Below are 55443 nucleotides of genomic sequence, written 5' to 3'. Positions count from 1 at the left end.
ACGGGACTTTAATTCGGGCAATCACGTGCCGCGCGCCACCGTCTTGACTGCGCGCGGGCAATAATCCGGCTAGGCCTCAATCTCCGCCGCCTCCGCTTTCAGCATCTTTTCCAGCGTTTCCAGCCGGTCGGCCTCGCGCGGCGGCTTGTCCCAGCGCAGCCGGCTGATGCGGGGGAAGCGCATCGCGAGGCCGGATTTGTGCCGCGGCGAACGCTGCAGCCCCTCGAAGGCGACCTCCAGCACCAAGCCCTTGTCGGGCTCGTGCACGACGTGGCGGACGGGGCCGAATTTTTCGGTGGTATTGCGACGCACGAAGCGGTCGATCTGGAGCAGCTCCTCGTCAGTGAAGCCGAAATAGGCTTTTCCGACCGGCACCAGCTCGTCACTGCCCGCGCCTGCGGTCCAGACGCCGAAGGTGTAATCGGAATAGTAGGACGAGCGCTTGCCGTGGCCGCGCTGCGCATACATCAGCACGGCGTCGATGATGTGCGGATCGCGCTTCCACTTCCACCATTGGCCCTTCGGCCGTCCCGGCAGATAGGGTGCATCGCGCCGTTTCAGCATCACGCCCTCGACGGCGTCCGCGTCTTCCCCCGCGCCGGCGCTCGCTGGATCGGCGCGGGCGGCGGTGAGCGCCTCCCAGCTTGCGAACGGGACCGTAGGGGAGAGATCGATGCGGGGATCGTCAAGCTTCCCGATGAAGGTCTCCAGCCGCTCGCGGCGCTCCGCAAACGGCAGCTCGCGCAAATCGTTCTCGTCGTCGCCGAGCAGATCGTAGGCGCGCAGATGGATCGGAAACTCCTTGATCAGCTTCGGAGACACGACCTTGCGGTTGAGCCGCTGTTGCAGAACGTTGAAACTCTGCACGCGCCTTTCGCGCAGGATCAGAAGCTCGCCGTCGATGGCGCCGGGTAGCCGCAGCGACGGCACGAGGTCAGGAAAGCTGCCCGTGATGTCCTCGCCGGTGCGCGAATAGAGCCGCGCGGTGATGTGGCCGTGCTCGTCGCGGCCGGCGACCGCCTGCACGCGGATGCCGTCCCATTTCCATTCGGCGATGTAGTCGGCGGGATCGAGCGCGGCGAAATCGGTGTCCTCGATCGCATGCGCCAGCATCACGGGACGGAACGGCGCGGGATCACGATTGACCGGCTTGTCGCCGCGGCCTTCCAGCCAGGCGAACAGGTCGAGATAAGGCGGCGCGAGACCGGGCCAGATCAGCTCGACGTCATGCGGGTCCTTGTCGCCGAGCGCCGCGGCCGCAGTCTTGGCCAGGCGCGCGGAGATACCGATGCGCAGAGCGCCGGTGACGAGCTTCAACAACGCCCAGCGGCCGGTCTCATCGAGTTCGTCGAGCCAGCGTTCGAGCTGCTTCGGCAGCTCGGTCTTGCCGAGCGTGCGCAGCGTGGTGACGACCTCGGTCAGCGTCGGCGGCGGCGGGTTGTTGTGGTTGCGCGGGCGGAAGGACTCTCCAGCATCTCGCCCGGAGTACCCCCCTCCCTGACCCTCCCCCACAAGGGGGGAGGGAACGGAGAGAGCCGTGCGTCCATCACTTTGGGAATGGTTGTCAGTTGTCGCGCTCACTGACAGCGGCGCGCGCAACTGCGCTCCCTCCCCCCTTGTGGGGGAGGGCGGGGGAGAGGGGTGGCTCGGAAAAGACTCGCCGTTCTTTGCGCTGCGCTTCGGCCACATCAGCGCGATCGTCTCGGAGAGATCGCCCACATAGTCCCAGGATAGACCGAACAAGACCGGGTCAGTTCGCTGGGCGATAAGATCGCGCAGCAGAGAAGGTTTGGCGTGTTTGAAGCTGAGCGCGCCGGTCAGCGCCGCCAGGGCATAGCCGCGGTCGGGATCGGCGACCTCGCTAAAATAGCTGGTGATCAGCCGCAGCTTGTTGTTGCGGCCGGGCTCGTAGGCGAGGCGGTCGAGAAGCTCGGCGAAGCGGTTCATGCTTCGGCCTCGTCAGCGAGCGGCGTCTCGGTCTCCTCCTCGTCGCCATAGCCGACGAGATCGAGCGGTCGCGCCCGCAAACCCCTGCTTTGGCACCAATGCACCAGCGCGTCTTCCTGGCCATGGGTAACCCAGATTTCGCCGGCGCCGGTCGCGGCGATCGTGGCGGTGAGGCCGTCCCAATCGGCGTGATCCGAGATCACCAGCGGCAGCTCGATGCCGCGTTGCCGCGCGCGGGCGCGCACCCGCATCCAGCCGGAGGCGAATGCCGTGACGGGATCGGGAAACCGGCGGGTCCAGAGATCGGATGTCGCAGAGGGCGGCGCCAGCGTGATGGTGCCGGCGAGCGCCGCCTTCTTCACCCCCTTCACCGGCCGCAGCTCGCCGAGCTCGATTCCGCGGCTCTGATAGTAATGCGTGATCTTCTCCATCGCGCCATGCAGATAGATCGGCGCGTCGTAACCCGCTTGGCGCAGCAGCGCGATCACGCGCTGGGCTTTGCCGAGCGAATAGGCGCCGACGAGATGCGCGCGCTCGGGAAACAGCGCCACCGACGCCAGCAGCTTCTTGACCTCGTCGGCCGCATCGCCATGGCGAAACACCGGCAGGCCGAACGTCGCCTCGGTGATGAAGACGTCGCATGGCACCAGCTCGAACGGCGTGCAGGTCGGGTCTGGCGCGTCCTTGTAGTCGCCGGAGGCGACGATGCAGGTGTCCTTGCAGCTGACCGCGACCTGCGCCGAGCCGAGCACATGACCGGCCGGATGAAACTTCACGCTGACATCGCCGAGCCGGATCTCCTCGCCATAGCGGATCGCCTGCGTCGAGCCGGCGAAATTCTCGCCATAGCGCAGCCGCATCATGTCCAGGGTTTCCTGCGTCGCCAGCACCGCGCCGTGGCCGGCGCGGGCGTGGTCGGAATGGCCGTGGGTGATCACGGCCCGCTCCACCGGCCGGACAGGGTCGACATGGAAGCCGCCGGGCTTGCAGCATAGGCCGGCGGCAACTGGCAGCAGGATGTCTTGCGGACGCATGCCTGTTATATAGGTTGCGACCCCGCATCTTCGAGTCATCACCGCTTCGTTCCCTGGTTCCCCCAATGCCCCTGCGCCTGTTCCTGACCTCCGGCGACCTCATGGCCGACCGCCGCTTCGAGTTCGCGCGCGATCTCCAGCTCAAGGGCGATCTGGCGGCCGCCGCCGACCTGCTGGAGCAGACCATCGAGCTTGCGCCGAATTTCACCTCGGCCTGGTTCACGCTCGGCGAAATCCGCGCGCAACTCGGCGAGCGCGACAAGGCCATTGCGGCCTTTCGCAAATCGCGCGAGTCCGATCCGAGCGATCAGCACGGCGCTCATCTGCATCTGATCCGCCTCGGCGACGCGCAATTGTCCGAGATGCCCAAGGCCTATGTGCAGGCCTTGTTCGATCAATACGCGCCGCGCTTCGAGCAAGTGCTGATCAACGATCTCGGCTATCGCGCCCCGTCGCTGATCTTCAAAGCCGTGGTGGCTGCCCGCGTCGCCGCGAAGAAGCCCGCCCTGTTCAAGCGCGGCATCGATCTCGGCTGCGGGACGGGGCTTGCGGCCGCCGCCTTCGCAAAACAGGTCGACCAGTTCATCGGCATCGATCTGTCGCCCGGCATGGTCAGGGAGGCGCGAGCCACCGGCCTCTATGCCGAGCTCGAAGTTGCCGACATGATCGAAGGCTTGCGCGGCAAGGGCGATGCGAGCGCGAACCTCGTCGTCGCCGCCGATGCGTTCGTCTATCTCCCCGATCTCGCGCCGGTGCTCAGTGAGGCCAGGCGCGTGCTCGCGCCCGGTGGCGTGCTTGCGTTCACGCTGGAGACCCATGACGGCAGCGGCATCGTTCTCGGCGAAGGCCTGCGCTATGCCCATTCGGCGGAATATGTGCGCGATGCGATGGCGCTGGCCGGCCTCAAGCTCCTCACGTTGGAGCGGGCCTCGCCACGCATCGAGAACAACGAGCCGGTGCGCGGCCTTGTCGTGGTCGCCGAGAAAACTTGAGTCTAGGCGCTATACGCGAGGCTTTAAGCGTCATTGCGTCGCAAAGCCGTGACTTCCCACTTGCGACACCTGCCGCGATGCCAGCACAATGTCCTGGCTAGGGAGAAACAAACAATGACGAAGAATCCATCGCGGCGCGATTTCAGCGCCGCCGCGCTCGCCACCATCGCGGCATCCACCTTGCCCGCGCCCTACGTCTGGGCCGCGGAGAAGAAATACGACGCCGGCGCCAGCGACACCGAGATCAAGATCGGGCAGACCGTGCCGCATTCCGGCCCCGGCTCGCTCTACGGCGTGCTCGGGCGCATCGGCGAAGCCTATTTCCAGATGCTGAACGAGAAGGGCGGCATCAACGGACGCAAAGTCAAATTCCTCACCATGGACGATGCCTACAGCGCGCCGAAATGTGTCGAGGCGACGCGGCGCCTGGTCGAGCAGGAAGAGGTGCTCGCGCTCTACGGCTCGCTCGGCACCGCCCCGCAGACCGCCGTGCACAAATACCTGAACTCGAAGGGCGTGCCGCAGCTGCTGCTGAACACCGGCGCGTCGAAGTGGAATAACCCGAAAGAGTTCAAATGGACCATGGCGGGCCTGCCGCTCTATCCGACCGAGGCGCGCATCCTGGCGCGGCACGTCGTCAGCGTGAAGCCGAATGCCAAGGTCGGCATCCTCTACCAGAACGACGATTTCGGCCGCGACTTCCTCGGCCCCTTCAAGAAGGTCTTGGAAGACGCCGGCGGCACCGCCAAGGTGATCATGGAGCAGACCTACGATCTGACCGATCCGACGGTCGATTCCCAGCTCATCAACCTCTCGAAATCGGGTGCGGACGTCTTCTACAACATCTCCACCGGCAAGGCGTCATCGCAGTCGATCCGGAAAGTGGCCGAGCTCGGCTGGAAGCCGTTGCAGCTGTTGTCGGCCGGCTCGACCGGCCGCTCGATCCTCAATGCCGCGGGCCTGGAGAACGCCGCCGGCATCGTCGCCATCCGCTACAACAAGGAGGTCGGCCTGCCCAAATGGGAGAAGGACCCCGACGTGATGGCGTTCGAGGAGCTGCGCAAGAAGTACACGCCGGCGATCGATCAGGACAACACCATCGCCTTCGCCGGCTACGGCCAGGCCGTTACCATGGGTGAGATCCTGCGCCGCTGCGGCGACGAGCTCACCCGCGCCAACGTGCTGAAGCAGGCCTCGACCCTCGCGGGCTTCCACTCGCCCTATTTCCTCGACGGCGTCACCTACAGCTACACGCCGGAGAACTACACGCCGATGAAGACGCTCTTCATCTCCACCTTCACCGGCAAGGACTGGGACATCTCCGACAAGCCGATGTCGGAGTAGGGGGGCGCACCGCTGTCTCTTCCCCTCTCCCCGGGCGGGGAGAGGGGAAGTACACCCCCTCGACGAACCCACCCCCACGGCTTACCTGTGCTGCCGTGCCGCCCCGCATCCGCAAAATCCCGGCCGAGCCTGCCGCGCTATTGCCCGACCGCTTCAAGGCGTGGTTCGCGGCCCGCGGCTGGTCGCCGCGCGCGCATCAATTGGCGCTGCTGGAGAAGGCGCGCGAGGACCGTTCCGCATTGCTGATCGCTCCCACCGGCGCCGGCAAGACGCTGGCGGGGTTTTTGCCGACGCTGGTGGAGCTGAGCTCTGCGCCCAAAGCTTCGGCGAAATCGGTGATCTCCACCGGCCGCATCCTGCAACGCACCGGCGGCCTGCACACGCTCTACATCTCGCCGCTCAAGGCGCTCGCGGTCGATATCGCACGCAACCTCGAGCGTCCGGTCGCCGAGATGGCGCTGCCGATCAAGATCGAGACCCGCACCGGCGACACGCCGACGTCCCGGCGGCAGCGGCAGCGGCGCTATCCGCCTGACATATTGCTGACGACGCCGGAACAGCTCGCACTGCTGCTGTCCTCCGACGACGCGCCATTCCTGTTCTCCTCGCTGAAGCGCATCGTGCTCGACGAGCTGCATGCGCTGGTGACGTCCAAGCGCGGCGATCTGCTGTCGCTCGGGCTCGCGCGGTTGTGGCGATTGGCACCGCAGATGCGCGCGATCGGCCTGTCGGCGACCGTGGCCGAGCCGGAATCGCTGGCGCGCTTCCTGGTGCCGCAGCCCGGCGGCAAGGAAGCGGCGGCCGACATCGTCCTTGCCGGCGGCGCGGCACCGCCGCTGGTTGAGATGATGGACACGCGCGAGCGCCTGCCCTGGGCCGGCCACAGCGCGCGCCATGCGCTTCCCGAGATCTACGAGCTGATCAAGGCCAACAAGACCACGCTGGTTTTTGTCAACACCCGCAGCCAGGCCGAGATGCTGTTCCAGAACCTCTGGAGCATGAACGACGACAATCTTGCCATCGCGCTGCATCACGGCTCGCTCGACGTCGCCCAGCGCCGCAAGGTCGAGGACGCGATGTCGGCGGGACGCTTGCGCGGCGTGGTCTGCACCTCCTCGCTCGATCTCGGCGTCGACTGGGGCGACGTCGATCTCGTCGTCAATATCGGCGCGCCCAAGGGCTCCTCGCGCCTGATGCAGCGCATCGGCCGCGCCAACCACCGGCTCGACGAAGCCTCGCGCGCGGTGCTGGTGCCGGCGAACCGCTTCGAGGTGCTGGAGTGCCGCGTCGCGATCGACGCCATCGCCGAGAATGCGCAGGACACGCCGCCGCTGCGGATCGGGGCACTCGACGTGCTGGCCCAGCACGTGCTCGGCTGCGCTTGCGGCGAGCCGTTTTTCTCGGACGAGCTCTACGACGAGGTGCGCACCGCCGCGCCCTATGCCGATCTCACGCGGCAGGATTTCGACGACGTGGTCGATTTCGTCGCCTCCGGCGGCTACGCGCTGAAGACCTATGAGCGCTTCGCCCGCATCAAGCAGGACAAGGAGGGCCGCTGGCGCGTCGCCAATCCCAAGGTGCGGCAGAGCTACCGCATGAATGTCGGCACCATCGTCGAGGACGACATGCTGAAGGTGCGCCTGGTGCGCTCGCGCGGTGGAGGTCAAGGAAAAGCAGGCGGGTCGACAGGCGTGATCGCGCGCGGCGGCAGGTTGCTCGGCGAGATCGAGGAAGCCTTCATCGAGGGCCTCTCGCCCGGCGACACCTTCGTGTTCTCGGGCGAGGTGGTGCGCTACGAGACGCTGGTCGAAGACCAGGTCTATGTCTCGCGCGCCAATGACAAGGACCCGAAAGTGCCGTCCTATATGGGCGGCAAGTTTCCGCTCTCGACCTATCTTGCCGAACGGGTTCGCCGCCTGCTCGATGACGGGCGCGCGTGGGGCGCCTTGCCGGAGCAGGTGCGCGACTGGCTATCTCTGCAAAAGGACGTCTCCCGCGTGCCGGCGGTGCGCGAGCTGCTGGTCGAGAGTTTTCCCCGCGCCAACAAGCATTACATCGTCTGCTACCCCTTCGAGGGCCGTCTCGCGCACCAGACGCTCGGCATGCTGTTGACGCGCCGGCTGGAGCGTGCCCGCGCCCGGCCGCTCGGCTTCGTCGCCAACGAATATGCGATTGCGGTCTGGGCACTCGGCGACATGTCCTCCATGATCCGGGACGGCAGGATCGATCTCGACACGCTGTTCGATCCCGACATGCTCGGGGACGATCTCGAAGCATGGCTTGCCGAATCCGCGTTGATGAAGCGCACGTTCCGCAATTGCGCGATCATCTCCGGCCTGATCGCGCGCCGTCATACCGGCGAGGAGAAGAGCCGCCGCCAGGTGCTGTTCTCGACCGATCTCGTCTACGACGTCCTGCGAAAACACCAGGCCGATCACGTGCTGCTGCGCGCCGCCCGTGCCGATGCCGCCACCGGCCTGCTCGATCTGCGCCGGCTCAGCGACATGCTCACCCGCATCCAGGGCCGCATCACGCACCGGGAACTCGACCGTGTCTCCCCGCTCGCGGTCCCCGTGATGCTGGAAATCGGCCGCGAGTCAGTCTATGGCGAAGCTGGAGACGAGCTCCTGGCCGAAGCCGCCGACGAGCTCGTCAAAGAGGCGATGGGATAACAGCAGGTTTTGACGTGACGGCAGGCGCGCTGGTTTCAGAGGATATCGAGGACATGCGCGTTTCTAATGTCTGCATCAGCAGCGTGACGTTCGCGGCCGATCTTTCCGGCGCGCTGTTCTGGGAAGAGCAGCGCCTGCTCGTCATCTCCGATCTGCATCTGGAAAAAGGTTCCAGCTTCGCCATGCGCGGCGTGCTGCTGCCGCCTTACGACACCATCGCGACGCTTGGCCGGCTCGCTGCTGTCATCTCCCGCCATAATCCGCGCGTGGTCATCGCGCTCGGTGACAGTTTTCACGATCGCACCGCGCATGGACGGCTGTCGGCGGAGGATCGCGACGCGGTCGCCGCCTTGCAGGCTGGTCGCGACTGGATCTGGATCTCAGGCAATCACGATCCGGCGCTGCCGCGTGATCTCGGCGGCACCGTCGCCGACGAGGTCGCGATCGGCCCGATCACCTTCCGCCATGAGCCGACCGGCGCGAGCGGCGAGATCGCCGGCCATCTGCATCCCAAGGCTCGCGTCTCCGCGCGTGGCCGTTCGATGGAGCGCCGCTGCTTCGCCTCTGACGGAATGCGCGCCGTGATGCCCGCCTTCGGCGCCTATGCCGGCGGCCTCAGCATCCGCGACGCGGCGTTTGCAAAAATCTTTCCAAAGAACGGTTTTGTCGCGCATTTGCTCGGCGACCGCCGCGTCCACGCGATTGCCGCGTCAAGGTGCAGCTAAGCCGCCTTCGCCTGCACATCGTCGCAGAACTCCGCCAGCCGATCCGCGAGCCGCAGCGTCGCGGGACTTGCGCCCGGCGCGGCCATCAACGCGACTTCCGTTCGGTTGATTGGCGCGAAGCCGTCCTTTGCGGTCAGCACGCGGTGGTCGGACTGGATCGCCATCTCCGACAGGATGCTCAAGCCCATGCCGGCCGCGACCGCGGCCTGGATGCCGGCGAGGCTCGACGAGGTATAGGACATGTGCCAGGGCCGGCCCGCACTCTCCAGCGCGTGGATGGCGCCGGCGCGGTAGAGGCAGCCGAGCGGAAAGCCGATCAGCGGCACGGAGGCGACATCGGCATGGATCGGATGGCTCTTGCTGGTGACCCAGTGCACCTGCTCCGGCCACACCGCAATCGCGCCCTTCTCCCCGGCTGCGCGCTTGAACAATGCGAGATCGAGCTCGCCGCGTTCGAGATCGCGGGCGAGATGCTTGCTCTGGTCGGCGCGCACATCGAGCCGCAGGCCCGGATGCGAGCGCGAGAAGGCGCCGAGCAGTTTCGCCAGCCGATAGGCCGCGAAATCTTCGGGAATGCCGAGCCGGATCGCGCCTTCGCCGTCGGGCTGGCGCAGCACGTCGCGCGCCTCTTCCGCGAGCGACAGCAGCCGCCGCGCATAGGACAGCAACCGCTCGCCGGCTTCGGTCGGGCGCAAATCCTTGCCGTCGCGGTGCAGCAGGACCTGGCCGACATCCTCCTCCAGCCGCTTGATCTGCTGGCTGACAGTCGATTGCGTGCGGTGGACGCGCTCGCCGGCGCGGGTGAAGCCGCCGGCATCGACCACGGAGACGAAGCTGCGCAGGAGCTCGAGATCGAGCATGGGGCGCCTCCATTCGAAAATCCACTGAATGGAAGTTAATCATTTAATTTCCAAATGACAAGCCGGGTCCCTAGATCGAGGGTTCAGGAGAACGCCCACATGTCCCTCGCTCCCTCGATTTCGGTTCCCCGCAGCCGCTTCAATACGCTGCCGCTCGCCATCGGCCTGTTCTGCCTGCTCTGGAGCTACGCCTTCGTCGCCGGCAAGATCGGCGTGACCCATTGCCCGCCGCTGATCCTGCTTGCCGCGCGCTTTTCGCTCGCCGGCATCTTGATTCTCGGTGCCACGCTGGTCCGCGGCGACGACTGGTCGCTGTCGTGGCGCGATGCCGCGATCTTCGCGGTGCTCGGCGTCGCCAACAACGCGCTCTATCTCGGCCTCGGCTACACCGGGCTGCAATCGGTTTCCGCCGGCCTCGGCGGCCTGATCGTGTCGGCCAATCCGGTGTTCACGGCGGCCCTCGCCGCGCTGCTGCTCGGCGAAGGCATGACCTGGCGCAAGGCGAGCGGCCTCCTGCTCGGCATCATCGGCGTGACCTTGATCGTCTGGCACCGCCTGTCGGTCGGCACCGACTCGCTGCACGGCATCGTGTTCACGCTGGCCTCGCTCGCCTCCCTCGTCGCCGGCACTATCCTGTTCAAGCTGCTCGCGCCGAAGGGCTCGCTGTGGATCGGCAACGGCGTGCAGAATCTCGCCGCCGGCGTCGTGCTGACGCCGGTCGCGCTCACCTTCGCTGACGTCCATGCCATCGACTTCACGCCGGGCCTGATCGGCGCCTTCGCTTTCCTCGTGCTCGGCGGCTCGATCATGGCGTACTGGCTCTGGTTTCATCTCCTGAAAGTGTGTGGCGCGACGGCTGCCAGTGCCTATCATTTCCTGATGCCGCCGCTCGGCATGCTGTTCGCGTATCTCGTGCTCGGCGAGCATGTCGAGGCACGCGATCTGCTCGGCATCATCCCGGTCGCACTTGGCATCTACCTGGTGACGCGGCCCGCCAAATCCGTCGCGTAAGAGGAGCCCATCATGCCCATTTCCATCACCCTGATCGGCGGTCCCACTGCGCTGATCGAGATCGATGGCTTTCGCCTGCTCACTGACCCGACCTTCGATGCGCCAGGCGCCTATCAACTGCCGCACGTGAAGCTGGAGAAGACGATCGGCCCTGCGCTCAAGGCCGATGCGATCGGCCCGGTCGATGCCGTGCTACTCAGCCACGACCAGCATTCGGACAATCTCGACAATTCCGGCCGCGACTTTCTCAAAAATGTGAAGCGCGTGCTGACCACCGAGGCCGGCGCGCAGCGCCTCGGCGGGCATGTCGAAGGTTTGGCGCCGTGGGGCACGGCGCATCTGAAAGATCGTGACGGCAACTCGCTGACGATCACCGCGACCCCGGCGCGTCACGGCCCGGCCGGCATCGAGCCGCTGTCAGGCGACGTCGTCGGCTTCGTGGTGTCGTCGAGCCGGGCCGACACCACTTCGGTCTACATCAGCGGCGACACCACCTGGTTCGACGGCGTCGCCGAGGTCGCGCGCCGCTTCAAATGCGGCGTGGTGATGCCTTTCGCCGGCGCCGCGCAAACGCGCGGGCCGTTCCATCTCACCATGGACACCAACGACACCATCGAGACCGCGCGCGCGTTCCCCGATGCGGTGATCGTGCCGGTTCATACAGAAGGGTGGGCGCATTTCCGCCAGAACAGCGAGGATCTGCGCAAGACGTTTGATGTGCTGGGTTTTGGGACAAGGTTGCGATTGCTGGAGCCGGGAGTGCCCACGGTGGTGCAGGCGCCGTAGCTCTCCCCAGTGTCGTCCTGGCGAAAGCCAGGACCCATTACCCCAGGGAGCAGTTTGACGCTTAGTGGTAACTCCGAATCCTCGTAACCACGACTGCCTGTGGTTATGGGTCCTGGCTTTCGCCAGGACGACGGCGGAGAATTCGTTGGGCTGCTGCGCTCGCAATGACGAAGGTCAATCCTTCCGAAACACAATCGACGCCATCCAGCCCGTCATCAGTGCCATCGCGGCGGTGACGAGGCCGTAGATCAGCCCGTTCTGCCGCGCCGTCGTCGCGACGAACTGCTCGAAGCCGACCTTGACGATCTCGAACGCGGTCTCGGTCTTGCCGATGAACGCGCCGTCGGCGAACAGCTTGATCTCGACCTCATAGGTCCCGATCGGCACCTCGGCCGGCAGTGGAATGCCGGTGCGGAACAATGTCGGTGTCAGGAACGTCACTGCGCTCGGATCCTCGCGGTAGAGACCGCGCTGGGTTCGCAGGCGGATGAAGGCGGAGCGGAACGCGTCGTTCGGCACCACGTCGGCATAGTCGCCGCTGACGCGTTGGGTCAGCAGCACGTTGTTGAGCCCGATCTGCTGGCGCCGCGCGATCTCGGGCGACGTGATGACGTCGAACGGGCGGTTGGCGAACAATGCGAGATAGCTCGGCACTTCCAGGAACTGGCGATAGTCGGTGTTGATCCAGATTCCGAACGTACGCTCCTTGCGTCGCGTCACCATGTCGGCGCGGGGGCCCATCACGGTGACGACGAGATCGTAGGTCTTGCGGTCGGCGGGCGTGGAGGCGTCCTTCTCGACCGAGCCGAACAGCACCAGCTCCTCGCCGGAATAGTTCGGCGTCACCGTGACGCGATGGTTGGAGACCGACACGATCAGCCGCTCGGCGCGCGCAGCGGAGCCGAGCAGCACAACGAGCAGGACCGCGAGAGCTGCGCGCGTCATCCGTTCACTCCCAGCTCGCGGATGGTGAAGAGATCCTCTGGCCGGATCACCAGCTCGATGGCGAAGCGGACGCCGACCGAGAGGATCAAGAGGCCGAGCAGCAGCCGCAACTGTTCGCCGCGGATCTTCTGGCCGGCGCGTGCCCCGAACTGCGCGCCGGTGACGCCGCCGACCATCAGGATCAGCGCGAGCACGGCGTCGACCAGATGATTTGTCACCGCATGCAGCAGGGTGGCAAACAGCATCGTGACCAGCGTCAGGACCATCGAGGTGCCGATCACCGTCGAGGTCGGCACCCGCAGCAGGTAGATCATGATCGGCACCAGGATGAAGCCGCCGCCGATGCCCATGATGGCGCCGATGAAGCCGATCACGATGCCGACGATCACGACCGGAATGACCGAGAGGTAGATCTTGGAGCGCTTGAACCGCATCTTCAGCGGCAGGCCATGGATCCAGTTATGCGTGCGTCGCGGCGGCACCGCGCCACGCCGGGTCCGCATCAGGGCACGCAGGCCTTCGGAGAACATCAGGCTGCCGACGGTGGTAAGCAGCACGACGTAGGACAGTGCGATCATCAGATCGAGCTGGCCGAGCGCGCGCAGCTGCGTGAAGGTCCACACGCCGAGCGCGGTCCCGGTGACGCCGCCGCACAACAGCACGCTCGCCAGCGCGGGGTCGATGGCGCGGCGCCGCCAATAGGCGAGCGCGCCGGAAAAGGACGAGGCGGCGATGTGGCTTGCGACGGAAGCGACCGCGACCGCCGGCGTGATGCCGATGAAGATCAAAAGCGGCGTCATCAGGAAGCCGCCGCCGATCCCGAACATGCCGGAGACGAAGCCGACGGCCGCACCCATCGCCAGCACGAGGAAGACGTTGACCGGGAGATCGGCGATCGGGAGATAGAGCTGCATCGAGAGACCACGCTTCCGGCGAGACGGATCGATTGCGCGGAATGCTCGCAGGAGGGCAGAACGATTGCCGCGCCTCTCAATAGCGGAATTCGACGGCGGGCGGGACCGGGAATTTCGGGCGTGGTGAATGGCTGCGGTGAGGAGGGTGATCGAGGCGCCGTGGCTCCTCCCATGTCGTCCTGGCGAAAGCCAGGACCCATTATCCCGACTGGTTGTTATCGCGGCAGGCTGTGGCCACAGCGTCCTTCAACAACGGCTGCTTGTGGTAATGGGTCCTGGCTTTCGCCAGGACGACCAGGCGGGATTTTTCGTCAGAGACGATTGAGCGACCGCTCTCAGCGCACCGCGGACGCCGCGCGCTTGGCGGCGACCGGCTTCGGCGCAGGCTTCGCGTTGGCCTGCGGGGCGCTGTCCCAGCCGCCGTTCGGGGCCGCAACGTTGACGGCGTCGTCGGGCTGCGGCTCGGCGCTGAAGGTCTGGATCGCGAGCTTGGCGGCCGCGAGCGATTGCGGGTCGAGACGCTTGGCGACGTCATCGCGCTTGGTTGCTGCGTCCGCATCGCCCTGGGCGGCGGCGAGGGTGAACCATTTGTAGGATTCGGCGAGGTTCTGCTCCACGCCGATGCCGCGGGCATAGAGGATGCCGAGATTGAACTGGCTGTCAGCGACGCCGCGGTCGGCGGCCTTCCGGAACCACAGTGCCGCGCTCTTGTAGTTGGCGCCGCGTCCGCCGCCATCGGCATCGAGCACCGCGAGATTGTGCATCGCCTTGGCGTTGCCGCGCTCGGCGGCTTGCGTGTAGTAGCGGCGGGCGATGTCGGCGTCCTTCTTCACGCCGAGACCCTTTTCGTAGAGTGTCCCGAGGCGGAAGGTGGCGGGCACCACGCCGGCCTGCGCCGCGCGGTCGTACCATTTGGCGGCCTCGTCGTAGTTTGCAGCGACGCCCTTGCCCTCGGCAAAGCGCACGCCGATCTCGTAGGCCGCGGTCGCATCGCCCTTCATCGCGGCGGTGCGCAAGCCGGGGCCACCGATGCCGTCAGGCAGCTTTTCGGTCGGCGGCACCTGGATCATCGCGAGTTTCGCGCGGCTCGTGCCCGACAGCGCGCCGGTGACGTCACTGGAGGCCGGCTGCGGCGCTGCGGCAGGCACCGGCGGAATTTCGACCGAGGCCGAGTTGCCCGAACTGGCGGCGGGCGCCGGCGCGGCATTGTTCTGGGATTGCCGCCCGATCGGGGTCGGCGAGGTCATCGACGGCGTGACCTGCTCGGGCGTGGCGGGCTTGTTCTCGACCGGCGGCGGGGCCTGCGGCGCGGGTGCGGGCGACGAATTCTCCATCGCCTGCGGCGACGGCGACGGGCTGCCGCCATCGAGCAGGTTCATCGCCATCTTGAAGGTACCGAGCACGATTACGACCACGCTCGCGCCGACCAGCAGCGAGCGGATCTTCGAGGTGATGGTCGAGGCACCTTCCTGGCCCTTGTCTTTGGCGCGGGCGATTGCGGCCTTGGCGCCACGGGCCGGCTTCTCGGTCGGCTGCGCGGCGGCGGCCTGCGCGGCGCGGCGCGCGGCGGCGATGAAGCTCGACGACGACACCGGCTCCTTGGGCGCGGCCGGGATGTCGCTGATTGCGCTTTCGGACGCAGCAATGCGCTCCGACGGCGTGGCGATGCGTGCACCCGGCCTTGTGCCCGGCTCGAGCGGATGATCCGGCGGCAGGTCGGGCGCAAGCGCGGCGCGCGGTGGCGCCGTATGCGGCTCCAGGATTTCGCTGATCGCGCGTGGCGGAACCGGCGGTGCCATCGGCATCTGCGGCGGCATCGGCGGCGGCGCCGCCGGCGCGGCGGCATGGAATTCGCGCGGCGCGGCGGCGAAGGCGGCATGCGCCGCCTGCGCGGCTGCCGGATTGGGCAGCTCGGGCTTCGGATCGTATTTCGGGTGCTGCTGTGCTTGCTGCCGCGGCTCGTGCGCCATCGGCGCGGGCGCCATGGGAGCCGCCATCGGCATCGGCTGCGGCGGAGGAGCGGGCGGCGCGGTGCGCACATTGCGCAGATCGCCCTCGATCATCGAGAGACGATCGACGACGTGGCCAAGTGCGTTGTGGACGGCCTCCAGCGAATCCTGGGTGGTCCGGTTGCTCTCGGCCTGGCTGAAGCGGATGTCGGAGAGCTCGCGCTTGACCAGATCGACCATGCCGGACTCGGCGGGCGGCGCGGAGCTGCGGCTTTCGGCCAGCGCGGAATAGGTCGCCTGCTGCCGCTCCAGGTGGCGCAGGATGTCGTGCAACCCGTCCTCGACGCGGCTGAAATTGCCGTTGCGCGGATCGGAGGCGGCCTCGAGCCGCTCCAGCAGATACGAGACCCGCTGTTCGAGATGAGCAAAGGTCGACGCCGAGTCGTTGCCGACCTGCATGCGGTCGAAACGGTCGGACAGGGCGCGGATCGCGCTTTCGAGATGCTCGCTGCTCTCGGATGGCTGAGGGCGCTCGCGCGTTTCCAAAGCAGCTGTGAGCGCCGCGATGCGCTGCTCCAGCACCGCAAAACTGTCGCCCTGGCCGGACGAACGGGTGACCTGGTCGACCTTGGACGACAGCAGCTGCACGTCGTCCGAGAGCCGTGCCAGCGCTTCGTTGGAGGCGACGTTGGAGACGATGCCGCGCAGTGCCGAGATCGCGCCTTCGAGCTGGCGGACCGTCGAGGGATCGTCATTGGCGCGCAGGATCAGATCGAGCTTGGCGCCGAGATTGCGGATCGCCTCGTCATAGCCGGTGAGCTGCTCGGCCGGCGTCAGCGTGCGGAGCACCTGCTTGATCTCGGAGAGCGCGTGCTCGATGCCGGACAGGACCTGACCGTCGGTGCCGTTGGAGCGGGTCTCGTCGATGCGCCGATGCAGCGAGCGGATCTCGTTCTCGATCGATTCGATCGCGCGGCGCGGCATCGCCTCGGTGATGGCGTTGCGGATCTCCGCAAGCTCGCTGCGGAAACTGTTGATCGCCTGCTCGGTATTGTCAGGCCGCTGCAGCGACTCGATCTGGCTCGTGATCTTGAGCAGATGGCGCTCGAGCGCAGAGAAATCCGGCCCCGGCTGCGGTGGCGGCGGAGCGTAGGCAGGGGGCGCGTAAGGAGCTGCCGCAGGCGCGATCGAGGGTGCTGCGCGCGGCGGCATCTGCCTGGGCGTAAAGCCGTCGAGCTCGCTCTGCCGTGCCGTGATCTCGGCGACCGCGACGTCGAACGAAGCGGGGCTCAGGGGCGGTGAGCTGCGATAGACCTGCGCTGCCGCACGCTCGACCGCATCGGCCTGGCGCTGGCGCGTTTCAACGGGTGCCTGTCGCGGTGCCGGAGCCTGCTGCGGCTTCGAAATTTGCGACAGCCGAGCATCGAGCCGCGAGATCGCGTCGTTGAGCTGACGCGCAACGCCCTGCTCCCGCGAGACGTCTTGTCGCGAAGAATCCTGCCGCGAAGTATCTTGCCGCGGCGCCGGCTTTGAAATTCGTTCGATCTGCTGGGTGATGGCGTCGAGCCGCTGGTGGATGTCGGCGACTTCGCGGCTTTCCTGGCTCGGCACGTGACTTGGTACGTGACTCGGGACTTGGCTCGGAACGTGCTGGGCTTGCGGACGCTGGTCGTAAAGTCCGCGAAAGTTCGGCGGGGCGGTCTCGCCGAGCGTGGAGTTGAGCCAATCGTTGAGTGACATGCCGGCGCGACGCGCAGCAGCTTCGGCCCGCTCCCGGACGGATGGATCGATGCCGTCAACACTCCACGATACGCGCGAATTCATGACTCTGTCCGGTTCCGACTCCGGCGCCCCACCCGGCGCCTCCAGTCTCCCCTCGCGTGCCGGTTGAAAGACAATCGGATTTGGCGCGGGTCGTCTGCCTCGAAAACCGACTTTTGTCTGTTACGGTAAATAACGGGTTAAGGAACCCGTTGACGGTGTCTTAAAGTTGGGCGGGGGCGCTGTGCTCCCCAGCCCGTCGGATGCGATCGGAATCTCGCATCGCCAGGAACTCTCCGGGCGCTAGCAGCTCGGAACTTCAGCGACCAAAGGATGGCTCAGAAAGGCTGGTCTGACCGAAGAAGAAGTTCGCAAACGCGCTGATGAGATCTGGAGGGTGCCGGCGAGCCCAGCGGGAAAATGGACACCTTCTGGTACGAGGCCGAAAGCAACTTCTGGCCGAACGCTCGGAGCAAGGTGAGGTGCCGCCCGGAATGACTGACAATTTGCCGAGCTAGGTGCTGTACCCAAACCGTCAATGGCATTGGACTTAGATCCCGATCGGCGTCCAAGGACACGCGGCAGGAGTTTGTGGCACCCTTGTCGGTTCTCGCATCGGGCCTTAATTCCTGCCCAGACGACACCGGCGAAGGAGATCAGTCCATGCAGCGGAAAAGTTGGGCCTCGTACGAGTGCCCCATGGCCCGCTCCGTTGACGTCATCGGCGACTGGGGCAGTTTGATGATCCTGCGCCAAGCCTTCGGGGGCACGACCCGATTCGACGATTTCCAGAAGGAGCTGGAGATGTCGCGGAATCTACTGACCGCCCGACTGAAGAAACTCGTCGCCTCTGGCATTCTCGAACGCCGGCCCATCGCCGAGGAAGCGCGGCGGCACGAGTACGTTCTGACCGAGATGGGCGAGGATCTCTTTGCGACCATCATCGCACTTCGCCAATGGGGCGACCGATGGCTATTCCGGCCCGATCCGCCCCCCATTCGAATGCTTGACGGCATCGACGGCAGCGAACTGGAGCCGATAAAGGTCCGCTCCTCCCTTGGGCGCGAGATCACGCTTGCCGATATTCGCTTGCGCCGGCGCGCCGCGGGCAAGCCGAAGGCTCGGGCCGGCAACCTCTAGAGCTTTATCGGTTCTAGAGTCTCTTTTGACGCGTTTTCTTCACGCAAACCGGCCTCCATTTCGCTCGAAAACGCTCTGGTTCACGCCGGCGCCGCGACGAGGGCTTGCCAACAATCATTCATGCCAGTAAAAGTTCAATAATGAGACTAACAGGTCTGGCGACCTAGCGCGAGGAGTATGAAATGCGGGCAGCGTACATCAACGGCTACGGCGACAATTCGGTGGTCACCTACGGGGAGGTCAGCGACCCCGTTGCGGGGGCCGACGAGGCAATGATCGAGGTTCGGGCCGCCGGTGCGAATCCCGTCGAGCTCGCCATGCGCCAGGGTCTGTTCCATGCCGCCTTTCCATTCACCTTTCCGCAGGTGATGGGCTACGACGTCGCGGGCGTCGTTGTCTCCGCGCCCTCGGGCGCGGCGTTCAAGGCAGGTGACGAGGTTTACGCCCGCCTGCCTAACCGGCGTCCCGGCGCCTATGCCGAGCGCGCAGCCGTTCCACTGAATCTCCTGGCCCACAAGCCGCGCACCCTTTCGTTCGAGGAGGCGGCGAGCCTGCCGACCGTCGCCTTGACCACCTGGCAGGCATTTGTGGAGCGCGCCCGGCTCAAGGCCGGCGAAAGCATCTTGATCCAGGCAGGGGCGGGTGGCGTCGGCGCCTTCGCCATCCAGCTCGCCAAGCACCTCGGGGCCTACGTCGTTGCGACGGGCGGACCGAACAGCCAGACGTTCATGGCCGGGCTCGGAGCGGACCGCACGATCGACTACACAACCGAAAGCTTCGAGGCTGCCGGCCCGTTCGATGTGGTCTATGACGGTGTGTGCGGTCCACTGACCGAGCGTGGCATCGACACCCTGCGCGAAGGCGGCCGCTATGTCGGTCTCGTGCGCACCGCCGACGCCCAGAGCTATCGCGAAATCGGCTTCCCGCCTCCCGTGGCCGAGCAAGCTTCGGCGGCCGTTCGACCGTTCATCGCGCGCGCCGCTGCCCGAAAGGCGGAGTTCCACGGCCCTCTCACCCGGCCGGACGGCGCTCAACTGGCGGAGATCGCGGCCCTGATCGACACCGGCGCCATCCGCGCTTCCGTGAGCGCGGCCTATGGCTTCGACCAGCTCGCCGCCGCCTACGAGCTTCTGGCCGGCCGACATACGCGCGGGAAGCTCGTCATCGTCCCCTGAGGCAAGGCTCCTTCAACAAGTCCGCGGAACGGAGGCAACCATGAGCGACATCCCCGCTAGGATCAGCATCGACAAGTCCACGCCGGGGTATTGGCGCGTGACCTTCAACAACCCGCCGATCAATGCGATCGACGATCGCACCTACGACGAGTTCTACGACCTGGTGGAGGAGATCGAAGCGGACGATGCGTTGAAGGTCGTGACCTTCGAGAGCGCCAACCCGGACTTCTTCATCGCTCACTACAGCACAGCCGAGCCCCGCAGCCGGTTCGGCGCGCCACGCTGGATCGAACCGGCCACCAAGCTGGCTCAGAGTAACGTCCTCAGCATTGCAGTGATCCGCGGCCGGGCGCGCGGCGGTGGAAGCGAGTTTACCCTGGCCTGCGACATTCGCTTCGCCAGCAAGGAAAAGGCGATCTTCGGCCAGCCAGAGGTCGGATGCGGCCTCATCCCAGGCGGCGGGGCGCTTCAACGCCTGCCGATCCTGGTGGGCCGCTCTCGCGCCATGGAGATCATCCTCGGCAGCGACGATTTCGATGCGGAGACCGCCGAACGATACGGCTGGATCAACCGCGCCATCCCCGAGGCCCAGCTTGATGAGTTCGTCGCGAATTTCGTGCGGCGCATCCTGTCGTTCGACAAGCAGGCGCTGAGCACCTGTAAAGCGACGATCAACCAGCACGGGCTACCGGACCCCGCTCAGCTGCAGGCGACGCAGGACACCTTCTTCACGACGTTCGGCTGGCCAGGCGCAGCAGAGCGCATGGCGAAGCTGCGCGCGCGAGGCATTGGATCCGCCGGCGACTTTGAGCTGAACTTCGGCCGCGAAGTCGGGAATCTTTAGCCGACAGCGGTCTCAGCCCTTGCCTTCCCGCTTGCTTTCCTCCAGCGGCACCACGGTGCCGTTTGCGCTCATCGCCGACAGCGCCTCGAGCGCCTCTTCGCAGAAATCGGCCACCATCTGCTCGTGCCGGGCGCCGAGCTGAAGCAGCAGCAGGTTACCGAGGTCGAGCACGCCGGAGGCCGCGCCTTCCGGAAAGCGCTTCTTCAGGATGCGCTCGTAGTTCTCGTGGCGATCGCGGTGGTGCTCGAGCCGGGCCATCAGGTCGGTGCGCATGGGCTCGAGGCCGATGCTGTCCAGCGCATGCAGCCGCACCAGGAGGTCGTCCTTGATGGAAGGGGGCGTGCTTGGCCGCGCGGCCCAGTGCCGCAGCGCTGTTCGGCCCTCCGGAGTGAGCGTATAGATCAGCTTATTGGGCTTGCCGGTTTGCACGACCTCGCGGCCCTGGATGTAGCCGCGGTCACGCAGCTTGGAGAGCTCGCGGTAGATCTGCTGGTGGTCGGCCTTCCAGAAGAAGCCGATCGAGGAATCGAATGTCTTGGCGAGCTCGTAGCCCGTCATCGGACGTTCCGTCAGGCATGCGAGGATTGCGTCGCCCAAAGCCATGACCCGGTCCTCCTGTTCTCGACCTTAACCAATTGGCTTGACTTTATGCGCATCGGCGCATATGCGTCAATGTGCATATGAGGCGACCCAAGAACGAGGGCAAACACCGCCCCGAAAATCCGAGTGGAATCAACCTTCGCGCTACTGTGCATGGGGTTGTTTTCGCGTTTTTTGCCCAAGCCTTTAAGTTGCACTGCCTTTAGGGAGGCACCTGAATGACCGGCCTCGAGTCCTGGTACGGCTACATGAAGTCGCATGACCAGGCAGCGCTCTGGGACCTGCTCCATCCCGACGCAATCTTCGAAAGCCCCGTCGTGCACGCGCCGCAGCGCGGCCGCGACATCACCTTCAAATATCTCGCCAGCGCCGAGAAGGTGCTCGGTGGTGCCGGCTTCAGCTATGCCGGCGAATGGAAGAGTGAGAGCGGCGCCGTGCTCGAATTCAAGACCATGATCGACGGCATCGAGATCAACGGCGTCGACATCATCACCTTCGATGGCGACGGACGCATCACGCATTTCAAGGTGATGGTGCGGCCGCTCAAGGCGATCAACATGCTGCATCGCCTGATGGCGGAACAGCTCGCCGCCGCTCAATCCTAAGCCAGCATCATCGCTTCAAGGCCTGCCGGGAGACCACCATGCCGATCTACAAAGCCCCCGTCGAAGACGTGAACTTCCTGCTCAACGACGTCTTCCAGATCGACCGCTACGACAATCTGGCCGGCTTCTCCGATGCGTCGAGCGACGTGCGCGAAGCCATTCTCGGCGAAGCCGCCAAGCTTGCCGAAGAGGTGCTGCAGCCGCTCAACCGCGTGGGCGATCTCGAAGGCTGCAGGCGCGCCGATGACGGCAGCGTCACCACGCCCAAGGGATTCAAGGAGGCGTTCAAGCAGGTCGCCGAGGGCGGCTGGCTCGGCCTGTCGGCACCGACCGAGTACGGCGGCCAGGGTCTGCCGGTGACGCTCTCCCAGGCCGTCAACGAATTCCAGATCTCCGCCAACATGGCGTTCTCGATGTATGGCGGCCTCACCATGGGCGCGACTGCGGCGTTGATCGTCCACGGCACGCCGGAGCAGAAGCAGACCTACGTGCCGAAGATGGTGGCGGGCGAGTGGACCGGCACCATGAACCTGACCGAGCCGCATTGCGGCACCGATCTCGGCATGCTCCGCACCAAGGCGGTGCGGCAGGCCGACGGCAGCTTCAAGATCACCGGCACCAAGATCTTCATTTCGGCCGGCGAGCATGACCTCGCGCCCAACATCATCCACCTCGTGCTGGCCCGCATCGAGGGCGCGCCCGCCGGCATCAAGGGCGTGTCGCTGTTCGTGGTGCCGAAATTCCTGGTCAATGCCGATGGGTCGGTGGGGCAGCGCAACGGCGTGGTCTGCGGCTCGATCGAGCACAAGATGGGCATCCACGGCAATTCCACCTGCGTGATGAACTACGACAACGCCGTCGGCTGGCTGATCGGCGAAGAGAACAAGGGCATGCAGGGCATGTTCGTGATGATGAACGAGGCCCGCCTCGGCGTCGCCGTGCAGGGTCTCGCGCAGTCCGAAGTGGCCTATCAGAATGCGGTCGCCTATGCCCGGGATCGCATCCAGGGCCGCTCGCTCACCGGCGCCAAGGCGCCGGACAAGCCGGCCGATCCGATCATCGTTCATCCCGACGTGCGCCGCACGCTGCTGTCGATCCGCGCCTTCAACGAGGCCGCGCGCGCCTTCGTGATGTGGACCGCGCTGAAGAGCGACGTCGCCCATCGCTCCGAGGATCCCAAGGATCGCCAGGCCGCCGACGATCACATGGGCCTGATGACGCCCGTCCTGAAAGGCTTCCTCACCGATTACGGCTTCGCCAACGCGGTGCAGGCGCAGCAGATGTATGGCGGCCACGGCTACATCGCCGAGCAGGGCATGGAGCAGTTCGTGCGCGATGCGCGCATCGCGATGATCTACGAAGGCGCCAACGGTATCCAGGCGCTCGACCTCGTCGGCCGCAAGCTGCCGCGCGACGGCGGCCGCGCCATCATGGCGTTCTTCGGCGAGGTCATGGCCTTTGCCAAGGAGAACGGCGGCGACGAGGCGATGAAGCCTTTCATCACGCCGCTCTCGGCGTCGCTCGGCCATCTCCAGCAGGCCACGACGTGGCTGATGCAGAATGCGATGGCCAAGCCCGACAATGCCGGTGCCGCCGCGACCGATTACCTGAACCTCTTCGGTTTCGTCGCGCTCGGCTACATGTGGGCGAAGATGGCGAAAGTGACACAAGCCAAGATTGCCGAGAGCGGGGCAACTCCCTATCTCTCGACCAAGCTCGTCACCGGCCGCTTCTTCATGGAGCGGATGCTGCCGGAGACCGCCGCCAATCTCGCGCGCATCCAGGCCGGCTGCGCCACCATCATGGAACTGCCCGCGGAAGCGTTCTGAAGATTCCGCCCACCAATGATAGCGACCGCGCGGCGGTCGCGACCAATAACTGCAATCAGGAGGCTCCCATGGCAGATGCCTATATTTACGACCACGTCCGCACCCCGCGCGGCCGCGGCAAGGCGGACGGCGCGCTGCACGAAGTCACCGCGCTCGCGCTCGCGACCGTGCCGCTGAAGGCGCTGAAGGACCGCAACAACCTGCCGGAAGATTCCGTCGATGACGTCATTCTCGGCGTGGTCGATCCCGTCGGCGAAGCCGGCTCCGACATCGCGCGCTTTGCCGCGCTGAAGGCGGGCCTCGGCCAAGCGGTGCCGGGCGTGCAGATCAGCCGCTTCTGCGCCTCCGGCCTCGATGCCGTGAATTTTGCCGCAGCCCAGGTGATGAGCGGCCAGCACGAGCTGGTGATCGGCGGCGGCGCCGAATCGATGAGCCGCGTCGGCATCGGTGCCTCCGGCGGCGCCTGGCCGATGGACCCGTCGATGGCAGTGCCGGCGTATTTCATGCCGCAGGGTGTCTCGGCCGATCTGATCGCAACCAAATACGGCTTCTCGCGTGACGACGTCGACGCCTATGCGGTGCAGAGCCAGCAGCGCGCGGCGAAGTCCTGGGAAGAAGGCCGCTTCGACAAGTCCGTCGTCCCGGTGAAGGACATCAACGGCCTCACCATCCTCGCCAAGGACGAGCATATGCGTCCTTCGACGACGATGCAGTCGCTGGCGCAGCTGCAGCCGGCGTTCACGATGATGGCACAGATGGGCGGCTTCGATGGCGTCGCGGTGCAGTCGCATCCGGAAATCGAGCGCGTCAATTACGTGCACCACGCCGGCAATTCGTCGGGCATCGTCGATGGTGCCGGCGCCGTTCTGCTCGGCAGCAAGGAAGCCGGCGGCAAGTACGGCCTGAAGCCGCGCGCCAAGATCCGTGCATTCGCTAATATCGGCTCTGAGCCCGCGATGATGCTGACCGGCCCGGTCGATGTCACCGAAAAGCTGTTCGCGCGCTCCGGCATGAAGAAGTCGGACATCGACCTGTTCGAGCTCAATGAGGCCTTCGCCTCCGTCGTGCTGCGCTACATCCAGGCCTTCGACATCGACAACGCCAAGATCAACGTCAATGGCGGTGCGATCGCGCTCGGCCATCCGCTCGGCGCCACCGGTGCGATGATCCTCGGCACCGTGCTCGACGAGCTCGAGCGAACCAACAAGGCGACCGCACTGGTGACGCTGTGCATCGGCGGCGGCATGGGCACGGCCACAATCATCGAACGCGTCTAAGGGTAGGGAACAACCAGCATGGCTTACAAGAACTTCAAGGTTGAGACCGATTCCGACGGCATCGCGCTCGTCATCTGGGACATTCCGGGCCGTTCGATGAACGTGCTCGACGAGACCTCGACCAACGAGCTCGACGCGATCGTCAAGGCGACCACGGCGGATGCTGCAGTGAAGGGCGTCGTCATCACCTCCGCCAAGGAAGCGTTCTGCGCGGGTGCCGATCTGTCCATGCTCGAAGGCATGAACCAGGCCTACGCAAAGGTCTTCAAGGAGCAGGGCGAGACGGCGGCGAACCAGATGCTGTTCGAGCAGAGCCGGCGCTTCTCACAGGTGCTGCGCTCCATCGAGACCTCCGGCAAGCCGTGGGCGGCGGCGATCAACGGCCTCGCGCTTGGCGGCGGTTTCGAGATCACGCTGTGTTGCCACTACCGCGTGGCGGCGGAGAATCCCAAGACGCGCCTCGGCCTCCCCGAGGTCAAGGTCGGCCTGTTCCCGGGCGCCGGCGGCACGCAGCGCGTGCCGCGCCTGGTGCCGCCGCAGGACGCGATGACGATCCTGCTCAAGGGCGATCCGGTTACGGTCGAGAAAGCCAAGGCGCTGAATCTGATTCACGCCGTCGTCCCCGCCGCCGATCTGATCAAGGCGGCAAAGGACTGGATCAAGGGCGGCGGCAAGGCTGTTGCGCCCTGGGACGAGAAGGGCTTCAAGCTGCCAGGCGGCCCGGTGTTCTCCAAGGCCGGCATGATGATGTTCCCGGCCGGCAATGCGATCTATCGCCGCGAGACCTACGACAATTATCCGGCTGCGCGCGCGATCATGAGCTGCGTCTACGAGGGCTTGCAGTTGCCGATCGACGCCGCATTGCGGGTGGAGTCGCGCTACTTCACCTCGGTGCTGCGCTCGAAGGAAGCGGCCGCGATGATCCGCAGCCTGTTCCTGTCGATGCAGGAGCTCAACAAGGGTGCGCGTCGTCCGAAGGACGTGCCGCCGACCAAGGTGAAGAAGATCGCCGTGATTGGCGCCGGCTTCATGGGCGCGAGCGTCGGCTATGTCTCGGCGCGCGCCGGCCTCGACGTCGTCCTGATCGATCGCGACCAGGAGAGCGCCGACAAGGGCAAGGCGCATGCGCAAAAGGTGATCGAGGAGCAGATCAAGAAGGGCCGCGCCAAGCCCGGCGACGCAGAAGCCCTGCTCGCGCGCATCACGCCGACCGCGGACTATTCCGCGCTGAAGGACGTCGATCTCGTCATCGAAGCCGTGTTCGAGGACCGCAAGGTCAAGGCCGATACCTTCGCCAAGGCGCAGGAGCATATGAAGCCGGACGTGATCTTCGCGTCCAACACCTCGACGCTTCCGATCACCTCGCTGGCGGAATCCTTCAAGGACCAGGGCAGGTTCGTCGGCATCCACTTCTTCTCGCCGGTCGAGAAGATGATGCTGGTCGAAATCATCCAGGGCAAGAACACCGGCGATCTCGCGATCGCGACCGCGCTCGACTACGTCCGGCAGATCGGCAAGACGCCGATCGTCGTCAACGACTCCAGAGGCTTCTTCGCCAATCGCTGCGTCGGCCGCTACGTCGCCGAAGGCAACGAGATGTTCCTCGAGGGCGTGCCGCCCGCGATGATCGAGAACTGCGCGAAGATGGCCGGCATGCCGGTCGGCCCACTCTCGCTGTCGGACGAGGTCGCGCTCGACCTCGGGCTCAAGATCATGAAGGCGACGGAAGCCGACCTCGGCCCCAACGCCATCAATCCTGATCAGAAGAAGCTGATGGTGGAAATGGTCGAGAAGCAGGGCCGCCTGGGCCGCAAGAACAGCAAAGGCTTCTACGACTACCCCGAGAAGGGCAAGGGTCAGAAGAGCCTGTGGCCGGGCTTGTCCGCGCTGCAGCCCAAGCAGCTCGATCCTGATACCCTCGACGTCGAGGAGTTGAAGCAGCGCTTCCTGGTGGTGCAGGCGGTGGAGGCCGCGCGCACGGTGGAGGACCACGTCATCACCGATCCGCGCGAAGCGGATGTCGGCTCGATTCTCGGCTTCGGCTTTGCGCCGTTCACCGGTGGCACGCTGTCCTACATCGACTTCATGGGTACGAAGAAGTTCGTCGAGCTTTGCCACAAGCTGGAAGCGAAATACGGCTCGCGCTTCACCCCGCCGAAACTCCTCGAGGAGATGGCCGCGAAGGGAGAAACCTTCTACGGCCGCTTCGCTCCGAACAAGGCGGCGGCGTGATTCTCTGAACCGGGGCCAAGATGAAAAAGACGAAAGGCCGGATTTCGATCCGGCCTTTCGCACGTGCGCCTCAGGTCGCCTGAATCAGTCCTTCCTTCTTCATCGCCTCCTGCACCTGCGGCCGCGCCGCGACGCGGGTCTTGTACGCGGCAAGGTTCGGCATCGCCGAGAGGTCGAACTTCATCCGGTCGGCCCAGGTCAGCATCGTGAAGAGATAACCGTCAGCCACCGTGAACTGCTTGCCCATGAGGTAGTCGCGGCCGGCGAGCTGACTGTCGATGTATTTCAGCTTGCCCATGACGCGGTCCTTGAAGAAGGCCTTGGCCTCATCGTTCAGCGTCGGCGCGAACATCGGGCCGAAGCTCTTGTGGACCTCCGAGGTGAGGAAGTTCAGCCATTCGAGCAGCTTGTAGCGCTCGGAGCTGCCGTGTGCCGGCGCCAGCGCCTTGGCTGAGGCCTGATCGGCGATCATCTGGACAATCACCGGGCCTTCGGTCACGATCTCTCCGCTATCGAGGCCCAGCGCAGGGACCTGGCCCTTGGGGTTCAGCTTCAGATAATCCTCACCGTTTTCGAGCTTCTTGGCCCGGATATCGACCTTGACCAGTTCATAGGGCAGGCCGGCCTCCAGGAGCGCGATATGGGGGGATAACGAGCAGGCACCGGGCGAATAGTACAATTTCATGGAATTTCCTCCTCTTGTTGCTTGGCTCAGGCGAAAGAACGACTACATGCATCTGCTTGAAATAGTCAAGATTGATGCAGGTGCATCGAATAGGGTAAGAGACGGGCGACGAGCTTGAGCGGGACCATGAAACGCAAACCATCCACCGAGGCGACTTCCGCCTGGATCCGCTTGATGCGGGTGCAGAGCCGCGTGCTCAATTGCGTCGAGCAGGACCTGAAGAAGGCCGGCTTCCCGCCGCTGGCATGGTATGACGCGCTGCTCGAACTGTCACGGGCGCCCTCGGGCGAGCTCCGGCCGGTCGAACTCGAACGGCAGATGCTGATCCCGCAATATTCGACATCGCGGCTGATCGACCGCCTGGTCGACGAGGGCCTCGCCTCCCGGCGTGAATGCAAGATCGACAAGCGTGGCCAGTTCGTGGAGATCACGGAAGCCGGCCGCGAATTGCAGAAGCGGATGTGGGGCGCCTATTCGGCCGCGATCGAGAAATATGTCGGCTCAAAGCTGTCCGATGCAGATGCCGTGAAGCTCAGCGGTCTGCTCGACCGTCTGGGCTGCTCGTGCGGCGAGATGAAACTGCCGCCCATCGTCCACGCCAACGAAACCACGCCGTCGCGATGAGCGCGCGGCACACCAGCTCGTCCGTGCAGCCGGTGGCTGCGCGGACCATCCCTGTCACCCACGCGCGTTCGATCGAAGCGCTTTTGATTAGAGTCTGATATGGCGCGAGACCAGATCGATATGACGCCGTTGCAATCGCGTGACGAACTCGTCAAGTGGTTCGAGGAAGGCTGCAAGGACCCGTCCGAATTCCGCATGGGCACCGAGCATGAGAAGACGCCGTTCACGCTCGAAGGCCACCGCCCGGTGCCCTACGAAGGCCCGCGCGGTATCGGCGCGCTGCTCGAAGGCATGAAACTCCTGCTTGGCTGGGAGCCGATCATGGAGAAGGGCAACATCATCGGCCTCTACGACGTCACCGGCGGCGGCGCGATTTCGCTGGAGCCCGGCGGGCAGTTCGAGCTTTCGGGCGCCCCGGTCGAGAACGTGCACCAGACCCAGAGCGAGCTGATGGCGCATCTGGCGCAGGTGCGCGAGATCGCAACGCCGCTCGGCATCGGCTTTCTCGGGCTCGGCATGACGCCGTCCTGGTCGCGCGCCGACATCCCGGTGATGCCCAAGGGCCGCTACAAGATCATGACCAATTACATGCCGAAGGTCGGCCAGTACGGCCTCGACATGATGTACCGGACCTGCACGGTGCAGACCAATCTCGACTTCTCCTCCGAAGCCGACATGGTCAAGAAGCTGCGTGTCTCGCTCGCGCTGCAGCCGGCCGCAACCGCCTTGTTCGCCAATTCGCCGTTTACCGAGGGCAAGCCGAACGGCTTCCTCTCCTTCCGGTCCGAGATCTGGCGCGACACCGACAACGCGCGCGCCGGCATGATGCCTTGGGCATTCGAGGACGGCATGGGCTTCGAGCGCTATGTCGACTACGCGCTCGACGTGCCCATGTATTTCGTCAAGCGTGACGAGGACTACATCGATGTCTCCGGCTCCTCGTTCCGCGCCTTCTTCGATGGCCGCAACAACAATCTGCCTGGGGAACGTCCGACGTTGTCGGACTGGGCCAACCATCTTTCGACGATTTTCCCGGAGGTGCGGCTCAAGCGCTATCTCGAGATGCGCGGCTCCGATGGTGGTCCGTGGGGCCGACTGCCGGCGCTATCGGCGTTCTGGGCCGGGCTGCTCTACGACGATGTGTCGCTGGATGCCGCCTGGGATTTGGTGAAGCACTGGAGCGCGCATGAGCGCCAAGCCCTGCGCGACGACGTGCCGCGCTTCGGCTTCAAGTCGCGGATCAAGGACCGCTATCTGTTCGAGATCGCCAAGGAGTGCCTCGTTCTGGCACATGCCGGCTTGCGCCGGCGCGGCCGGATCGACCAGCTCGGCCGCGACGAGACCAGGCATCTGGAGCCGCTCGATCGCATCATCGATTCCGGCCGCACGCCGGCTGAGGAGATGCTCGACAAATTCAACGGTCCCTGGAACGGCTCGGTGGAACCAGCCTACGCGGAATACGCGTTCTAAACCAAGGGCCCAACGATCGGGACCCGAGCCGTTCATCGCCCGTACAGGTTTGCGGCGATCAAATGGCCGGCTGAAAAACCCGAGCGTCGTCAATAACTCGAAAGCTGTTCCGATGGGGAAGGGCCGCCTGGCCGCAATGGCAAGCGTCGTGGCCTGCGCCGCGCTGCTTTCGCTCGCGTTTGCGAGCTGGCCTGCGCGCGCCCAGACGGCGTTCGACCGGCCCGGCGGAGACTATTTCAGCACCCCGGTCACGTCGGGCGATCCGGAGGATTGCGCGCTGCTGTGCGAGCGCGACCGCCGTTGCCGCTCGTGGAGCTTCAGCTATCCCGACGTCGAAGGCGGCTCGGCGGTGTGCTGGCTGAAGAACACGGTGCCTGCGCGTGTGCCGGGAAGCTGCTGCATCTCCGGTGTGCGCGGCGCCGGCGTGATCGAGCCGCGTGTCGAAGGCGTGGAGACCTCGATCGACCGCCCCGGCGGCGATCTGCGCAATTTCGAGATGAAGGACGGCGAAGGCGAAGAAGCCTGCAAGGCCGCCTGCACCGCCGACAACAAATGCCGCGCTTTCACCTATGCCCGCCCGGGCTACACCGGACGCGAAGCGCGCTGCTTCCTGAAAAAGGAAATCAAGCCGCCGCGCCGGAAGGCGGGGTTCACGTCGGGCGTGGTGAGATAGCTCGGATCATTCCGGCGCGATCACCGTGATCTCGGGCCACAGTGTCTTCCAGCGTGCCGCCTTCGCCGCGTAACTGGCGGCGGAAAAATTCGGCGCCCGATTGGGTCGCACGATCAGCTTCGCGATGTCGTCGAACCCGTGCGGCGCGTAGACGTTGAAATTCCCACCGGCAGGACGGATGCCCACCTGCGTATTCTCCGTGAGGAAGCGGTCGATACCGTCGGTCGCGCGCATCAAGGGCGGATAGGGCAGACCGTGCTTGCCGGGATACCAAAGGTGCACGCGGGCCTGGTTGCGGATTTCGATCTTGGCGCCGTGATGCGCGAGCTGCGCCTGCAGCTTGCGGATCACCGCGTCTTCCGCCTCCCATGAGGTGTCGGAATCGAAATAGAACACGTCGTAATCGGCGATGCCGTGATCGATCGGGCGGCCCGTGAGCGCGTTCCACACCGTCTGCACCAGGCAGCCCGCGACGAGCCACGCATCCGGCAGCGCGAGGCGATGGATTTCATGGAGGATCGCTGCGTTGAAGGGATTTCGCAGGGCGAGAGCCAGAAATTCGTCGCGGTCCATCACTGTTGCGCTCCCTCTCCCGCGTGCAGGAGAGGAGTGAAGACATTCGGCCTTCAATGCACGGCGGTGAAAAACCGCGCCATGCGAAATCCGGACAGCCAGGTCCACACCGGCTGGCCGCGAATGCCGAGATCCCAGGATCCGAGCACGGCATCCGCGCGGCCGACCAGATTGTCGATCGGCAACATGCCGACGCCGCCGGAGCGCAACGGCACGCGGCTGTCGGCGGAGTTGTCGCGGTTGTCGCCCAGCACGAAGAGATGGCCTGCCGGCACCGTCACTTCCTGCGTGTTGTCGAGCGGACCGTTGTCGCGCATCTTGAAGATCAGGTGCGAGACGCCGTTCGGCAGCGTCTCGACATAGCGGTAGGCGGGTTCGCTGCCGCCATTGTCGTCCTCGGCGGCGCCAACGCCGTCCGGCTTCAGCTCGGCGGGGCGGTCGTTGACGAAGAGCTGGCCCTGGCGCAGCTGGATGCGGTCGCCGGGCAGACCCACGACGCGCTTGACCCAGGCCTGCGAGCGGTCGCCGGGCCAGCGGAAGACCACGACGTCGCCCTGCTTCGGCGTCTCCGCGAACACGCGGCCGCTCTCAGGCAGGTTGATCTGGATCGGCAGCGACGAGGTGCCGTAGCCGTAGGGGAATTTCGAGGCGATCAAGGCGTCGCCGATCAACAGCGTCGGCTCCATCGAGCCCGACGGCACGTAGAACGGCTCGGCCAGCGCACCCTTGGCGATGAACACCGCGGCGACGATACCGACGAGCTGCACCAGCTGGCCGGCCCAGCCGCTGCTCTTCCGTTTGGTGGTGACAGTTACCTTCTCGACACTCATCCGCCTGTTCCACCCACCGTAATGCGTTCCATCAACAGCGACGGCTGGCCGACGCCGACCGGCACGCCCTGACCGTTTTTGCCGCAGGTGCCGATGCCGGTATCGAGCGCGAGGTCGTTGCCGATCATGCGGATGCGATGCAAATCGGTCGGCCCGTTGCCGATCAGCATGGCGCCCTTCAAGGGCGCACCGATCTTGCCGTTCTCGATCTTGTAGGCCTCGGTGCACTGAAACACGTATTTGCCCGAGGTGATGTCGACCTGGCCGCCGCCGAAATTCGCGGCGAAGACGCCGTTCTTCACCGAGGCGAGGATCTCGGCCGGATCGCGGTCGCCCGCGAGCATGTAGGTGTTGGTCATGCGCGGCATCGGCACATGGGCATAGCCCTGGCGGCGGCCGTTGCCGGTCGGCTTCATGTTCATCAGGCGCGCGTTCTGACGGTCCTGCATGTAGCCGACCAGGACGCCGTCCTCGATCAGCACGGTGCGGTTGGTCGGCGTGCCCTCGTCGTCGATCGACAGCGAGCCGCGGCGCGAGGCAAGGGTGCCGTCGTCGACCACGGTCACGCCCTTGGCCGCGACCTGCTGGCCCATCAGGCCGGCAAACGCCGACGTCTTCTTGCGGTTGAAGTCGCCTTCGAGGCCGTGGCCGACCGCCTCATGCAGCATCACGCCGGGCCAGCCGGCCCCGAGCACGACGTCCATCTCGCCGGCGGGAGCGGGAATCGATTCCAGATTGACAAGGGCCTCGCGCAGCGCGCCGTCGGCGGCGTCGCGCCAATTCTTGCTTTCGATGAATTCGGCGTAGCCGGCGCGGCCGCCATAGCCCTTGCTGCCGCTCTCCTGGCGGTCGCCCTGACCGGCGACGACGGAGACGTTGACGCGCACGAGCGGGCGGATGTCGCGATAGCTCTCGCCGTCGGGCCGCAGGATCTCGACCACCTGCCAGGTCGCGCCCAGGCTGACACTGACCTGCCGCACCCGCGGATCCTTGTCGCGCAGATAGGCGTCGATCTCGGCGAGCAGTTTGACCTTGGTCTCGAAGCCGGGGGCATCGAGCGGATTGTCGTCACTGTAAAGCCGCACGTTGGTATGCGCTGGAGGCGCGGCGAAACTGCCGGAATAGCCGCCGCGCACGGCCGCGACCGCGTCCGCGGCGCGAATCAGCGCCGGCAGCGACACGTCGGAGGAATGCGCGTAGCCGACAGCATCGTCCTTGACGGCGCGCAGCCCAAAACCCTGCGAGGTGTCGTAGGTCGCCTGCTTCAGCCGTCCATTGTCGAACATCAGCGCTTCGGTCTGGCTGTATTCCAGGAACAATTCGCCGTCGTCGGCACCGGCAAGCCCGCGCGCGAGCTCGTTGCGAACCTGGTCGCGGTCGAGATTGGCGCGGTCGAGCAGGGAGGTTGTGGCAGGGTTGGTCATGCGTCCGTCCATTATCGGGGGATGTGAGGCAAGATAATGGTTTTCCGGCAGTTCCGCGAGGGCGCCAAGTCTCACATTACGGAAACAATAGGATTCGCGGGACCGTCCTTCGCCCTACGGCAGTTTGTCATATCCCTCGCCGAGCCCATTCAGGCTGAGCGGGAAGCCGATGCCTTCTTCCGGGGTCTCGAAGATGATGAAGGTCGCGGTCTTGGCGGTGCGGAGCTGGCCGAGCAGCTTGTCGTCCATGACGACCTCGGCGACGCAGCCATTGGGCAGGCAGCGGACAAAGCCGGCACGCCCGACATCCTGGTTGTCGAGCTTGAGGCCGAGGCCGGAGGGCAGGAGAACACCGAGAGGGGCGACGACCCGCATCAGGCGGCTTTTCTGGTCGGCGGTCTTGAGGACGATCACGGTCAGGCCGGCGTTGGAGCGGTCTTCGGCCACCACGCTCTGGATCAGGGCGCATTGCTCGGACTGGGCGCCCGGCGGGGTGTCGCAGCGGATCTGCCAGTCGCCATGGACGGAGCGCACCGCGCCCTGCGCATGGGCGAGGCCCGGAAGCGCCAGGGCGACGACCGCCGCCAACACGGCAGCCAGCATCGTGAGGCCGCCAGCCTGGCTTTTAGCCCGCCTTGCCATGGATCTCGAAAACCCCATCGGGTCGGTCCCTCTGCTCGCCTGGGTCGCTCGCGTCAGGCGGACTGATACGGGAATGACGGCGTCTTGAAGGCGATTCGCAAGCAAATTCCACGCCGCCACGGCCGCCGTCGCCCGCACGAATCAGGTTCCTGTGCGGCTGTCCGCCAGTGCCTACCGCGGGCAATTCCGCTGTCAAGCGGCAGCATCCCGGGAAATGGTATTTTTGTCTGATGTTACTAGGAAATATCTTGCGGGTGATGGCTGACAGACGAGGCTCAAGACTGCATTGCGATAGATCAAGAATTATGGTTTGAGAGGCTTGATTTCGGCGTTCTAGCGATCTGGCCCCAATTCCTCTTAGAGGTATTCTTGCGCGGCGGTTTGTCAGACGGGGGGATCGAATAAAGCGTTTCCCGAAAATAGGGGAATGCACTTGGGGTGATTTCGTTAGGGGAGCGCGAACGGCATGAAGATGTCGATGGGCCCGGTGGGCCGGCACTTGCTGGGATTGGCCGTAGCGGGTCTGACGCTGGCGACGGGCGGTGCGGCATTTGCCGAGCTCGGGCAACCGGCTGCGTGGGAGTGGACGCTTCAGCAGTCCGCTTCCCCGGTGATGGACAACATCGTCTGGTTCCACAATTTCCTGTTCGTGCTGATCACGCTGATCACGCTGTTCGTTCTGGCGCTGCTCGTGATCGTGGTCGTCAAATTCAACGCGAGAGCCAATCCGGTGCCGTCGCGGACCACGCACAACACGCTGATCGAGGTGGCGTGGACGCTCGTTCCGGTGCTGATTCTGGTCGGTATCTCGGTGCCGTCGTTCCGCCTCCTGTTCCTCGAACTCGACGTGCCGAAGGCGGATCTGACCATCAAGGCGACCGGCAAGCAGTGGTACTGGTCCTACGCCTATCCGGATAACGGCAAGTTCGAGTTCGACTCGCTGATGGCCCAGGACAAGCAGCCCCGTCTGCTCGGCGTCGACAACGAGATGGTGGTGCCCGTCAACAAGGTGGTTCGGGTTCAGGTGACCGGGGCCGACGTGATTCATGCCTTTGCGCTGCCGTCCTTCGGCGTCAAGATCGACGCCATTCCGGGCCGGCTCAACGAGACCTGGTTCAAGGCCACCAAGACCGGCATGTTCTACGGCCAGTGCTCGGAATTGTGCGGCAAGGACCACGCCTTCATGCCGATCGCCATCCGCGTGGTGAGCGACCAGGAGTTCGCCTCCTGGGTCGAGACCGCGAAGAAGAAGTACGCGAGCGGCGGCACCAGCACCTACGCCTCCACGGCCGGCCCGACGCAGTGAGCGCCGGGCGAACGGCTCGAGGAAACTGAAAGCGACATAAGGGCGGGACCTCCAGAGGTCCGATCGGGACGCAAGGCAGGATTAGAAAATGGCAACGAGCGCAGCGGCACACGGCGATCACGCGCAAGACCACGGACATGACGAGCACGCCCATCCGACCGGATGGCGGCGCTACGTCTATTCGACCAACCACAAGGACATCGGCACGATGTACCTGATTTTCGCGGTCATCGCCGGCGTCATCGGCGCCGCGATGTCGATCGCGATCCGCGCCGAGCTGATGTATCCGGGCGTGCAGATCTTCCACGAGACGCACACCTACAATGTGTTCGTGACCTCCCATGGCCTGATCATGATCTTCTTCATGGTCATGCCTGCGATGATCGGCGGCTTCGGCAACTGGTTCGTGCCGCTGATGATCGGCGCGCCCGACATGGCGTTCCCGCGCATGAACAACATCTCGTTCTGGCTGCTGCCGGCGTCGTTCGCGCTGCTGCTGATGTCGACCTTCGTCGAGGGCGAGCCGGGCGCCAACGGCGTCGGCGCCGGCTGGACCATGTACGCGCCGCTGTCGAGCTCGGGCCATCCGGGCCCGGCCGTCGACTTCGCGATCCTGTCGCTGCATCTGGCGGGCGCCTCCTCGATCCTCGGCGCCATCAACTTCATCACCACCATCTTCAACATGCGCGCGCCGGGCATGACCCTGCACAAGATGCCGCTGTTCGTGTGGTCGATCCTGGTGACGGTGTTCCTGCTGCTGTTGTCGCTGCCGGTGCTCGCCGGTGCGATCACGATGCTGCTCACCGACCGCAATTTCGGAACGACGTTCTTCAACCCCGAAGGCGGCGGCGATCCCGTGCTGTTCCAGCATCTGTTCTGGTTCTTCGGTCACCCCGAAGTGTACATCCTGATCCTGCCCGCCTTCGGCATGGTCAGCCAGATCGTCTCGACCTTCTCGCGCAAGCCCGTGTTCGGCTATCTCGGCATGGCCTACGCCATGGTCGCGATCGGCGGCATCGGCTTCGTGGTGTGGGCGCACCATATGTACACGGTCGGCATGTCGTCGGCGACGCAGGCCTATTTCGTCGCCGCCACGATGGTCATCGCGGTCCCGACCGGTGTGAAGATCTTCTCGTGGATCGCCACGATGTGGGGCGGCTCGATCGAGTTCCGTGCGCCGATGATCTGGGCGGTGGGATTCATCTTCCTGTTCACCGTCGGCGGCGTCACCGGCGTGGTGCTGGCGAATGCCGGCGTCGATCGCGTGCTCCAGGAGACCTACTACGTCGTCGCGCACTTCCACTACGTGCTGTCGCTCGGTGCGGTGTTCGGGATCTTCGCCGGCTGGTATTACTGGTTCCCGAAGATGTCGGGCTACATGTACAATGAAGGGCTCGCGAAGGCGCACTTCTGGGTCACCTTCATCGGCGTGAACCTGGTGTTCTTCCCGCAGCACTTCCTCGGCCTCTCGGGCATGCCGCGCCGCTATGTCGATTATCCCGACGCGTTCGCGGGCTGGAACCTGGTCTCGTCGGTCGGCTCTTACATCTCCGGCTTCGGCGTGCTGATCTTCCTCTACTGCGTAATCGACGCCTTCGCGAAGAAGGTGCCGGCTGGCGACAATCCGTGGGGTGCAGGTGCGACCACGCTGGAATGGACGCTGCCCTCGCCGCCGCCCTTCCACCAGTTCGAAGTGCTGCCCCGCGTGCAGTAAGCCAATGCTCGCGGCGCCCGTGACGGGCGCCGCGGCTCGACAACCAAGCGAGTCAGTCTAGTGTCCGTCCTCGACCACAACGCCATCGACATCAATCCCCGCATCTCCGAAGCGGAGGTTGGCGATTACATCGCGCTCCTGAAGCCGCGGGTGATGTCGCTGGTGATCTTCACCGCGCTGGTCGGAATGGCGATGGCGCCCGGGCATTTCCACCCGGTGCTGGCCATCACCTCGCTGCTCTGCATCGCGGTCGGCGCCGGCGCGTCCGGCGCGCTCAACATGGCGCTGGAAGGCGACATCGACGCCAAGATGTCGCGCACGGCGAACCGCCCCATTCCACGCGGCCGCATCACCCGTCCCGAGGCGATGACCTTCGGCATGACGCTCGCCTTCTTCTCGGTGATGACGCTCGGCATCCTCGTCAACTGGATCGCGGGCGCGCTGCTCGCCTTCACCATCTTCTTCTACGTCGTGATCTACACGATCGGCCTGAAGCGCTGGACCGCGCAGAACATCGTGATCGGCGGTGCCGCCGGCGCGCTGCCGCCGGTGGTCGCCTGGGCCGCGGTCACAGGCACGGTCGACGTCGAGCCGCTGCTGCTGTTCGCCATTATCTTCTTCTGGACGCCGCCGCACTTCTGGGCGCTGGCGCTGTTCCGGTCCGACGATTACGCGCGCGCCGGCATCCCGATGCTGCCCAACGTCGCCGGCCCCGACGCGACCCGGCTTCAAATCCTGCTCTACACCATTGTGCTGATCGCGGTCGCTGCTGCGCCCTGGGCGCTCGGCTATTTCGACGCCATCTACGGCATCGTCTCTCTGATCCTCGGCGCCGGCATGCTGGCGTTCGCCGTCAACGTCTATGTGCGTCGCGAGCGCAGCCAATCGCTGCGGGCGACCCGCAAGCTGTTTGCATTCTCCATCCTCTATCTGTTTGCGCTGTTTGCGACCTTGCTGGCCGAGGTCGTGTTCCGGGCGCTTGCGCCGATGGTAGGGAGCGCATGATCGCAGGGATGGCCGACAAACCCGAGATAGATGGAATCGTCCTCACCGAGGCGCAGAAGAAGAGCCGTCGTCAGCGCTCGATCGCGATCGCACTCGCGCTCGGCGTGCTCGTGGTGCTGTTCTTCGCCGTGACCATGGTCAAAGGACCGGCCGTGCTCGTCCGGCCGATGTAGGAAACATGGATCAGAAGCCGACCATATCGCAGGATCAGAGCCGGACGGCCACCAAGGGGCGCAGGCCTGCCAAGGGGCTTGGCCGCGACGTGGTGGTCGCCTCGATCTGCGGCGGCGTGGTCGCGCTGATGGTCGGCGCCTCCTACGCGGCGGTGCCGTTCTACAACTGGTTCTGCCGCGCCACGGGCTTCAACGGCACGACCCAGGTCGCGACGTCGGCGCCGGCCAGCGGCCCGATCGCACGGAAGATCGCGGTGCGCTTCGATTCCAACGTCGCGCCCGGCCTGCCCTGGAAGTTCGAACCCGAGCAGAGCGAGATCGAGGTCAATATCGGCCAAGTCGTGACCGTCTTCTACACGGTGACGAACCAGGCCGCGCGGACCACCGCAGGCCAGGCCGCCTACAATGTCGCGCCGCTGACGGTCGGATCCTATTTCCAGAAGATCAACTGCTTCTGTTTCACCGAGCAGACCATGGCGCCCGGCGAGAAGCGCGAGATGCCGGTCGTGTTCTACGTCGATCCGTCGATTGCCGACGACCACGACAACGACGGTCTCAACACGATCACGCTGTCCTACACGTTCTATCCGGTGAAGGATCCGGTGGTGAAGCCGCTCGCGGCCAGCGAAGACGACAAACGCAAGGGAAATCTCTGATCTCCGGGCTCACGCGCCGGGGTTGGACATAAGGGGATAAGTGCCTGACAGGCACGGGATTGAGGAGCGAGACCGCAAATGGCAACGGCGCACACCAAGCATCACGACTACCACCTGGTCGATCCCTCGCCATGGCCCGTCGTCGGCTCCATCTCCGCCTTCATCATGGCGGTCGGCGCGATCACCTGGATGCACCACATGTTCTCGGCCGCGCCGATCATCTTCGGTGTCGGCACCGTCGGCGTGCTCTACACCATGGCGAGCTGGTGGGGCGACGTGATCAGGGAAGCCCAGTACAAGGGCGACCACACCCGCGTCGTGCAGCTGCATCACCGCTACGGCATGATCCTGTTCATCGCCTCGGAGGTGATGTTCTTCGTCGCCTGGTTCTGGGCCTATTTCAACGCGGCGCTATTCCCGGCCGACGCCGTCCACGCCACCCGCGATGCGGTGTTCGGCTGTGGTCTCGGGACCGCGGCCGGCGCCTGCGCCGTGCCGGGCACCTGGCCGCCGCACGGCATCGAGACCTTCGATCCCTGGCATCTGCCGCTCCTGAACACGCTGATCCTGCTCACCTCCGGCACCACGGTGACCTGGGCCCACCATGCGCTGCTCGAGAACGATCGCCAGGGCCTGAAATATGGCCTGATCCTCACCGTCGTGCTCGGCGCGCTCTTCACCTGCGTGCAGGCCTATGAGTACAGCCACGCGGCATTCTCCTTCGGCGGCAACGTCTACGGCGCAACCTTCTTCATGGCGACCGGCTTCCACGGTTTTCATGTGCTGGTCGGCACCATCTTCCTGCTGGTGTGCCTGTTCCGCGCCTATGCCGGCCACTTCACGCCGACCCAGCATCTCGGCTTCGAGTTTGCCGCCTGGTACTGGCACTTCGTCGACGTGGTCTGGCTGTTCCTGTTCCTCTGCATCTATGTCTGGGGACACGGTGCCGAGACCATGGCCCACGGCGCGCATTAAGCGGGCTGACATCGGATCGAGAAAGGGCGGCCCCGGGGCCGCCCTTTTGCTTTCTGCGCGCAGGGTTTCGGCAGAAACTGTGATAGACCCTTTGACCATGAACGAAGCCAGCGATACGTCCGAGCCGCAAGTCACCGTCCTGCAAAGCGCGCTGCGCGGGCTTGCCTGCAAATGCCCGCGCTGCGGCCAGGGCAAGCTCTATGCGGGCTTCCTGACGCTAGCGCCGTCCTGCGAGCGTTGCGGCCTCGACTACGCCTTCATCGATTCCGGTGACGGTCCGGCGATCTTCATCATCATGCTGGCCGGCGCGATCGTGGTCGGCTGCGCGCTCGTCGTCGAGGTCAAGTACCAGCCGCCGTACTGGCTGCACGCGGTGCTGTGGCTGCCGCTGATTCTCGCGACGACTCTGCTGCCGTTGCGCGCGATGAAGTCGCTGCTGATCGCGCTGCAATTCCACCATAAGGCGGCGCCGGGCCGGCTGGTCGACCGCGCGAAATGAACGAGACCGCGCGCAAGCCTCGCGTGGCCGGCTTCGCGCTGTTCACGCTGTTCCTGACTGCGGTCTGCGTCGTGCTCGGTGTCTGGCAATTGCAGCGCCGCCTCGCCAAGCATGAGCTGATCGCCGCCCTCACCGAGCGCCTCGCGGAAGCACCGGTCGCTCTGCCGCCGCCGGCACGATGGGCCGCGCTAAGTCCCGCGCGCGATGAATTCCGCCGTGTCAGCTTTACCGCGACCTATGCGCCGTTACCCGATGCGATGGTCTATTCCCCCGGATCCGCCGTACGCAAGGATGCGTCAGGCCCCGGCACCTGGGCGTTCCTGCCGGCGCGGCTGCCGGGCGGAGAGACGGTGGTCATCGATGCGGGCTTCGTCGAAAACACCATGCAGGATCGCAGCGTCGAGGATCGCGCGGTCAAGAAGCTCGTCACGGGCCAGGCGGTCTCATTCACCGGCTATCTGCGCTTCCCGGAGCCACCTGGCTGGCTGACCCCGGCGGCGAACCGCGACAAACGGCTGTGGTTCGTGCGCGATCACGTGGCGATCGCGAGCGCGCTGGGCTGGGGCGCGGTTGCGCCGTTCTATGTCGACCTCGAGCAGCCCGCCCCCGAGAACGGCATTCCGCGGCCGGGACCGCTCGACGTGCATCTCAAGGACGATCACCTGCAATACGCCATCACCTGGTTCACGCTTGCAGGCGCCGTGCTCATCGCCTTCGCCGTGTGGGCAAGAGGGCGGCGGCGGGGCTGAACTGCGCAATCCCTCCAGGGAACCCGGTATCGCCCGGGGTTTACCATTCAGCAGACATTCACGAGTGTGGTCCTAAGCCGCCATCGTTTTTCCGCGGCAGACAGGATTGCAGCGTGAGCGATTTCGACCAGATGGGAATTGTCGTCGACTGGGTGGATGCCTGCAGGAAGGGCGACCTCGCGACGCTCCTCGATCTCTATGCGGACGATGCCGAGGTCGAATGCACGTGCAACGGCACGCAGCACTATCGGGGCCGGAGCGAGCTCGAAGCCTATTGGCAGCCGCGTCTCAGCGCCTTCTCGTCGGCCGGTTTCGGGTTGGAGGAAATCCATCCTGCGCCCCACGGCGTCGATGTCGAATATTCCGTCGCCGGCGCGCTGCGCATCCGCGCCTCGTTTTGTTTCAGTCCCGACGGCAAGATCCGCACCACGTTGTGCGAGCCGGCGCGACAGAACGCGCAGCTTGGCTGTGCGTGCTAGAGTTTCGGTTCTCATTAAATCAGAACCGAACTCTGGATTCTGTTTTGACTCCTTTTCTTCACGCGAACCGGTATCCACTTCGCTCGAAGACGTTCTAATCGTTGACCGGCGCCTCGCGTGCCGGTCCGGCGGGAAGGCGGCAGCGCACATAGGTCCTGTCGTCCACGCGCAGCAGTGACAGCGATCCGCTGAGTGCGCGCACGCGCTCATGCATGCCGGTCAGGCCGCGGCCGAACACATTCCCTTCGGGAAAGCCGCCGCCGTCGTCGGAAATCTCGATGGCGACCGTGTCGCCGGCGACGGTCGCCTGCACATGGGCATTGCTGGCACCGGCATGACGCAGCACGTTGGTCAGCGCCTCCTGAATCACGCGATAGACGGTCTGAGCCAGCGGCCCGTCGATCGCGTTGAGATCCGGATCGATCGTGTCCGTCAGGTCAATAGACGGCGCCTGCTTGCGAAAATTCCGGAGCAGCGTCTGCACGCTGGTCTCCAGACCCAATTCCTCGATATAGAGCGGTCGCAACCGGTCGAGGATGCGGCGGTTGGTCTGCTGGAGCGCCTCGACCGATTGCAACACCTCCTGTGCCGAACTGCCGGGATTTCCCGCAGGAGGCGAGGCGTCGGCCAATGCGATCGTGCCGGCGCGGATGCTGAACAGCAGCGGACCGAGTTCGTCGTGCAGTTCGCGCGCGAGATCGCGCCGCTCGTCGTCCTGGAGCGACACCAGGCGGTGCAGCAGGTCGCGATTATCTTGGCTCAATTGCGCCAGCGTTTCGGCCAGCGCATTGGCCTCTTCACAGCTTTGCCGGATTTCCGGCGGTCCTCCGACCGGGATGGGCGTTGCATAGTGGCCGCTCCGCATCCGCGAGAGTCCTTCGCCGAGATCTTGCAGCGGGCGCAGGGCCGATCCCGCGAAAACATACGCAATGGTGCCGGTGAGCACCATCAGCACGGCAACGAGGATGGTCAGTGCGAGAAAGCCGATCCACTTCTCGAACAGGTCGGCCGACAGGTCCGGCAGGAAGACGAGATCGCCGACACGCTGGCCGTCGATCGTCACCGGAGCTGCCGCGTTCACGTCCGGAATGGCGAGCAGGTCGACAAACCATTGTGGTACGCCATGCGGCTTGCGCAGGCCGCCCCTCGCCGAGGAAGCTGGACCCGTCTCTACGGCACGGAATTGGATATCGGAGGAGGTGTCCAGAGAATGGACAAAGGCGTCCAGCGTCTGCCGCGGATTGTTTGAGGTGCGCAGGGTGTTGTTGAGCGCGGCGGCAATGGTCTGGATCGAACGCCGCCCCGGCTCGTTCTCGTCCGCCAATTGGTCGGTGGCGAAGGTTTGGAGCAGCACGCCGCTCATGATCAGCGCGGCGAGGAAGCTCAAGCCGAGTGGCAGAAATAGTTGGGTCCTGAACGAGAAGCGGTGCCACATTAGGTCAATTCTAACGCGCATCAGGGGATTTTGCTCTTTCCATTTGTTCCCGTCGGTTTATGAGTCGAAAAACTAGAGAGTTACAATGCAAGATACTGCCAAGCCGGCGACCCGAGTCCTGATTGTCGACGACCATCCCGTGGTGCTGTCCGGTTGCCGCACCCTGTTCGCCTCCGACCATTCGATCCGGATCGACGAGGCGACCGACGCCAAATCCGGGCATCGCGCCTATGTCACCAAGCGCCCCGACGTCACTGTGATCGACATCAGCCTGCCCGACGTCTCCGGCTTTGAACTGATGCGGCGCATTCGCAAGGACGATCCCGACGCCAAGATCATCATGTTCAGCATGAATGACGATCCGGCCTTCGTGGTGCGGGCGGTCGAGCTTGGGGCGCAGGGCTACGTCTCCAAGGGCGACGATCCCCGGATCCTGCTCAAGGCGGTGCGCAAGGTGGTTGCGGGCGACAATTTCATCTCACCGCAGCTCGCGGAAGCCGTGACGTTTTCCGGCGCGGCGATCAAGGCCAATCCTGCCTCGCAGATGACGCCGCGGGAGCTCGAGATTCTTCGCCTGCTGGGTCGAGGCGACAAGATCGTCGAGGTCGCCGAGGCACTCGGTATCTCCTATAAGACCGTCGCCAACACCACCTCCCTGCTCAAGCAGAAGCTCGGTGCCAAGAACCATTCCGACCTGATCCGGATCGCGGTGGAAATCGGGATGAACTAACGCCCGGGGCGCCGAACCGGCTGCTCCAGGATGCTGCCGGTTCGGCGGGCGGACCGGTCTCGGCGCTCAGCCGGGCAATGCATGGATAGCGCCGATACCATCCGCCGACACAATGGGCCCAACCGACGTTCGTTCCCGAACTGTCCTGTCGCTTGGGATATAATGGCAGTGCGTGACGCAGTGCCGCTGGCGAACGCTTGCCCGCGCCGAAACGCGTCGGGAAAAACAGGAACATTTTCTCACACATCCCGTTTTGTCCCTTGACGATGTCGTGACAGCCGACGAAAGCTTGCGCGAACAGTTTTTGCGGGTCGGTGACCCCAAGAGGCCAAACTGGTCTGCACACAACGACAGACCTTCCAAGAGAGGGCTGCGGCATTGCCGCAGCCCTTTTCGTTGGCAGCCTTTTTCCTTGGATGGCCCCAGCCGCGAAGCGGTTTCCTGATGCCGCAAAACACTTTATGGTGGCTCAAAGCCTCTGGCTGGTAACAAGTAATTTCGTAAAATCAAAGGCTTGCGGATCGAGCCCAAGCTCGGCCGGCCTTTGGAGGGCAGTTTGACTCGTTATATCTCGACCCGGGGCGAGGCCCCCGAACTCGGCTTCTGCGATGTGATGCTGACCGGGCTCGCCCGCGACGGCGGCCTGTATGTGCCGGCCACCTGGCCGCAACTCTCGCCTGACGCCATCGCCGGCTTCTTCGGTCGCCCCTATTGGGAGGTCGCGGTCGAGGTGATCCGCCCCTTCGTCGCCGGCGAGATCTCGGACGCCGAGCTCGGCCGCATGGCGAACGAGGCCTACGCCACTTTCCGCCATCCGGCGGTGGTGCCGCTGCGCCAGATGGCGCCGCACCAGTTCGTGCTGGAGCTGTTCCACGGTCCGACGCTCGCTTTCAAGGACGTGGCGATGCAGCTGATCTCGCGGCTGATGGACCACGTGCTCGCCAAGCGCGGCCAGCGCACCACCATCGTGGTCGCGACCTCGGGCGACACCGGCGGTGCTGCAGTCGACGCGTTCGCAGGGCTCGAAAATGTCGATCTCATCGTGCTGTTCCCGCATGGCCGCATCTCCGAGGTGCAGCGGCGGATGATGACGACGACGGGCGCGGCCAACGTCCATGCGCTCGCCGTCGAGGGCAATTTCGACGATTGCCAGGCCCTCGTGAAGGCAATGTTCAACAACCATCGCTTCCGCGATGCGACGTCGCTGTCCGGCGTCAATTCCATCAATTGGGCGCGGATCGTCGCCCAAGTGGTCTACTATTTCACCTCCGCCGTTGCCGCCGGTGCACCCGCGCGCGCGGTGGACTTCGTCGTGCCGACCGGCAATTTCGGCGACATCTTCGCCGGCTATGTCGCCAAGCGCATGGGTCTTCCGGTGCGGACCCTGGGCATCGCCGCTAACGTCAACGACATCCTGGCGCGCACGCTGAAGACCGGGATCTACGAGGTGCGCGAGGTCCACGCGACGGCGTCGCCGTCGATGGACATCCAGATCTCCTCGAATTTCGAGCGGCTGCTGTTCGAGGCTGGCGGGCGCGATGCCGCCGGCGTGCGCCGTCTGATGGATTCGCTGAAGCAGTCCGGCCGCTTCGTGCTGCCCGATGCGACGCTGGCCGCGATCCGCGAGGGGTTCGACGCAGGCCGCGCCGACGAGACCGAGACCGCGGCCGCGATCCGCGCCGCCTGGCGCGAGGCGGGCGAACTGGTCGATCCTCACACAGCGGTCGCGCTTGCGGTCGCCGACCGCGACACCACGGACAGGACGGTTCCCAGCATCGTGCTGTCCACCGCCCATCCGGCCAAATTCCCCGATGCGGTCGAAGCCGCCTGCGGCCAGCGGCCGCAACTGCCGGCCTGGCTCGATGGCCTGATGACCAAATCCGAACACATGAAGGTGATGAAGAACGACCAGGCCGAGGTCGAGCGGTTCGTGCTGTCGGTCAGCCGCGCCGCGAAACAGGGAGTTGCCGGATGAGCGTCGAGATTTCCAAGCTTGCGTCCGGCCTGACCGTCGTCACCGACAAGATGCCCCATCTCGAGACCGCGGCGCTCGGCGTCTGGGCCGGCGTCGGCGGGCGCGACGAGAAGCCCAATGAGCACGGCATCTCGCATCTTCTGGAACATATGGCGTTCAAGGGCACGACGAAGCGCTCCTCGCGCGAGATCGTCGAGGAGATCGAGGCGGTCGGCGGCGACCTCAACGCCGGCACCTCGACCGAGACCACGTCCTATTATGCACGGGTGCTGAAGGCTGACGTGCCGCTCGCGCTCGACGTGCTCGCCGACATCCTGGCCAATCCGGCCTTCGAGCCCGACGAGCTCGAGCGCGAGAAGAATGTCATCGTGCAGGAGATCGGCGCGGCGCAGGACACGCCTGACGACGTCGTGTTCGAGCATCTCAACGAGCTCTGCTATCCCGACCAGCCGATGGGCCGTTCGCTGCTAGGCACTGCGAAGACCTTGCGTGCCTTCAGCCGCGACTCGCTGCGCGACTATCTGTCGACGCATTACCGCGGGCCGGACATGGTGGTGGCGGCAGCCGGGGCGGTCGATCACGAGCAGGTGGTCGCCGAGGTCGAGCAGCGCTTTGCCAGTTTTGAGGGGACAGCGGGTCCCAAGCCGCAACCCGCGCAGTTCGGCAAGGGCGGCACCAAGGTGGTGCATCGCGAGCTCGAGCAGGCGCATCTGACGCTAGCGCTGGAGGGCGTGCCGCAGGCCGATCTGTCGCTGTTCTCGCTCCAGGTCTTCACCAACATCCTCGGCGGCGGGATGTCGTCGCGGCTGTTCCAGGAGGTGCGCGAGAAGCGCGGCCTCTGTTACTCGATCTACTCGTTCCATGCCCCCTATACCGACACCGGCTTCTTCGGCCTCTACACCGGCACCGATCCGGCCGATGCGCCCGAGATGATGGAGGTCGTGGTCGACATCATGAATGATTCGGTCGAGACCCTGACCGAGGTCGAGATCGCGCGGGCCAAGGCGCAGATGAAGGCGGGGCTGCTGATGGCGCTGGAGAGCTGCTCCTCTCGTGCCGAGCAGCTCGCCCGGCATGTGCTGGCCTATGGCCGGCCCCAGACCGCCGAGGAGCTGGTGGCCCGGATCGACGCCGTCAGCGTCGAATCGACCCGGGATGCGGCGCGTGCGCTGCTTTCGCGTAGCCGCCCTGCGGTTGTCGCATTGGGCAGTGGCAGGGGTCTGGACACGGCGGTGTCTTTTGCGGAAGGATTGACCCGGGCACGCGCCAAGGCGCGGCTGCATTAGGAGCCGCGCACGGGTTGATCCGTCCCCGGGAAGCATCACCATGGCCCTCTTCCGCCTGCCATCCAGTGGACCCGCCGCTCTCGCGCCGCGCGGCAACGGCCTGTTGCTACGCGCGCCGCAGATGTCGGATTTCCTGCAATGGGCCCATCTGCGCGAGTCCAGCCGCGATTACCTGACGCCCTGGGAGCCGATCTGGCCGTCGGACGATCTCACGCGCTCCGGTTTCCGCCGTCGCCTGCGGCGCTATTCCGAGGACATCGCCGCGGACCGGTCCTATCCCTTTCTGATCTTCCGGGAGCTCGACGGCGCCATGGTCGGCGGCATCACGCTCGCCAATGTCCGCCGCGGCATCGTCCAGGCCGGCACCATCGGCTATTGGGTCGGGAAGCCCCACGCCCAGCGCGGCTACATGACGGCCGCACTGCGGGTGCTGCTGCCAACGCTGTTCGGCGAGCTCAATCTGCACCGGGTCGAGGCCGCCTGCATCCCGACCAATGCGCCGTCGATCCGGGTGCTGGAGAAGTGCGGTTTCTCCCGCGAGGGGCTGGCGCGCCGCTATCTCTGCATCAACGGGATCTGGCAGGACCATTTGCTGTTCGGCCTGCTGCACGAGGATTTCCGCGGCTGAGTCCGTTCATTCATGTGACCAAAGTCTGCTGTGTGCCTGCCTTGGGTTCGCCGGTTTTGACGATATAACGGCGCAAGCCGGCCGGTGATCGGCCGGGATGTTGTCATGGAGTATGGGCGTTGAGGGTGCAGGAGCTTCGGTCATCGCGGAATGCGTTGCGGCGGGGGGCAGCGGTCGCGCTGGCGTTGTCAGTTGCGCTGGTCTCCATTTCGCCGGTCGCGGCGCAGTCGCTGACCGATCGATTCAAGGGCCTGTTCGGCGGCAAGTCGGACGAGCCGGCCCAACCCAAGCCGGCGCCTGCACCAGGCCAGCCGGCGGCTGATGACGATCTTGATTGCCCGCAGGTCACGGTGCGTGCCGGAGCCTCCACCTACGCGGTCGGTGCCACCGGCAAGCCGGCCGTCGGCAACGAGATCCGCTTCCAGGCCACCATCACCAAGATGGCGCGCGAATGCGCCCGCAATGGCGGCGACATCACGGCCCGGATCGGTATCCAGGGCCGCGTCATTGCCGGTCCCGCCGGCGCGCCTGCGAGCGTCGAGGTGCCGCTGCGCGTCGCCGTGGTGCAGGGCGGCGTCGGCGAGAAGGTGATCGCTTCCAAGGCCTACCGGACCACGGTCGGAATGTCGGAGGGCGGCAGCGTGCCGTTCACCTTCGTGGCCGAGGATCTGGTCTATCCGATGCCTCCGGCCAAGGACGCCGATAGCTACATCTTCTATGTCGGCTTCGATCCGCAGGCGCTGTCGCCCGAGCCGAAGGCGCGGGCGAAGAAGAAGTAGCCACGTAAAGATAGTCGTCATGCCCCGCGAAGGCGGGGCATCCAGTACGCCGCGGCTTCTCGATTGATCAGGACTGTCTCTGGAATACTGGATCGCCCGCCTTCGCGGGCGATGACATCAGATTTGCCGATGCCGTGCCCGACAAACAAAAAAGCCGGCGCTCATCGCGCCGGCTTTTTGATGGGTGAAGGCGAGGCCCCTCAGTTCAGCTTCTGCCTGACTTCGGTGATGCCCTTGGCGAGCAGATCGTCGGCGACCTGGCCCTTGACCGACTGCGACAGGATCGTGGAGGCGGCCTGGACGGCGGCTTCGGCGGCTGCGGCGCGCACATCGGCGACTGCCTGGGCCTCGGCGAGCGCGATCTTGCCCTCCGCGGTCTTGGTGCGGCGAGCGACGAAATCTTCCACCTTGGCCTTGGCCTCGGTTGCGATGCGCTCGGCTTCGCTCTTCGCGTTTGCGATGATGTCGGCGGCCTCGCGTTCGGCCGAGGCGGTGCGCGCCTTGTAGTCGGCGAGCACTTTGGCGGCTTCCTGCTTGAGGCGCGTCGCGTCGTCGAGCTCGGCCTTGATGCGATCGGCGCGATGGTCGAGGGCAGTCATGGCCTTCTTGAAGACCCCGAGATAGCCGAACCCGACCATCAGGATCACGAAGGCGATGGCGACCCAGGTTTCAGGATCGAAGAACATATCGATTAACCCTTCAAGGACGCATCAACGGCGGCATTGACCAACGCCGCGTCCGGAACCACGCCGGTGAGCTGCTGCACGATGCTGCCTGCCGCGTCGGCCGCGATGCCGCGGACGTTGCTCATGGCGGTCGCACGGGTCGAGGCGATGGTCTTCTCCGCCTCGGCGAGCTTGGCCGCCAGTTGCTCTTCCAGCGCCTTGCGCTCGGCGTCCGCCTGCGCATTCGCCTTGTCGCGGGATTCGTTGCCGATGGCCTGCGCGCGCGAGCGTGCCGAAGCAAGCTCGCTTTCATAGGCCTTCAGCGCCGCTTCGGACTGGTCCTTCAGCTTCTGCGCTTCGGCGAGGTCGCCCTCGATCTTGTTCTGACGCGCCTCGATCGCACCGCCGACGCGCGGCAGAGCGAGCTTGGACACGATCACGTAAAGCGCGACGAAGAAGATCGCGAGCGACACCAGCTGTGAAGCATAAGTGCCGCTCTCGAACGGCGGAAAACCGCCACCGTGGTGACCACCGTCAGCCTCAGTGTGAGCGCCCGCCGCCGGACCTTTTGCGCCGCCATGACTTTCAGCCATGGAGTACTCCTGTTGCTGTCATGCGCGTCGCTTCGGTTGAAGCGGCGCGAAAAATCGTTCTCAGAGGGGAACGAACAGCAGCAGCAGCGCGATCAGCAGCGAGAAAATGCCGAGCGCTTCGGTCACGGCGAAGCCGAAGATCAGATTGCCGAACTGGCCCTGAGCGGCCGAGGGGTTGCGAACGGCTGCGGCGAGGTAGTTGCCGAAGATCACGCCGACGCCGACGCCCGCGCCGCCCATGCCGATGCATGCGATGCCCGCGCCGATAAGTTTTGCTGCTGCCGGATCCATTTTAGACTCCTTGGAAGAAAGATTGGGTTTTGGGTGGAAATTCCCCGGACCGCTCAGTGTCCCGGATGAATGGCGTCGTTGAGGTAGATGCAGGTCAGGATCGCAAACACATAGGCTTGCAGGAATGCGACCAGAATCTCGAGAGCGTACAGCGCGACCGTGAGCGCCAGCGGCAGCACGCCGCCGACCCAGCCAAGGGCGCCGAGCGAGAAGCCGAGCATGGCGACGAAGCCCGCGAACACCTTCAGCGCGATGTGGCCGGCCAGCATGTTGGCGAACAGACGAACGCTGTGGGAGACCGGCCGCAGGAAGAACGACAGGATCTCGATGAACATCACCAGCGGCAGGATGTAGCCGGGGACGCCGTGGGGCACGAAGATCGAGAAGAATTTCAGGCCGTTCTTGGCAACGCCGTAGATCAGCACCGTGAAGAAGACCAGCAGCGCGAGTGCCGCGGTGACGATCAGATGGCTCGAGATCGTGAAGGTGTAGGGGATAATGCCGACCAGGTTCGAGACGCAGATGAACATGAACAGCGAGAAGATCAGCGGGAAGAACTTCATGCCTTCCGCGCCGGCCGTCGAGCGGATGGTCGAGGCCACGAATTCGTAGGAGATCTCGGCGACCGATTGGAGCCGCCCGGGAACCAGCTGCGTGCCGCTGGCGAGCATCAGGATCGAGATGATCGCGACCGCCACCAGCATGTAGAGCGACGAATTGGTGAAGGCGATCGTGTGATTGCCGATATGGCCCAGGGTGAAGAGAGGCTCGATGTTGAACTGGTGGATCGGATCGATTTTCATCAGCGCGGCATCTCTTGGTCTGCCGGGCGATGCCGGCGGGTCTCGGTCTGCCGGTCAGGCCGGCCCGTACCGGCTCGAGCCGGCACGATCATTCCTCTCCTGGAGTGGATCGCTTAAGAACCACCGCGCCTGTTTTGACCCGCGCCTGCCGTTCTCACCACATTCACCACGCCGGCGACGAAGCCCAGCAGCAGGAACACGATGAATCCGAAAGGCGACGACGACAGCAAGCGGTCGAAACCCCAGCCAATCCCCGCTCCGACAACGACCCCGGCGACCAACTCGGAGGATAACCGGAAACCAAGCGCCATCGCCGAGGCTCTGGCCGCTCTGTCTTCACCGTCACCTGCGGGTTGCTCGGTCTTGACGTGGCGGCCGCGAAATTCGGACAACCGCTGATCAAGATTTCCGAGCCGATCGGAAAGCGCAGCTTCCTCGGGCGATCTATCGCGATCTCCATTCTCGCCGTGTCCCGTGCCCTGTGTCATGCAACGAAGACCCGAAACGCCGCGGCTGAATGGAAATTACGCCCGCCACCCTCAAAAGCCGCGCGGACCATACTGATGGCCCATAATCAAGTCAAGCCAAGTCACGATTGTGTCCATTCCCGTTATGTGTCTGATTTATCTGGAAATATTGACGCGAGCGGTAGCGCTGCACACAGCGTGACGCCGCACCGCAGCAGGTCTCCGCTTGATCGGCGGACGCAGTCGCCATTTCGCCCAGTGGCAGGGATCAAAGGGGGCGCCGCGATCGTTCATCTCAGAGGCGCGTTTTGGGCGGCGGATCGCCTCGCCGGGGTGTAGAATTTGCGAGAAGTGCCACCTTTATGAGCGCCATCTTTGGAAGTGCTAGCGGCGCGTCGTGGCGGAGAATGCGATGAGAGCAGCGAATTCATCCACAGCATCATGGCTTGCGGCGGCGGCGTTCGCCGCGGCGATGGCCGTCAGCGCCGGCGGCCTGGCCGCGCAATCTGCGCCCGACAGCGAAAACGGCCGCTACAGCATGACCCCCATCCCCGACGGCGTGCTGCGGCTCGACAGCCGCACCGGCACGGTGTCCACCTGCACCCGCAGCGGCACCGGCTGGGCCTGCTACGCGGTGCCCGATGAACGTGCCGCGCTCGACGCCGAAATCGGCCGGCTCCAGGCCGAAGTCGAGACGCTGAAGGGACGGCTCGCGGCGGGGCCGACCGTGTCAGGCAAGATCGACGAGGCGCTGCCGAAAACCGATCCGCTCAAGAAGGCGGAGCCGCAAGCACGAGAGCCAAAGGCCGCCGAGGGTGACCGCAGGATCGAGATTCCGCTGCCGAGCGACCAGGACGTCGATCGCGTGATGTCGTTCCTGGAAAAGGCTTGGCGTCGGCTGATCGACATGGCCAACCGCGTGCAGAAGGACGTGTCGGGGAAAATCTAGCGGGTCCCTCGGTGTCGTCCTGGCGAAAGCCAGGACCCATACGCCGCAGCCTCTCTGTTTTTCTCGGTGCGCGTGGCCAACTTCTCGTCATCACGAGCATTTGGGGTAATGGGTCCTGGCTTTCGCCAGGACGACGTAACGGGAGCCCTCATGACGTCAGCCAAATCCATCTCGCGCTCGGCGCCGTCGTCAGGGCCGGCCACCACCATCGCATCGTCGCTGCTGACTGTGCAGACGCCGGGGCGCGGCTTCAGCGACCTCACCGCCGAGGCGGCGCGGTTCATCGCCGACGTTCATGCGCGGGACGGCGTGCTCACGCTGTTCATCCGTCACACCTCGGCGTCTCTGACAATCCAGGAGAATGCCGATCCATCGGTGCTGGTCGATCTCACTACGGTGCTGACGCGGCTCGCGCCCGACGATGAAGATGCGGGCTGGACGCACGACACCGAAGGGCCGGACGACATGCCGGCGCATATCAAAACCATGCTGACGGGGACATCGCTCCAGGTGCCGGTGCTGAACGGCAGGCTCGCGCTTGGCACCTGGCAGGCGATCTATCTGATCGAGCATCGCGCCCGTCCGCACCGGCGCGAGGTGGTGCTGCAATTCCTCGGCAGCAATCAGTAGAGCGTTTTCGAGCGAAGTGGATCCCGGTTCGCGTCAAGAAAACGCGTCAATATAAAGAATCCGGAGTTCAAAACAAAACCGGCCGCGGAGACCGCGGCCGGTTGGCGTTGATCTGGATCTGCGTCGATCAGGTCGTCTTGATATCGACGTCCTTGGTCTCCGGCAGGAAGAACAAGCCGATCACGACGGTAATCGACGCGAAGATGACCGGATACCAGAGGCCCGCATAGATATCGCCCGTCGAGGCCACGATGGCGAAGGCGGTCGCCGGCAGCAGGCCGCCGAACCAGCCGTTACCGATGTGGTAGGGCAGCGACATCGAGGTGTAGCGGATGCGGGTCGGGAACAGTTCGACCAGCATCGCGGCGATCGGGCCGTAGACCATGGTGACGAAGATCACCAGGACGAACAGCAGTCCGACGACCGCCGCCACCTGCGGACGGAAGATGTCGAACGGATGCGCCATCTTCACGATGCCCGCATCACCGGCCTTCGGATATCCGGCTGCCTGCACGGCGGCGAGGACCGCCGGATTGCCGTCCTTGGCGTTGGCGTAGGCGACTTCCTTGCCGTTGACCATCACCTTCACGCCGGATCCGGCCGCACCTGGCGTGGTCCCGTACTTGACCGACGACTGCGACAGGTAGGCACGTGCGGTGTCGCAAGGCGAGGTGAAGACGCGGGTGCCGACCGGGTTGAACAGGTCGCCGCAACCTGCGGGATCCGCCACCACGTCGACCTTGACCGACTCGATCGCCTTTTCCAGCGCCGGGTTGGCGTTGGTGGTGATCATCTTGAAGATCGGGAAGAAGGTCAGCGCCGCGATCAGACAGCCGCCGAGGATGATCGGCTTGCGGCCGATCTTGTCGGAGAGCATGCCGAACACGATGAAGAAGCCGGTCCCGAGCAGGAGCGACCAGGCGATCAGCAGGTTGGCGGTGTAGCCGTCGACCTTGAGGATCGATTGCAGGAAGAACAGCGCGTAGAACTGGCCGGTGTACCAGACCACGCCCTGGCCCATCACGCCGCCAAGCAACGCCAGCAGCACGAGCTTGCCGTTCTGCCAATTGCCGAAGGCTTCCGTCAGCGGGGCCTTCGAGCTCTTCCCCTCGTCCTTCATCTTCTGGAAGATCGGGGATTCGTTGAGGCGAAGCCGGATCCAGACCGAGACGCCAAGCAGCAGCACCGAGACCAGGAATGGAATGCGCCAGCCCCAGGCTGCGAAGTCGGGTTCGCCGAGCGCGGAGCGCGTGAACAGGATCACCAGCAGCGACAGGAACAGTCCGAGAGTCGCCGTGGTCTGGATGAAGGAGGTGTAGTAGCCGCGCTTGCCGTTCGGAGCATGCTCCGCGACGTAGGTCGCCGCACCGCCATATTCACCGCCGAGCGCGAGGCCCTGGGCGAGACGCAGCGCGATCAGGATGATCGGGGCCGCGATGCCGATGGTCGCCGCATTGGGCAGCAGGCCGACGATGAAGGTCGACAGACCCATGATCAGGATGGTGACGAGGAAGGTGTATTTGCGGCCGACGATGTCGCCGACACGGCCGAACACGATCGCGCCGAACGGGCGCACCAGGAAGCCCGCCGCGAAGGCCAGCAGCGCGAAGATGTCGCGGGTTGCCGGCGGATAGGCCGAGAAGAACTGCGCGCCGATGATGCCGGCCAGCGAACCGTAGAGATAGAAATCGTACCACTCGAAGACGGTACCGAGCGAGGAGGCGAGAATGACGAACCGTTCGTCCTTCGTCATCCCTCCCGCGCCTGCTTGAGACACAGCCATTGTCGACATGTTGAGTCGCTCCCCGAAAAATCGTTTCCTCGCGCCCTGGATGTCCGGTCATGCCGGATCAACCCAAGCCTTGCCCCCAAGGTAACATTGGCGTGAAACCCGCCCCAATACGACTTTCGGCCTTTCGCACTGACGCGCACCTGACGCCGCGGGCGTTCCATCCGGCAACATAGTGCCGACCTGTGGATTAACCCCGTTGCCGCAAAGGGATAATGTCCACTTGCATGCCACGGCTGGTCGGGAAAGAATTGACCAGGGCCCCGCGCCGGCTTACTGGCCCGGTGCGATTGCCAGCAAGAGAACGATGAACGCTCCCTCGACCCATCTCGTCATTGCCGATGACCATCCATTGTTCCGCGACGCGCTGCGGCAGGCGGTGGCAGGCGTCCTGAGCTCGGCCAGGATCGATGAGGCTGGATCGTTCGAGGATCTGACCAAGCTTTTGGAACAGACCTCCGACGTCGACCTGATCCTGCTCGACCTCTCGATGCCCGGGATTTCCGGCTTTTCCGGCCTGATCTATCTGCGCGCGCAATATCCGGCCATTCCGGTGGTGATCGTCTCGGCTTCCGACGACAGCGCCACGATCCGCCGCTCGCTGGATTTCGGCGCCTCCGGCTTCATCCCGAAGCGCTTCGGCGTCGAGACCCTGCGCGACGCCATCCTCAAGGTGATGGAGGGCGACGTCTGGGTTCCCGCCGACACTGATCTGTCGGCGGTCGCCGACCCCGACATGACGCGCCTGCGCGACCGGCTGGTGACGCTGACGCCGCAGCAGGTCCGGGTTCTGATGATGCTGTCGGAGGGATTGCTCAACAAGCAGATCGCCTATGAGCTCGGCGTCTCCGAGGCCACCATCAAGGCGCATGTCTCGGCCATCCTGCAAAAGCTCGGCGTCGAAAGCCGGACCCAGGCCGTGATCGCCGCCGCGAAAATCGCCGGCGGCCAATGGAAGCAGGGCACCCCGACGGGGTGAGGCTGTAGCGAGCGGACGGCCCGTGGTCGTAGCCCGGATGGCTTGTCCGCCGCTGCTCTAAGAGCGAGGGCGGAAGCGTAGCGCAATCCGGGGCCGCTCGCCCCGCATCGGCACCTTCCCGGATTACGCTTCGCTCCATCCGGGCTACCGGACCTCCTCTGTGTCGCCTCTGTCAATCCGCTCACGCGAATATATTCCGCTTTACCGAAATTCGGAATTGGCGTATGTGTCGTTCATCCCGGCTCATTCTTGAGGGGCGATCTTGTGGTCGTCACGTTCGCGAGCCGGGCTTGCGGTGGACGCGGCAGCGTTCGGGTGCGAGAGG

At 65.0% G+C, this 55443-nt stretch carries 52 protein-coding genes; 33 read left to right on the top strand and 19 right to left on the bottom strand.

Translation table 11 applies throughout. The features are described from left to right. Nucleotides 1-69: 69 nt before the first annotated feature. Together AC0L3S_RS29895 and AC0L3S_RS29890 are read right to left on the bottom strand one after the other, a co-directional pair. The gene (locus AC0L3S_RS29895) at nt 70-1947 is read right to left on the bottom strand and encodes an ATP-dependent DNA ligase (protein ID WP_473283197.1); all 1878 of its coding nucleotides are present in this window, start codon (nt 1945-1947) and stop codon (nt 70-72) included. Next, nucleotides 1944-2981, bottom strand: a complete 1038-nt coding sequence (locus AC0L3S_RS29890) for a ligase-associated DNA damage response exonuclease (RefSeq protein WP_473261123.1) — start codon at nt 2979-2981, stop codon at nt 1944-1946. Before AC0L3S_RS29890 ends, AC0L3S_RS29895 begins: the two co-directional genes overlap by 4 nt. Nucleotides 2982-3046: 65 nt before the next feature. Between AC0L3S_RS29890 and AC0L3S_RS29885 the strand changes: the two genes are divergently transcribed. From AC0L3S_RS29885 to pdeM, 4 genes are all read left to right on the top strand, one after another. Further along, nucleotides 3047-3973, top strand: coding sequence for a class I SAM-dependent DNA methyltransferase (locus AC0L3S_RS29885; RefSeq protein WP_473283196.1), 927 nt, complete (start codon nt 3047-3049; stop codon nt 3971-3973). A gap of 114 nt (nt 3974-4087) precedes the next feature. Further along, nucleotides 4088-5317: an ABC transporter substrate-binding protein gene (locus tag AC0L3S_RS29880; protein WP_473248134.1), complete on the top strand. Its 1230-nt coding sequence runs from the start codon at nt 4088-4090 to the stop codon at nt 5315-5317. Between the two features lie 95 nt (nt 5318-5412). Further along, nucleotides 5413-7989 carry a ligase-associated DNA damage response DEXH box helicase gene (locus tag AC0L3S_RS29875; RefSeq protein WP_473283195.1) on the top strand — a complete coding sequence of 859 codons (2577 nt, stop codon included), beginning with the start codon at nt 5413-5415 and terminating at the stop codon, nt 7987-7989. A gap of 53 nt (nt 7990-8042) precedes the next feature. Beyond that, nucleotides 8043-8714: a ligase-associated DNA damage response endonuclease PdeM gene (gene pdeM / locus AC0L3S_RS29870; protein WP_473283193.1), complete on the top strand. Its 672-nt coding sequence runs from the start codon at nt 8043-8045 to the stop codon at nt 8712-8714. Here the strand turns inward: pdeM and AC0L3S_RS29865 are convergent. After that, nucleotides 8711-9574: a LysR family transcriptional regulator gene (locus AC0L3S_RS29865; protein WP_473261113.1), complete on the bottom strand. Its 864-nt coding sequence runs from the start codon at nt 9572-9574 to the stop codon at nt 8711-8713. The two genes, pdeM and AC0L3S_RS29865, sit on opposite strands and share 4 nt — an antisense overlap. 99 nt (nt 9575-9673) lie before the next feature. Between AC0L3S_RS29865 and AC0L3S_RS29860 the strand changes: the two genes are divergently transcribed. Beyond that, nucleotides 9674-10585, top strand: coding sequence for a DMT family transporter (locus tag AC0L3S_RS29860; RefSeq protein ID WP_473283190.1), 912 nt, complete (start codon nt 9674-9676; stop codon nt 10583-10585). 12 nt (nt 10586-10597) lie between these two features. After that, a complete protein-coding gene (locus AC0L3S_RS29855) occupies nt 10598-11371 on the top strand; it encodes an MBL fold metallo-hydrolase (protein ID WP_473283188.1) in 774 nt (257 codons plus the stop codon). Nucleotides 11372-11545: 174 nt separating this feature from the next. Here AC0L3S_RS29855 and AC0L3S_RS29850 read toward each other — a convergent pair whose 3' ends face one another. The 3 genes from AC0L3S_RS29850 to AC0L3S_RS29840 form a co-directional block, all read right to left on the bottom strand. Next, complete coding sequence (locus tag AC0L3S_RS29850) at nt 11546-12316, bottom strand: TIGR02186 family protein (RefSeq protein WP_473261106.1); 771 nt, start codon at nt 12314-12316, stop codon at nt 11546-11548. Beyond that, the gene (locus tag AC0L3S_RS29845) at nt 12313-13230 is read right to left on the bottom strand and encodes a sulfite exporter TauE/SafE family protein (protein WP_063994557.1); all 918 of its coding nucleotides are present in this window, start codon (nt 13228-13230) and stop codon (nt 12313-12315) included. The genes AC0L3S_RS29850 and AC0L3S_RS29845 overlap by 4 nt, the downstream gene beginning before the upstream one ends. 335 nt (nt 13231-13565) lie before the next feature. After that, complete coding sequence (locus AC0L3S_RS29840; RefSeq protein WP_473283186.1) at nt 13566-17003, bottom strand: tetratricopeptide repeat protein; 3438 nt, start codon at nt 17001-17003, stop codon at nt 13566-13568. Nucleotides 17004-17639: 636 nt separating this feature from the next. Between AC0L3S_RS29840 and AC0L3S_RS29835 the strand changes: the two genes are divergently transcribed. The 3 genes from AC0L3S_RS29835 (at nt 17640) to AC0L3S_RS29825 (ending at nt 20099) form a co-directional block, all read left to right on the top strand. Beyond that, nucleotides 17640-18080, top strand: a complete 441-nt coding sequence (locus tag AC0L3S_RS29835; RefSeq protein WP_473283184.1) for a winged helix-turn-helix transcriptional regulator — start codon at nt 17640-17642, stop codon at nt 18078-18080. Nucleotides 18081-18262: 182 nt separating this feature from the next. Then, nucleotides 18263-19255 (top strand): NADP-dependent oxidoreductase, encoded by a 993-nt coding sequence (locus AC0L3S_RS29830; RefSeq protein ID WP_473283182.1) that lies wholly within the window; start codon nt 18263-18265, stop codon nt 19253-19255. A 40-nt stretch (nt 19256-19295) separates the two neighbouring features. Next, complete coding sequence (locus AC0L3S_RS29825; RefSeq protein WP_473283180.1) at nt 19296-20099, top strand: enoyl-CoA hydratase/isomerase family protein; 804 nt, start codon at nt 19296-19298, stop codon at nt 20097-20099. A 12-nt stretch (nt 20100-20111) separates the two neighbouring features. Here the strand turns inward: AC0L3S_RS29825 and AC0L3S_RS29820 are convergent, their stop codons facing one another. After that, nucleotides 20112-20702, bottom strand: coding sequence for a PadR family transcriptional regulator (locus AC0L3S_RS29820; RefSeq protein ID WP_473283178.1), 591 nt, complete (start codon nt 20700-20702; stop codon nt 20112-20114). 215 nt (nt 20703-20917) lie between these two features. Between AC0L3S_RS29820 and AC0L3S_RS29815 the strand changes: the two genes are divergently transcribed. From AC0L3S_RS29815 to AC0L3S_RS29800, 4 genes are all read left to right on the top strand, one after another. After that, a complete protein-coding gene (locus AC0L3S_RS29815; protein ID WP_473283176.1) occupies nt 20918-21304 on the top strand; it encodes a nuclear transport factor 2 family protein in 387 nt (128 codons plus the stop codon). Between the two features lie 38 nt (nt 21305-21342). Further along, a complete protein-coding gene (locus AC0L3S_RS29810) occupies nt 21343-23133 on the top strand; it encodes an acyl-CoA dehydrogenase C-terminal domain-containing protein (RefSeq protein WP_473261094.1) in 1791 nt (596 codons plus the stop codon). A 68-nt stretch (nt 23134-23201) separates the two neighbouring features. Further along, nucleotides 23202-24410, top strand: a complete 1209-nt coding sequence (locus tag AC0L3S_RS29805; RefSeq protein ID WP_473283174.1) for an acetyl-CoA C-acetyltransferase — start codon at nt 23202-23204, stop codon at nt 24408-24410. Nucleotides 24411-24428: 18 nt separating this feature from the next. Beyond that, a complete protein-coding gene (locus tag AC0L3S_RS29800) occupies nt 24429-26642 on the top strand; it encodes an FAD-dependent oxidoreductase (protein ID WP_473283172.1) in 2214 nt (737 codons plus the stop codon). 70 nt (nt 26643-26712) lie between these two features. On the opposite strand, the gene gstA is transcribed toward AC0L3S_RS29800, so the two are convergent. After that, nucleotides 26713-27327 (bottom strand): glutathione transferase GstA, encoded by a 615-nt coding sequence (gene gstA / locus AC0L3S_RS29795; RefSeq protein ID WP_473283169.1) that lies wholly within the window; start codon nt 27325-27327, stop codon nt 26713-26715. 126 nt (nt 27328-27453) lie between these two features. On the opposite strand from gstA, the gene AC0L3S_RS29790 reads away from it, so the two are divergent. The 3 genes from AC0L3S_RS29790 (at nt 27454) to AC0L3S_RS29780 (ending at nt 30094) form a co-directional block, all read left to right on the top strand. Next, complete coding sequence (locus tag AC0L3S_RS29790) at nt 27454-27951, top strand: MarR family winged helix-turn-helix transcriptional regulator (RefSeq protein WP_027515263.1); 498 nt, start codon at nt 27454-27456, stop codon at nt 27949-27951. 99 nt (nt 27952-28050) lie between these two features. Continuing rightward, nucleotides 28051-29421, top strand: a complete 1371-nt coding sequence (locus AC0L3S_RS29785; RefSeq protein ID WP_473283167.1) for a glutamate--cysteine ligase — start codon at nt 28051-28053, stop codon at nt 29419-29421. Nucleotides 29422-29533: 112 nt separating this feature from the next. Then, nucleotides 29534-30094 carry a PAN domain-containing protein gene (locus tag AC0L3S_RS29780; protein WP_473283165.1) on the top strand — a complete coding sequence of 187 codons (561 nt, stop codon included), beginning with the start codon at nt 29534-29536 and terminating at the stop codon, nt 30092-30094. A 6-nt stretch (nt 30095-30100) separates the two neighbouring features. Here AC0L3S_RS29780 and AC0L3S_RS29775 read toward each other — a convergent pair whose 3' ends face one another. The 4 genes from AC0L3S_RS29775 to AC0L3S_RS29760 form a co-directional block, all read right to left on the bottom strand. Then, the gene (locus AC0L3S_RS29775; RefSeq protein WP_473283163.1) at nt 30101-30667 is read right to left on the bottom strand and encodes a nucleotidyltransferase family protein; all 567 of its coding nucleotides are present in this window, start codon (nt 30665-30667) and stop codon (nt 30101-30103) included. A 53-nt stretch (nt 30668-30720) separates the two neighbouring features. Then, nucleotides 30721-31497, bottom strand: a complete 777-nt coding sequence (gene lepB, locus AC0L3S_RS29770; RefSeq protein WP_473283161.1) for a signal peptidase I — start codon at nt 31495-31497, stop codon at nt 30721-30723. Continuing rightward, nucleotides 31494-32921 carry a metalloprotease TldD gene (gene tldD / locus AC0L3S_RS29765; protein WP_473283159.1) on the bottom strand — a complete coding sequence of 476 codons (1428 nt, stop codon included), beginning with the start codon at nt 32919-32921 and terminating at the stop codon, nt 31494-31496. Before tldD ends, lepB begins: the two co-directional genes overlap by 4 nt. 114 nt (nt 32922-33035) lie before the next feature. Beyond that, nucleotides 33036-33581 carry an invasion associated locus B family protein gene (locus AC0L3S_RS29760; protein WP_473261073.1) on the bottom strand — a complete coding sequence of 182 codons (546 nt, stop codon included), beginning with the start codon at nt 33579-33581 and terminating at the stop codon, nt 33036-33038. A 448-nt stretch (nt 33582-34029) separates the two neighbouring features. On the opposite strand from AC0L3S_RS29760, the gene coxB reads away from it, so the two are divergent. The 9 genes from coxB (at nt 34030) to AC0L3S_RS29715 (ending at nt 41119) form a co-directional block, all read left to right on the top strand. Then, a complete protein-coding gene (coxB, locus tag AC0L3S_RS29755) occupies nt 34030-34869 on the top strand; it encodes a cytochrome c oxidase subunit II (protein ID WP_473261071.1) in 840 nt (279 codons plus the stop codon). An 88-nt stretch (nt 34870-34957) separates the two neighbouring features. Beyond that, entirely contained in the window at nt 34958-36583 is a 1626-nt protein-coding gene (gene ctaD, locus AC0L3S_RS29750) for a cytochrome c oxidase subunit I (RefSeq protein ID WP_007605061.1), read from the top strand. Between the two features lie 60 nt (nt 36584-36643). Next, nucleotides 36644-37588, top strand: coding sequence for a heme o synthase (locus tag AC0L3S_RS29745; protein WP_473261069.1), 945 nt, complete (start codon nt 36644-36646; stop codon nt 37586-37588). Beyond that, on the top strand, nt 37585-37761 hold the full coding sequence (locus tag AC0L3S_RS29740; RefSeq protein WP_007599435.1) for a hypothetical protein: 177 nt from the start codon (nt 37585-37587) through the stop codon (nt 37759-37761). The genes AC0L3S_RS29745 and AC0L3S_RS29740 overlap by 4 nt, the downstream gene beginning before the upstream one ends. A 5-nt stretch (nt 37762-37766) precedes the next feature. Next, complete coding sequence (locus tag AC0L3S_RS29735; protein ID WP_473261067.1) at nt 37767-38417, top strand: cytochrome c oxidase assembly protein; 651 nt, start codon at nt 37767-37769, stop codon at nt 38415-38417. Nucleotides 38418-38495: 78 nt separating this feature from the next. Continuing rightward, nucleotides 38496-39392 (top strand): cytochrome c oxidase subunit 3, encoded by an 897-nt coding sequence (locus AC0L3S_RS29730; protein WP_007599437.1) that lies wholly within the window; start codon nt 38496-38498, stop codon nt 39390-39392. Nucleotides 39393-39489: 97 nt separating this feature from the next. Then, a complete protein-coding gene (locus AC0L3S_RS29725) occupies nt 39490-39891 on the top strand; it encodes a DUF983 domain-containing protein (protein ID WP_473283157.1) in 402 nt (133 codons plus the stop codon). Continuing rightward, nucleotides 39888-40640 carry an SURF1 family protein gene (locus AC0L3S_RS29720; protein WP_473283154.1) on the top strand — a complete coding sequence of 251 codons (753 nt, stop codon included), beginning with the start codon at nt 39888-39890 and terminating at the stop codon, nt 40638-40640. The genes AC0L3S_RS29725 and AC0L3S_RS29720 overlap by 4 nt, the downstream gene beginning before the upstream one ends. A gap of 113 nt (nt 40641-40753) precedes the next feature. Continuing rightward, entirely contained in the window at nt 40754-41119 is a 366-nt protein-coding gene (locus AC0L3S_RS29715; RefSeq protein ID WP_473261059.1) for a nuclear transport factor 2 family protein, read from the top strand. 94 nt (nt 41120-41213) lie between these two features. Here the strand turns inward: AC0L3S_RS29715 and AC0L3S_RS29710 are convergent, their stop codons facing one another. Next, nucleotides 41214-42554 carry a histidine kinase gene (locus tag AC0L3S_RS29710; protein ID WP_473261152.1) on the bottom strand — a complete coding sequence of 447 codons (1341 nt, stop codon included), beginning with the start codon at nt 42552-42554 and terminating at the stop codon, nt 41214-41216. A gap of 85 nt (nt 42555-42639) precedes the next feature. Between AC0L3S_RS29710 and AC0L3S_RS29705 the strand changes: the two genes are divergently transcribed. The 5 genes from AC0L3S_RS29705 (at nt 42640) to AC0L3S_RS29685 (ending at nt 47952) form a co-directional block, all read left to right on the top strand. Then, nucleotides 42640-43284 (top strand): response regulator transcription factor, encoded by a 645-nt coding sequence (locus AC0L3S_RS29705; RefSeq protein WP_473261057.1) that lies wholly within the window; start codon nt 42640-42642, stop codon nt 43282-43284. A gap of 556 nt (nt 43285-43840) precedes the next feature. Beyond that, on the top strand, nt 43841-45259 hold the full coding sequence (gene thrC, locus AC0L3S_RS29700) for a threonine synthase (RefSeq protein WP_473261054.1): 1419 nt from the start codon (nt 43841-43843) through the stop codon (nt 45257-45259). Continuing rightward, a complete protein-coding gene (locus AC0L3S_RS29695; protein WP_473283152.1) occupies nt 45256-46545 on the top strand; it encodes a M16 family metallopeptidase in 1290 nt (429 codons plus the stop codon). The genes thrC and AC0L3S_RS29695 overlap by 4 nt, the downstream gene beginning before the upstream one ends. Nucleotides 46546-46585: 40 nt before the next feature. Next, nucleotides 46586-47173 (top strand): GNAT family N-acetyltransferase, encoded by a 588-nt coding sequence (locus AC0L3S_RS29690; protein WP_007605081.1) that lies wholly within the window; start codon nt 46586-46588, stop codon nt 47171-47173. A gap of 155 nt (nt 47174-47328) precedes the next feature. After that, entirely contained in the window at nt 47329-47952 is a 624-nt protein-coding gene (locus tag AC0L3S_RS29685; protein ID WP_473283150.1) for a hypothetical protein, read from the top strand. Nucleotides 47953-48152: 200 nt separating this feature from the next. Here AC0L3S_RS29685 and AC0L3S_RS29680 read toward each other — a convergent pair whose 3' ends face one another. The 5 genes from AC0L3S_RS29680 to AC0L3S_RS29660 form a co-directional block, all read right to left on the bottom strand. Further along, on the bottom strand, nt 48153-48638 hold the full coding sequence (locus AC0L3S_RS29680) for a F0F1 ATP synthase subunit B family protein (protein WP_473261048.1): 486 nt from the start codon (nt 48636-48638) through the stop codon (nt 48153-48155). Nucleotides 48639-48643: 5 nt separating this feature from the next. Further along, a complete protein-coding gene (locus AC0L3S_RS29675) occupies nt 48644-49210 on the bottom strand; it encodes a F0F1 ATP synthase subunit B family protein (RefSeq protein ID WP_473261045.1) in 567 nt (188 codons plus the stop codon). Between the two features lie 60 nt (nt 49211-49270). Further along, complete coding sequence (locus tag AC0L3S_RS29670) at nt 49271-49501, bottom strand: F0F1 ATP synthase subunit C (protein ID WP_007599451.1); 231 nt, start codon at nt 49499-49501, stop codon at nt 49271-49273. Between the two features lie 53 nt (nt 49502-49554). Then, nucleotides 49555-50304: a F0F1 ATP synthase subunit A gene (locus AC0L3S_RS29665; RefSeq protein WP_007605089.1), complete on the bottom strand. Its 750-nt coding sequence runs from the start codon at nt 50302-50304 to the stop codon at nt 49555-49557. 113 nt (nt 50305-50417) lie between these two features. After that, nucleotides 50418-50792, bottom strand: coding sequence for an AtpZ/AtpI family protein (locus AC0L3S_RS29660; RefSeq protein WP_473283148.1), 375 nt, complete (start codon nt 50790-50792; stop codon nt 50418-50420). 391 nt (nt 50793-51183) lie between these two features. On the opposite strand from AC0L3S_RS29660, the gene AC0L3S_RS29655 reads away from it, so the two are divergent. Continuing rightward, on the top strand, nt 51184-51720 hold the full coding sequence (locus AC0L3S_RS29655; protein WP_473283146.1) for a hypothetical protein: 537 nt from the start codon (nt 51184-51186) through the stop codon (nt 51718-51720). A 150-nt stretch (nt 51721-51870) separates the two neighbouring features. Continuing rightward, entirely contained in the window at nt 51871-52350 is a 480-nt protein-coding gene (locus AC0L3S_RS29650; protein ID WP_473283144.1) for a secondary thiamine-phosphate synthase enzyme YjbQ, read from the top strand. A 127-nt stretch (nt 52351-52477) separates the two neighbouring features. Here AC0L3S_RS29650 and AC0L3S_RS29645 read toward each other — a convergent pair whose 3' ends face one another. After that, the gene (locus tag AC0L3S_RS29645; RefSeq protein ID WP_473261039.1) at nt 52478-54103 is read right to left on the bottom strand and encodes an MFS transporter; all 1626 of its coding nucleotides are present in this window, start codon (nt 54101-54103) and stop codon (nt 52478-52480) included. Nucleotides 54104-54446: 343 nt separating this feature from the next. On the opposite strand from AC0L3S_RS29645, the gene AC0L3S_RS29640 reads away from it, so the two are divergent. Then, nucleotides 54447-55118 carry a response regulator gene (locus AC0L3S_RS29640; protein WP_473261036.1) on the top strand — a complete coding sequence of 224 codons (672 nt, stop codon included), beginning with the start codon at nt 54447-54449 and terminating at the stop codon, nt 55116-55118. Nucleotides 55119-55443 lie beyond the last annotated feature (325 nt).

It is taken from the genome of Bradyrhizobium sp. Ken01 (assembly GCF_055807355.1).
This window is presented reverse-complemented; position numbering and strand designations above follow the sequence as displayed.

What these genes read in the sequence shown, in the direction of transcription:
- AC0L3S_RS29760 (WP_473261073.1), bottom strand. Translation starts at nt 33,581, where the DNA reads ATGGGGTTTTCGAGATCCATGGCAAGGCGGGCTAAAAGCCAGGCTGGC.
- AC0L3S_RS29825 (WP_473283180.1), top strand. Translation starts at nt 19,296, where the DNA reads ATGAGCGACATCCCCGCTAGGATCAGCATCGACAAGTCCACGCCGGGG.
- AC0L3S_RS29705 (WP_473261057.1), top strand. Translation starts at nt 42,640, where the DNA reads ATGCAAGATACTGCCAAGCCGGCGACCCGAGTCCTGATTGTCGACGAC.
- AC0L3S_RS29865 (WP_473261113.1), bottom strand. Translation starts at nt 9,574, where the DNA reads ATGCTCGATCTCGAGCTCCTGCGCAGCTTCGTCTCCGTGGTCGATGCC.
- AC0L3S_RS29725 (WP_473283157.1), top strand. Translation starts at nt 39,490, where the DNA reads ATGAACGAAGCCAGCGATACGTCCGAGCCGCAAGTCACCGTCCTGCAA.
- AC0L3S_RS29850 (WP_473261106.1), bottom strand. Translation starts at nt 12,316, where the DNA reads ATGACGCGCGCAGCTCTCGCGGTCCTGCTCGTTGTGCTGCTCGGCTCC.
- AC0L3S_RS29830 (WP_473283182.1), top strand. Translation starts at nt 18,263, where the DNA reads ATGCGGGCAGCGTACATCAACGGCTACGGCGACAATTCGGTGGTCACC.
- AC0L3S_RS29650 (WP_473283144.1), top strand. Translation starts at nt 51,871, where the DNA reads ATGACGTCAGCCAAATCCATCTCGCGCTCGGCGCCGTCGTCAGGGCCG.
- AC0L3S_RS29660 (WP_473283148.1), bottom strand. Translation starts at nt 50,792, where the DNA reads ATGACACAGGGCACGGGACACGGCGAGAATGGAGATCGCGATAGATCG.
- AC0L3S_RS29775 (WP_473283163.1), bottom strand. Translation starts at nt 30,667, where the DNA reads ATGGACCGCGACGAATTTCTGGCTCTCGCCCTGCGAAATCCCTTCAAC.
- AC0L3S_RS29640 (WP_473261036.1), top strand. Translation starts at nt 54,447, where the DNA reads ATGAACGCTCCCTCGACCCATCTCGTCATTGCCGATGACCATCCATTG.
- AC0L3S_RS29720 (WP_473283154.1), top strand. Translation starts at nt 39,888, where the DNA reads ATGAACGAGACCGCGCGCAAGCCTCGCGTGGCCGGCTTCGCGCTGTTC.
- AC0L3S_RS29860 (WP_473283190.1), top strand. Translation starts at nt 9,674, where the DNA reads ATGTCCCTCGCTCCCTCGATTTCGGTTCCCCGCAGCCGCTTCAATACG.
- AC0L3S_RS29645 (WP_473261039.1), bottom strand. Translation starts at nt 54,103, where the DNA reads ATGACGAAGGACGAACGGTTCGTCATTCTCGCCTCCTCGCTCGGTACC.
- AC0L3S_RS29895 (WP_473283197.1), bottom strand. Translation starts at nt 1,947, where the DNA reads ATGAACCGCTTCGCCGAGCTTCTCGACCGCCTCGCCTACGAGCCCGGC.
- AC0L3S_RS29695 (WP_473283152.1), top strand. Translation starts at nt 45,256, where the DNA reads ATGAGCGTCGAGATTTCCAAGCTTGCGTCCGGCCTGACCGTCGTCACC.
- AC0L3S_RS29730 (WP_007599437.1), top strand. Translation starts at nt 38,496, where the DNA reads ATGGCAACGGCGCACACCAAGCATCACGACTACCACCTGGTCGATCCC.
- AC0L3S_RS29675 (WP_473261045.1), bottom strand. Translation starts at nt 49,210, where the DNA reads ATGGCTGAAAGTCATGGCGGCGCAAAAGGTCCGGCGGCGGGCGCTCAC.
- tldD (WP_473283159.1), bottom strand. Translation starts at nt 32,921, where the DNA reads ATGACCAACCCTGCCACAACCTCCCTGCTCGACCGCGCCAATCTCGAC.
- AC0L3S_RS29890 (WP_473261123.1), bottom strand. Translation starts at nt 2,981, where the DNA reads ATGCGTCCGCAAGACATCCTGCTGCCAGTTGCCGCCGGCCTATGCTGC.
- AC0L3S_RS29815 (WP_473283176.1), top strand. Translation starts at nt 20,918, where the DNA reads ATGACCGGCCTCGAGTCCTGGTACGGCTACATGAAGTCGCATGACCAG.
- pdeM (WP_473283193.1), top strand. Translation starts at nt 8,043, where the DNA reads ATGCGCGTTTCTAATGTCTGCATCAGCAGCGTGACGTTCGCGGCCGAT.
- ctaD (WP_007605061.1), top strand. Translation starts at nt 34,958, where the DNA reads ATGGCAACGAGCGCAGCGGCACACGGCGATCACGCGCAAGACCACGGA.
- AC0L3S_RS29665 (WP_007605089.1), bottom strand. Translation starts at nt 50,304, where the DNA reads ATGAAAATCGATCCGATCCACCAGTTCAACATCGAGCCTCTCTTCACC.
- AC0L3S_RS29740 (WP_007599435.1), top strand. Translation starts at nt 37,585, where the DNA reads ATGATCGCAGGGATGGCCGACAAACCCGAGATAGATGGAATCGTCCTC.
- AC0L3S_RS29810 (WP_473261094.1), top strand. Translation starts at nt 21,343, where the DNA reads ATGCCGATCTACAAAGCCCCCGTCGAAGACGTGAACTTCCTGCTCAAC.
- lepB (WP_473283161.1), bottom strand. Translation starts at nt 31,497, where the DNA reads ATGAGTGTCGAGAAGGTAACTGTCACCACCAAACGGAAGAGCAGCGGC.
- AC0L3S_RS29800 (WP_473283172.1), top strand. Translation starts at nt 24,429, where the DNA reads ATGGCTTACAAGAACTTCAAGGTTGAGACCGATTCCGACGGCATCGCG.
- AC0L3S_RS29690 (WP_007605081.1), top strand. Translation starts at nt 46,586, where the DNA reads ATGGCCCTCTTCCGCCTGCCATCCAGTGGACCCGCCGCTCTCGCGCCG.
- AC0L3S_RS29790 (WP_027515263.1), top strand. Translation starts at nt 27,454, where the DNA reads ATGAAACGCAAACCATCCACCGAGGCGACTTCCGCCTGGATCCGCTTG.
- AC0L3S_RS29785 (WP_473283167.1), top strand. Translation starts at nt 28,051, where the DNA reads ATGGCGCGAGACCAGATCGATATGACGCCGTTGCAATCGCGTGACGAA.
- coxB (WP_473261071.1), top strand. Translation starts at nt 34,030, where the DNA reads ATGAAGATGTCGATGGGCCCGGTGGGCCGGCACTTGCTGGGATTGGCC.
- AC0L3S_RS29710 (WP_473261152.1), bottom strand. Translation starts at nt 42,554, where the DNA reads ATGTGGCACCGCTTCTCGTTCAGGACCCAACTATTTCTGCCACTCGGC.
- AC0L3S_RS29835 (WP_473283184.1), top strand. Translation starts at nt 17,640, where the DNA reads ATGGCCCGCTCCGTTGACGTCATCGGCGACTGGGGCAGTTTGATGATC.
- gstA (WP_473283169.1), bottom strand. Translation starts at nt 27,327, where the DNA reads ATGAAATTGTACTATTCGCCCGGTGCCTGCTCGTTATCCCCCCATATC.
- AC0L3S_RS29780 (WP_473283165.1), top strand. Translation starts at nt 29,534, where the DNA reads ATGGGGAAGGGCCGCCTGGCCGCAATGGCAAGCGTCGTGGCCTGCGCC.
- AC0L3S_RS29885 (WP_473283196.1), top strand. Translation starts at nt 3,047, where the DNA reads ATGCCCCTGCGCCTGTTCCTGACCTCCGGCGACCTCATGGCCGACCGC.
- AC0L3S_RS29880 (WP_473248134.1), top strand. Translation starts at nt 4,088, where the DNA reads ATGACGAAGAATCCATCGCGGCGCGATTTCAGCGCCGCCGCGCTCGCC.
- AC0L3S_RS29840 (WP_473283186.1), bottom strand. Translation starts at nt 17,003, where the DNA reads ATGAATTCGCGCGTATCGTGGAGTGTTGACGGCATCGATCCATCCGTC.
- AC0L3S_RS29845 (WP_063994557.1), bottom strand. Translation starts at nt 13,230, where the DNA reads ATGCAGCTCTATCTCCCGATCGCCGATCTCCCGGTCAACGTCTTCCTC.
- AC0L3S_RS29735 (WP_473261067.1), top strand. Translation starts at nt 37,767, where the DNA reads ATGGATCAGAAGCCGACCATATCGCAGGATCAGAGCCGGACGGCCACC.
- AC0L3S_RS29680 (WP_473261048.1), bottom strand. Translation starts at nt 48,638, where the DNA reads ATGTTCTTCGATCCTGAAACCTGGGTCGCCATCGCCTTCGTGATCCTG.
- AC0L3S_RS29805 (WP_473283174.1), top strand. Translation starts at nt 23,202, where the DNA reads ATGGCAGATGCCTATATTTACGACCACGTCCGCACCCCGCGCGGCCGC.
- AC0L3S_RS29855 (WP_473283188.1), top strand. Translation starts at nt 10,598, where the DNA reads ATGCCCATTTCCATCACCCTGATCGGCGGTCCCACTGCGCTGATCGAG.
- AC0L3S_RS29670 (WP_007599451.1), bottom strand. Translation starts at nt 49,501, where the DNA reads ATGGATCCGGCAGCAGCAAAACTTATCGGCGCGGGCATCGCATGCATC.
- AC0L3S_RS29655 (WP_473283146.1), top strand. Translation starts at nt 51,184, where the DNA reads ATGAGAGCAGCGAATTCATCCACAGCATCATGGCTTGCGGCGGCGGCG.
- AC0L3S_RS29820 (WP_473283178.1), bottom strand. Translation starts at nt 20,702, where the DNA reads ATGGCTTTGGGCGACGCAATCCTCGCATGCCTGACGGAACGTCCGATG.